The organism is Paenibacillus sp. AK121, assembly GCF_019042715.1.
Taxonomy (GTDB): Bacteria; Bacillota; Bacilli; order Paenibacillales; family Paenibacillaceae; genus Paenibacillus; species Paenibacillus polymyxa_C.
The window spans coordinates 461372-519042 of sequence record NZ_JAHPJM010000003.1 but is presented as its reverse complement, the minus strand read 5'-3'; the positions used below and the strand labels follow the sequence as shown (position 1 = coordinate 519042).

Here is a 57671-nt window from a genome sequence, read left to right as displayed (position 1 = left end):
TTGATGCTCTGGAGGAAACCATAAAGTATATTCAAAAGGAATTGAACCATGGCGAAGCCTATGGAATGAATCTTATTCATGTGCCAGACCACCCAGACATAGAAAATAACATCGTTGATTTGTACATAAAATACGGTGTTAGAAATATTGAAGCCTCTGCGTTTATGAGTATCACGCCTTCTTTGGTTAGGTACAGGCTGAAGGGACTGAGACGGAATGCAAAGGGAAACGTAACGCCACAGAACAGAATTATAGCGAAAGTATCCAGACCCGAGGTTGTTGAAGCCTTCCTGAGTCCTGCGCCTCAGAATATTATAAATAAGCTGCTGGCGGAAAATAGGATCAGCCGGGAAGAGGCGATGATGGGAATGGAAATTCCCATGGTTGATGATTTATGCGTCGAGGCTGATTCAGGCGGGCATACCGACCATGCAGTTGCATATGTATTGGTTCCGCTAATGCTTCAGATGAGGGATGAAGCGATTCGAAAGTATAAATACAATAAAAGCATAAGGGTAGGGGCAGCGGGGGGAATAGGGACTCCACAAGCTGCAGCGGCAGCGTTTATATTAGGTGCTGATTTTATCATGACGGGTTCTATCAATCAGTGTACGGTTGAAGCAGGGACGAGTGATGAAGTAAAAGATTTGCTCCAGCAATTAAACATTCAGGATACGGACTACGCTCCAGCAGGGGATATGTTTGAAATGGGGGCAAAAGTTCAGGTTATGAAAAAAGGAGTGTTTTTCCCGGCCAGGGCGAATAAATTATATGATCTTTACCGGAATTATAATTCCATAGATGAAATTGATAGAGAAACCAAACATTATATTGAAGAAAAATATTTTAAGAAGAGTATCGAACAAGTCTATGAAGATATTAAAGCTTATTACCCGGCTGAAATCATTGAAAAAGCTGAAAGAATCCCAAAACGTAAGATGGCCTTGATATTTAGATGGTACTTTACTTATTCTACTCGACTTGCCATTAATGGGGACAAAAACAACAGGGTCGATTATCAAGTACACTGCGGACCAGCCCTTGGTGCTTTTAATCAATGGGTTAAGGGGACAGTCCTTGAGGATTGGAAGAATAGACATGTTGACGATATAGGACAAAAAATAATGGTTGAGACTGCAGAACACCTGAATGAAAGATATAAAGCTTTAACTGCTAGTCTACTTACAATCTAGTTGGATTCAAGCAATGGCGAGAAGCTACGAGAAGCTAATAGTGAAGTGCAGTACGTTCTAGCTGAATAAGCCCATGGCCGGATACATGCAGGATAGAGTGACAATCTCTGCAATCAGACCATGGGTTACATCATTAAAACCATTTAGATACTAGGGTAAAAGAAAGAGGGTGTTTTCGTGCATAGGTATAGAACTCATAACTGTGGAGAACTGGATCAAACGCATGTCGGGGAAATCGTGAGAATTGCAGGTTGGATTAAAAATATTCGTAACCTTGGCGGGATCGTTTTTATTGACCTTAGGGACCATTATGGGGTTACGCAAATTGTTGTCTCTGATTCTAATGAATTAAAGGATTTTGTATCCAAGATCAGCAGGGAATCAACCATCTCTGTCATAGGAGCTGTATGTCACAGATCCGAAAGTACGATCAGTCCCCATATGAAAACTGGATATATTGAGGTCGTTGCCAAGGAGATAGAAGTGTTGGGAAAGGTCATGAATCCATTGCCGTTTGAAGTATCTTCAGCACATGAAGCTCGGGAAGATTTAAGATTAAAGTATCGTTTTCTGGATCTGCGCAATGAAAAACTGCATGATAATATTGTACTTCGTTCTAGAGTAATTCAAAGTATCCGAAAAAAGATGATTGATTTGGATTTTTTAGAGATTCAGACACCGATTCTGACAAGTTCATCTCCAGAGGGCGCCAGAGACTATTTAGTTCCTAGTAGAGTGCATCCAGGCCAATTTTATGCCTTGCCTCAGGCACCTCAGCAATTTAAACAACTATTAATGGTCTCCGGCTTTGATAAATATTTTCAAATTGCACCGTGCTTTAGAGATGAAGATGCAAGGGCAGACAGATCGCCTGGCGAGTTTTATCAGCTGGATTTGGAAATGGCATTTGCTACACAGGAAGATGTTTTTAATGTAGTTGAAAATATGCTGTATGAAGTTTTTTCCGAATTTACAAATTATAAAATTTCAAAGCCTTTTAGTAGAATTCCCTATCAAGAAGCCATGCTCAAATATGGGAGCGATAAACCTGACTTAAGAAATCCATTAATTATCCATGATGTTACAGAGCTTTTTACAGAGACTGATTTTAAAGTGTTTAAAAATAAAACGATACGAGTTATTGCTACTCCTGGTTGTGAAGCACAGCCAAGAAGCTTTTACGACGATATCGTGAACTTTGCTATGGAGGCTGGAGCGAAAGGTCTCTCATGGATTAAGTTTAATGCTGATATGTCTATCAGCGGCTCGATTGCAAAGTTTATATCGGAGAAGGTAAAAAACGAATTGATCGATGTAACGCAAGCTGGTCCGGGATATGCACTGTTTTTTGCTGCCGATGAGCTTAAAAATGTCGAAAAAATAGCTGGTGCTGTCCGAAATCAATTAGGCAAACGGCTGGATTTATTGGAAAAGGATACGTTTAAGTTTTGCTGGATTGTTGATTTCCCCATGTTTGAATTGGATCCTGATACCCATAAAATAGAGTTCAGTCATAACCCGTTTTCGATGCCGCAAGGTGGTATGGATGCGCTGCTGAATATGAATCCTCTGGATATCCTAGCGTACCAATATGATATTGTATGTAATGGGATTGAGCTATCCTCGGGTGCTGTCCGTAACCACGATACAGAGATTATGGTAAAAGCCTTTGAGATCGCGGGTTATACATATGAAGAGATCAAGAGTAGATTTCCTGCACTCTTTAATGCTTTTCAATTTGGGCCACCTCCTCACGCAGGTATAGCACCTGGAATTGATAGGATTGTGATGATCCTTGCAAATGAATCGAATATTCGAGAGGTTATTGCTTTTCCGATGAATAGCAAAGCACAGGACGTATTAATGGGAGCTCCTTCGGAGGTTACTGACAAACAATTGAGAGATGTTCATATCAAATTGGCAAATGCTCAGCCACAAACAGAATAAACGGATTTAACAAGATACTGCAAGCAAAGCTGAATCCAGCACGCAATTAAATCCGATGGAGTGAGCTAAAAACTCTCCCTGCTAGAAGCAGAGGAGAGTTTTTTTATTTAGCTTAGATCGTTAACTTTAGGTTAGTAGCGTCTGCTGCAACCTTTCTAGCTTGAACCACGTCAAGAAGTTGTTAATAGCCAAGCGGCCTAATTCAACTACAAGGTGGAACTTAACATGCGCATGAGAAAAAATGCAATCGCAGCCCTTACGACTGTAGCTCTGCTGTCCTTCTCGATTGGAGGTCATTTGTCTGCGGCAGATAGTCAATTCAGGGATTTGGACCATGTAAACGGCAAAGAAAAAATCCTCTCCCTTAAAGAGCGGGGATTGCTTAAAGGTGCCTCAGACATGCAGTTTCTCCCCTCATCTAAAGTGACTGCTGCCCAAGGCATTCAGTTGATCTCAGGTGGACTTCAGCTCAGTTTGGCTGCCATTGATTTGAACCAGGCGCCACAGGCGAGTGGATTGTTTACCCAGGTTAAAGATACCGCATGGTACGCTGAAGCTTTTATTAACGCGTATTATAATGGCGTAGACATTCCAAAAGGTATCAATCCTGACAAAGCTCTGACCAAGGAAGAGTTCACACATATGTTGATTCAGGGCATGGAAAAAGCAGGCGCTCTTCCCATGATTAAAATCGCCCCTGCAAATATTGCGGATGACAGCGAACTGGAGCCTTCTTACCAAGGTAGCATTCAACGCTCACTAGTGTACAAGGTCAATGTCCTGGATGGGAAGGGAAATTTTCATCCCAAAAGTGCGATTACACGTGCCGAGGCTGCTGTTATGTTATACAATGCATTGGAATACCTGAATGCTCATCCAAAGTCGTAACCAATACAGCAACAAAGCGCTTTTCTTCTGAGGAATTTAAGCTTTCAGTTACTTGACATCAATACCGTGAATGCTATAATAAGGAAATCGAATTTAGACCCCGCGGTAGTTGACTATCGTAAGAATACTTTTCTGGTCCTTCGGCATAGAACACAAGTAACGAATAAATAAGCTGGCTCCGGATGAGGGGTCAGCTTTATTTGTTTGGACAAAAGTTTACAGCTTTCACAGATTTACATATTGAGAGGAGACAGCGGTATGTTTGGGAATGATTGGGATGATGTACTACGAGAAGAGGTCGAAAAGCCTTACTTTAATGAATTAAGGTATACGTTAGCTCGAGAGTACAAGTTACATAAGGTATATCCTCCAAAAGAAGACTTGTTTTCAGCACTCAAATTAACGCCATATCATCTGACCAAAGCGGTTATATTGGGACAGGACCCATATCATGGAGAGGGACAAGCTCACGGCTTGAGCTTTTCTGTTAGACCTGGTGTGCGTACACCGCCGTCTCTACAAAATATATATAAGGAGTTACGCGATGATGTCGGCACTCCCATTCCGAATCAGGGATACCTCGTTCCTTGGGCTGAGCAAGGTGTGCTGCTGCTGAACAACGTGTTGACTGTGCGTGAAGGACAACCGCAATCTCATCAGGGAATAGGTTGGGAACGTTTCACGGATGCTGTCATTGAAGCGATTAATGAACGTGAACAGCCGGTAGTGTTCATTTTGTGGGGGAGTCATGCTCAGAAAAAGGCCAGTTTTGTGAATACCAGCAAGCATTTGGTGCTGAAATCTGTCCATCCGAGTCCATTGGCGGCTCACAGAGGTTTTTTTGGCAGCAAGCCTTTTTCACGTACCAATGCATTTTTGCAGGAGCATGGAATGGAACCGATTCAGTGGGAGATTCCTAACCGCTAGCACGGGAGGTGAGGACATGCGTCAATGGAAGGGACGTCAGGTCATTTTATATCACGGCAACAACGGTCATACCCAGAAGGTGCGCGGCACACTTGAAAAATGGGATGATATACGAAAATGCGTTATTTTGGGCCCGAAAATGCTGGCTATTCCTTTTGAAAATATTACGCATATTACCATGCTTCCTCCGGGACGTGAGCGTAAAAGCCGCCATCCAGCTAGGCTGAACACTTTCGGTTATGTAATGAACGTTCCGTTACAGTTTGATAATGCCATTCATTTTCAGTCAGCGGTGACGATTTGGAGAGATGATCAACTGATTGCTTACAATGTAAAGCTGGTTAGTCACTCGGCAGACCATGTGACTCTTGAGGATGGACAAACCTTATCCAAGGAAGAGCATTTATTTGTAGTGAGGTCACTGCGTGGAGAACTTTAACTGTAATAATTCACCTTTTTTTGATGAAGGGTTCAATTTAGTTAGCTGCTTACCGATAAAAGATATTGGGATTGTTAATAATATCCTGTTTTATAGAATGAAACCAAGGGAGAGAAACGAATGGAGCGTATGAAACGTATGAGCAAACGGAGTACCTTCTTACTTGCTTTGCTGATGTTTGTATTCGCAGCATGGCCAGCAGGTTTGATCCGGGCTGAGGAGAAAACGACCTCCACAGTACAGTGGGACAGTCAAAATCCAACCACAGTTAATCTGGGTGGAAGCCCCGCTCAATTAAAAGTGTGGTCTGTGACGCAGACTGGTAAAACGGATGTAACCGAAAGAGCTGAATGGATCTCCGGAGATTCAAGTATTTTAAAGGTAGAAAAGGGACTCATTACTCCAGTGTCCAAAGGGCAGATTAAGATTGTTGCCACATATGATCAGAAAACAGTAAGTACGACGATTACGGTAAAATCGCCTTACAGCAAGCTGCAATTCAATCCGACGGGTCCTCTCAATCTGACCATTGGCGGAGAATCGAAGCAACTGACTGCTCAAGGTGTGCTTAGCGGAGGCGGCACGGAAAATGTGTCTGGCGTGGAATGGACATCTACGAATGAAGCTGTTGCTACCGTAGAAAATGGACTTGTACGTCCTCTTGCCAAAGGCGTGACTTACATTAAAGCCACCAAAGATGGACTTAATGCACAATTGATCGTGTATGTGCGTTCTTCATCCCAGGCACTGGTACTGAGTGCATCTGGCTCCAAATCGGTCTATCTGGGTAGCTCCCCAATTCAGGTTACTGCAACCGATGTGAACCTGACTGGCGGAAAAACAGATGTGACCAACACAGCAGAATGGACTTCCTCTAATTCATTGGTTGCTACGGTGGAGCAAGGTAAAATCACACCGATGGATGTAGGGAATTCGACGATTACAGCCTCCTATCATGGTTTGAGTAAGACTCTGAAGATCAATGTACTTCCGACTGTCGAGAAACTGGTCTCAAGCAAAGCCAGTCTGACTCTCGAAACTGGAAGCAAAACTTCTCTTCCGAGTATATCTGCTTATTTGGTCAATGGAGCCAAAAAAGCAGTTCAATCCGATGTAAAATGGAGCTTAAGCAGTGAGAGTGCAGTCAAGATTGCAAATGGTAAGCTGGTTGCAGTAAACCCAGGTAGTGCAACATTGACAGCGACAGTAGGTGCGCTCAAGCTGGATATTCCAGTGACCGTACAATATAAAGTTCTCAAGCTGACGGCTTCTGAGAAAAAGTATGTATTGGTTGCAGGCCAAGAAACAAGTATTCCGACCGTAAAAGCACACATGGCTGGTGGTGGAGTACTGGATGTTACCAACCAGGTAAGCTGGGTAGCTACAACAGCTGCAGTTACAGTAGGAAATGGAAAAGTAAAAGCGGTGAGTGGTGGCAACTCGGGAATCAAGGCAATGTATATGAATAAATACGTGAAAGTGCCTGTCATTGTGGAGGGAGCCATTTCTACATTGACACCAAGCTTTTCGAATGCTGAGATGAATTTGAAGGGAAGTAAGTCCATCAAAGTCGTCGGCAATTATACAGATGGTAAAAAAGTTACCCTGAGCAGTAAAGTGAAATGGACAACATCAAATGCTTCTGTAGTGGTCGTAAAAGGATCTTCCATTAAAGCTGTTGGAATTGGAACAGCAACCATTACGGGTACGTACCAGGATAAGTCGTTTAACGTGGAGATAAAGGTTACACCTAAGTTGCTTAAGCTGGTATTGAGCAATAAAAACCTGAAGCTGCCTAAAGGCTCGTCTCAAGTGCTTAGCGTAAGTGCTGTTTATGATTCAGGCGCGACTGCAAATGTGACCAATTCAGCGGTATGGACATCCTCCAAACCGTCGATCGTACAGGTTACAGCTGGTCAGGTGAAGGCATTGGATAGCGGAAGCTCCAGTATTAAAGTAGTCTATGGTGGTAAGAAGGTAACGACATCTGCCAAAGTTTTAAAATAGTCAACGCACATTACCACACCTGGCGTATGTCAAATAAACCCCCGGTCCAAAGACCGGGGGTTTATTTTTAGCTTATTCTACGCCGTCCTGATAATGATTTTTCCAGTGCTTATCGCCTTTATGTGCGAAATCTTCAACTGTTTTCTCCAGCGTAGCTACCAGTTGGGCTTTAATCTCAGCAATTGTGTCGCGAAATAATCTTTCTTCCGTACCATTGATTTTTTCACCATATAAAGCTTGAGCGGCTACAAATTGACGATGTTGTTCTACAAAACTGTCAATCGAATGCAGTGCATGCTCCACGTATTGTGAAATGCTATGATGCTCGTTAGGCAGTTGTAATTTTAATTCCTTAACTCTGTTTAATAATGCCATGATGATCACCTCGTGCGTTTTGTTATGTCAATAATTATACATCATTTTCGGAAAATTTTCATTAAATTTCGATTAAATTGTGACTTTTATTATGTCATGATTGCATTTTCATTGGTGATCAGGCATAATTTCGGAATTTTGCGCTTTTCCCTTGGTGTCGTGATTTCAAAATTTGAAATATATGATACAAAGACAATGTAAGAGCGAGCTGCGGCAGCTGTCTTTCTGACATGTTATAATGGGGAAAAAGCCCAGTCGGAAAGGTTGTCAGTATGATATGAAGCTTTTTAAAGGTTTATTTTGGGGGATTCTGATCAGTCTTCTCCTGTGGTGCGCCTTGTTTGGGCTTGTCCGCTGGATGACTCATTAAGTGCTTCCTGTATCTTATACAATAACTCTTGCGACTGTATCCACGTCATTAACGGAAATCGTATATACGTGTTCGTCATCGTAGAGCTTGAATTGCTGAGTTTCTTGGTCAGATAGGAGCTTAGGCCAGCCAATTACGGTATTTCCATTCAGTAACCGGATTACAACAGCTTGCATTTGGCTCACGGCCAGTTGGATCTCATCGTTCATTCGTACAACCTCCTCTCTATACTATTTGTCGTCGGATATTTAATCTTTTTTTATAGTCGGTAAGGGGTTACAAAAAATAAAATCTGGGGATTGCCTTAGCTGAAGGTCATTTACTGGAATAGCTTGAAAGGAAGAGGGAAATTGAAGAAAAAGTTACTAAGTTTTATAGCTTTAGTGCTGCTAGCTGTGGGCGCGTACTGGGTTGAAGGAGACAATCTTTTTACAAAAATAACAGGAGAAAACCCGCCTTCATCAGCTCAGGTAACGCTGCAATTTCCGTCAGGTCGTTATCCTGAAACGGCGCAGCATATTAAGGAAGCCATTCAAGCGGGAAAATCACCAGTATGCACAATTGACCGGGAAGGAGCCGAGCAAAATCGTAAGCATTCGCTTGCGGGTGTTCCTACTCGTAAAGGGTTTGATCGTGATGAATGGCCGATGGCTATGTGCTCAGAAGGGGGAAAGGGTGCAAATGTCAAATACATAGCTCCTAAGGATAACCGTGGGGCAGGATCATGGGTCAGTCACCAGTTAGATCAGTATGAGGATGGAACTCGTGTAAAATTCGTTATTAAATAGTTTTTGATTTCGTGTTTTTACCTTTTAGCTCCTTAGATGTTTCCTGTTTGGCTTTAATCAGCGCCAGAAAATCAAAAAAATCACCTAGTGTATTGAAGCCGGCAGCTAAAATGGCCAGGTCTTCAGCAGATAGTTGGTCTAACCATTCCATTTGCTTAGCGTCAAACATATTATCACCGCCAACCCTTAATAATGTATAGTATGTAGTGGCGGCAACGAAGGTCAGGGCTCTGGCATACCTTTTAAGTATGCTTGTTTTTTGTGCAGAGGATGTGTGAAACTCATGTTTAAATTTAATTTTTATACTAAAATCGTGTCCATCGTTATCGTATTGCTGATACCTGTGCTGCTTTTGTATGTCTACTCTAATCAGACAACGACAGGTGTATTACGTGAGGAACTGAATCAATCCAATTATAATCAGCTGACTTTTTTTCAAAACCAGGTGAATACGAATATTGAAATGATTTCTTCCTGGCCGCATCTGCTGATTCATGATCCTGATGTTGCCAGTTTCCAAGCGATTTTTTTAAAGGACAAGACTCTCAATCTGGATGGAATTAACCTGGTCAAGCGGATTCAAACCAAGCTTGGGCTTCAGGAAAGCTCTTCTAACTGGAGAACAGGGCTGAGTATATATTCCCCTTCACTTGGACGAGTTGTATCGGAGAATGGAGCCAGTTATTATGATCAGAAGGTATTAAATCAATCGATTACAAACGGCTGGCAGGTATCTAAGAAAAGAGTGTACGGTAAGGATCAATTTATATTTTCATTGTATACCTTATCCCCGTTTTCCTCTCTAGCTAATCCGGAAACCGCTAACACGATTATTAAAGTGGAATTCGATAGCAGCAATATTCAGGACATGCTTGACCGCTTTAAAGGCGATGGACGAAAGGAGCCTTTTTATTATAAAAAAGGCGTAGGAGTGATTTATAATCGCTCTGCAAATGCAGAATTGTCAAGCCAGCTGATTGCGAAACTGGAGAAATTGGGATTACATGAAGTTGATAATTTGACCGTGAAAATTGGAGAAGAGAGTTACCTTGTTCACGCCGTTCTTTCGCAAACGACAGGATGGTATTTGATTGACTACATGCCTTTGTCCGATATGATGTCTCCGATTTACTCATCTAACCGACTATTTTATATAACCGTTGTTGGCTCACTACTGGTAGGCATCATTGGTGCTTATCTCCTTCACTCACAGGTACAAGTCCCGATTCTTCAGCTTGTGCGGGCATTTCGGCGATTAAAGGATGGAGACTACGCTGTTCGTTTGAGTCCTAAGGGCAGTCACGAGTTTGCATTTCTGTCACGTCAATTCAACCTGATGGTCGAACAGATTCAGGAGCTGTTTGAGAAAGTTTACGTTGAGAAGCTCCATGTGAAGGAAGCACGTCTAAAGCAGCTCCAGTCTCAAATCAATCCCCATTTTTTTTATAATTGTTTTTCCTTTATTACGAGTATGGCAAAGTTGCGCAATCATGAGGCAGTCGTGGCCATGGCTCATAATTTATCCAAATATTATCGCTATACGACAAGACAGGAAAGAGATTTGGTTCCTTTATCAGATGAAGTCGAGTTTGTGCAATATTATTTGAAAATTCAGCAGATGCGTATGCCACGGTTAACGTTCACTATTGATATTTCTTCACAGGCCAATCATCTGCTGGTTCCACCGCTTGTGTTGCAACCCCTGGTGGAAAATGCGGTGTTGCACGGAATAGAACCTCAGGCGGAGGAGGGGATCATCCGTATTATGACTGAGTGTGTCGGCTCATCCATGTACTTGATTGTAGATGATAACGGGCTCGGTTTGAGTGATGAAGGTACAACGTCCCTTACATTAGCACTAGAGAACCCTGTAGAAGAAAAAAGTGGTTATGGTTTATGGAATGTGCACCAACGAATGCGGTTACATTTTGGTGAAAACGCGGGCTTGGAATTCTCGTTGTCTCCGTTGGGAGGATTGAGAGTGATTTTAAAATGGCCACTGTCAATTGAAGAAGGGCAGGAAGACGGTTTGATCCATTCTTCGTCAAATTCAAGAAATAGTAAATTGGAGGATACTGATGGTTCAGATATTACTAGTGGATGATGAAAGCTATGTTACTGAAAGCCTGGCGGCTACTATACCGTGGGAGACGTTGGGAATCGAGAAGGTTCATCAAGCAGCTTCTGCCTTGGCAGCAATAGATGTGCTGGAAGCATACGATATTGATATTCTGGTTACGGATATTCGTATGCCCGGCATGACGGGATTGGAGTTGATTGTTGAAGTAAACGAGCGTTGGCCGCATATCCGTAGTTTATTACTGACAGGCTATGCTGATTTTGAATACGCTAAAAAAGCGCTCCAGCTTAAGGCTTTTGATTACATTTTAAAGCCGGTGGATGATGAAGAGTTTATCAAATGTGTGTCAGCTGCCATGGATTCGCTAAAGGAAGAATGGGAAGCATTCGACAAGGTTCATCAATTACAATACAGTCGCAGGAACGATTACGGTGTGCTGCGCACTCATTTGATGCACGATTTGTTACTCGGGCGTGATTTAACTTTACAAAAAATAAAGGACAAAATGTCCGAGTATGAAATCAAGCTACGCACAGAACATCCTGCCAGTATGCTGCTTATTCAGCTGGGCAAGCAATTTTCTGACATGGATTATCACTCAGTGTCCTTAATTGAGTATGCGATTGGGAATATTGCAGAAGAAGTGTTCGCTCCTGATTTTCATGTTTGGCATTGCAAAGCGCCACATGATTGCCTAATCGTATTAATAGAAGGGAATTGGGATTTGTTTCCTAAACGGACTCTGGATGAGCAGAATCATTTTTTGCGTGCAGCGATTGAAACCTTTCGAAAAAATGTGAGCAATTACTTGAAAGGGGAAATTTACGTCACATTAACGAATTGGTTTCATTTCCCGAATGAGCTGCCTAAGCTATATCAGACAGCGATCAGATCCTTATATTGGAACCAACAGGAGGAGACGAATCCACTCCTATTCATAGAAGAGCAGACAGAACAGTCACACAACTCAGTGAAGTCGCTGGAGGGGCTTTATACGCACCCTACGCTTACTCATCTGCTAGAGTCCAGGCAATGGGAAGAGGCCGAAGCAAAAGTAAGCCGTGTATTTGGCAAAATGGAAGAGGCGGGATATACACGCGAGCATTTATATGAACTGTTTATTTCGGTAACGAGCGCCTTTATGTATACAGCTCACAAACAAGGACGTTTCATTACACAGATGGACCAAGTAGGCTTTGATCCGTTACATGCGCAGAAATTGGTTCATTCGTTCCCACACCTCAAAGAGTGGATATTTTCCATGATGAACAAGCTTAAAGCCGAGTGGTCTGCAAGCGAGCAAAGCGCCAAAAGCTATGTGGTCAAGCAGGTCCAGGAGCTGATCGCCCAGGATAAAGGGCAGGAGCTGTCTGTTAAGACGATTGCCGACCAAGTTTATCTTCATCCCGTCTATTTGTCTAAAATCTATAAAGCTGAAACTGGAGAAGGTCTGGGAGATTATATTATCCGAATGAGAATGGAACGGGCTCTTTATTTGCTCAAATATTCCAACAAAAAAATATATGAAATAACCACTGAACTCGGCTATCAGAATCCCCAATATTTCAGCAAGATGTTCAAAAAGCATTATGGAATGACTCCGCATGAATTTCGGGACCAGTAAAGACAAATGAGTAAAGATCAGTTGAGAAAGGTGCAGAAATATTTATTTTGTGACATAGGCTGCTAAGAAAAGCCCTCTTATAATAAAAGAGTAGAAAATGATTTTTAGAGGGGGAACAAGATGCGAGTTCATTCGAAAAAAAAGCTATTGTCGTTGCTCGCCGCAACTATGGTATTAGGGGTTGGCCTTGTGGGCTGCTCAGGTGCAGGAAATGATGGGAATGCGGACAGCACAGCTAAAACTGAAAACGTATACAAAGAAAAATACAACCCAGAAGTTACAATATCCACGGTATGGGGTGTAGATCCCGCCTTAAAATTTAAAAATGGCGAATCTATCGAAAATAACGTTGCGACAAAATGGGCCAAAGAGAAATTTGGTATTAATGTAAAATCACTCTGGTCTGTCACGGATACAAATGGTGCTTTTGCTACCAAGCTGCGGTTGGCGATGTCCTCCGGTCAGGAGATGCCTGATGTCGTTGTACTGGGGACAGAGAATGAGCAGCTGGCCCAGGATATGATCGATTCCGGTATGTTCGCTGAAGTTGGCCCATTATTTGATAAATATGCTTCGGATTCTTGGAAGCAGGCCATGAGTCAGGATACGAACGTATGGAATCAGTATAGCCGAGATGGTAAAAAAATGGGTATCCCTGTGCTTGATTTCGCTTATAACCATGATTATGTATTGTGGGTACGACAAGATTGGTTGGATAAGCTGGGGATGAAGGCTCCGGAGACGATAGATGATCTGGAAAAAGTGATGGATGCCTTTAAAAACAAAAATCCAGACGGACTGGCTCCGGACAAAGTGACCCCGCTCAGCATCGGTTTCAAAACATCCATGAACACATGGATGGGTGACCCATCCTGGATTTTCGGAGCTTATGGCACACTACCCCAACAGTGGAACAAAGGTGCAAACGGTAGCTTGGAATATGGCTCTGTTCAGCCTGGCATGAAGCCGGGTCTGCAAAAGCTGAGCGAGTGGCTCAAAAAAGGATATATTCCTCAGGAAGCAGCATTGTGGGATGAAAATAAAACGGCAGAACCTACAGTTGCAGGGACAGCCGGGATGATTCCAGGACCATATTGGATGAGCGGTTGGCCGCTCCAGGATACGGTTAAAAATGCGCCGAGTGCTGTATGGAAGCCGATCAAGATTCCAGCGGGACCTGACAACAAAGCTATGCGCCATGGAACGCAGTACACCAATGGTGTCGTACTCATCAACAAACAAATGCAGCATCCTGAAGCTTTCTTCACGTATCAAAATTACTTGTTTGACCATTATGCAAATGCCAAACCGGACGGTGACTTGTCGAATGGGCTGTTTAAGGGCTACGATTATGATTTAGATGCCAATGGAAAGCTGATGTCTATTGATAAAATACCAGGCGGTTATGTAAACTCTATTCGTTATTTGCTGGTTCGTGATGGTGCACGTATCCCTGATGCCCAAATGAAGGCTTTGTTAAGCTTGGCTGACGGTGCAGAACCGAAAACCAGACTGGAGAAAGATGTAATGGTGAATTACGGGAAAGACACTCCCGCAGCGGCCAAAGTGCTTATGGAACAAAAGGATATCTCTATGAAAGATCAGTTCACAGGACCAACTACGCCAACCATGAAGGCTAAAAAAGATTACCTGGATAAGATTGAAAGCCAGACCTTCAATGAAATTATTTATGGCAAACAGCCGATTTCTGCTTTTGATACCTTTGTACAGACGTGGAAAGCCGCTGGTGGCGAACAAATTACAAATGAAGTAAACGAATGGTATAAGAGCGTAGAAAAGTAAAAGTTGTCGATGTTGTGAAACAAATTAGGAGGGCTGTCCCAAGGTGGACAGCCTTTTTACTTAAGCTTCACACGGATTAATTAAAATGATTGCTTTTGTGCCATGTATGTTGGTTTTTTGAACTGTTGGGACTGCGAAAACGCTTTTATAATTGAGGTATACCATGAGAGTTACAGGAGGAACTGCAATGAGAAGTCTGCAACGTACGTGGCCATTTCATATCATGCTGCTGCCAGCCATCATTTTCTTGATTGTATTCAGCTACATTCCGATGGGCGGCATCGTGATGGCCTTTCAAAATTACAAGCCTTGGCTAGGCATAACTGGTTCCGAATGGGTTGGACTGGATAATTTCCGCTTTTTGTTTCAACGGGAGGACAGTCTTCAGGTCGTATGGAACACGCTGATTATTGCTGTGTTAAAGATGTTTTTCAATCTGTTGGTTCCGTTTGTTTTTGCTATACTGCTGAATGAAATTCGCAAGGTCGGACTTCAGCGCTCCATTCAGACATTGGTGTATCTGCCACATTTTCTATCATGGGTTATCTTGGGCGGAATTCTGATTGATCTGTTGGCTACTGATGGATTTATGAACCGGATTCTTGGAAGTATAGGAATCCAGCCTATCTTCTTTCTGGGAGATAACAACTGGTTTCGTTTTACCGTCATTGTATCTGACATATGGAAAGAGTTTGGCTACAATACCATCGTATTCCTCGCTGCACTGGCGGGTATCAATCCTTCGTTGTATGAGGCTTCTGAAATGGATGGAGCGAGCCGATGGAGACAGACACTGCACATTACTGTACCTTCATTGATTCCGATGGTGGTCGTTGTTGGGACGCTCGCCCTTGGTAATGTTCTGAATGCCGGTTTTGACCAGATTTTCAACCTTTATAATCCGTTGGTATACCAAAAAGGCGATATTATTGACACATTCGTCTATCGGACAGCATTGATCAATGGGGAGATGGGCTTTGCTACCGCCATTGGGTTGTTCAAATCCGTTATCAGTATGATTCTCATTCTGATATCTTATCGGCTTGCTTACAAATGGGCAGGTTACCGCATATTCTGATTCCACGAGGCTGAAAGAGGGAGAGTCATGTATCATAAAACAACGCCATACCGCATTTTCAATGTGTTCAATATTTGCTTACTAGTGATTTTGTCTATCATGTGTATCGTTCCATTGATTCATGTGTTGGCAGTATCATTTAGTGCTAAATCAGCAGCAGATGCCAATCTGGTTGGACTGTGGCCAGTGCAGTTTTCATTAGAAGCCTATAAGAAGACGATGAATAACCCGATTTTTCTCCACTCCATCTGGATTTCTGTCTGTCGGACTGTATTGGGAACCGGCTTGACGCTACTTATTACCTTTTTAGCTGCTTATCCGCTTTCGAAGGAAACAACGGTGTTCCGCAGTCGCAACATTTATTCATGGCTGTTTGTATTTAGTATGATTTTTAACGGTGGTCTGGTTCCATTCTATATGGTTATTCAAAAGATCCATCTTATGGACAGCTTCTGGGTACTTGTTTTGCCAGGAGCGGTCAATACATTTTTGGTCATTCTTATGCTGAACTTTTTTAGAGGAATTCCCAAAGAGATGGAAGAGGCCGCATTGATCGACGGAGCAGGGCATTTTCGGACATTGTTTAGTATTTTTTTACCAATATCCATGCCTTCCATTGCAACGATTGCGCTGTTCAGTATGGTATTTCATTGGAACTCATGGTTTGACGGTCTGCTCTATTTGAGCAATGCAAAGGATTATCCGCTGGCGACGTTCCTGCAAACTGTAATTATACAGAAGGATATGAGTTCCATGAGCATGAGTCCCAAAGAGATGGAATTACTGTCTCAGACGACGGTTAATGCAGCACAAATTTTCATTGGTGCAGCGCCTATTCTTATTGTATATCCATTTTTACAAAAGTATTTTGTTAAAGGTATGACGTTAGGTTCCGTCAAAGAGTAACAGAACTAATACAAGGAGATGATTTACAGTGACATATCCAAACATAACCAAGTACCCTCCCATTAGTGAGCGAGTTCCGCGTATGCTGCATGGAGCAGACTATAACCCGGAGCAATGGCAGCAATATCCCGAGGTGTTAGCGGAGGATATCCGCTTAATGAAACTAGCCAAATGCAACGTAATGTCTGTCGGCATTTTCTCATGGGTATCCTTGGAGCCTGAGGAAGGTGTGTTTACGTTTGAATGGCTGGATCGTATTCTGGATTCGTTTGCTGAGAACGGAATCTATGCGTTTTTGGCCACCCCGAGCGGAGCAAGACCAGCCTGGATGTCGCAAAAATATCCCGAGGTGCTGCGTGTAGGGGTTAACCGTGTCCGTAACTTGCACGGATTCCGCCATAACCACTGTTACACATCGCCAGTCTACCGGGAAAAAGTACGTATTATGAATACGAAGCTGGCTGAGCGTTACGCTAATCATCCTGCTGTTATTGGCTGGCACATTTCCAATGAATTTGGTGGAGACTGTCACTGTGATTATTGTCAGGAGGCGTTTCGCACTTGGGTGCAGGATAAATATGGTACGCTGGATCAGCTTAATCATTCATGGTGGACAACATTTTGGAGTCATACAGTTACAGACTGGAGTCAAGTCGAGTCCCCAGCACCTCACGGTGAAACGCAGGTTCATGCCATGAATTTGGACTGGAGACGGTTTGTAACCGAACAGACCGCAGATTTTATCAAACATGAGATTGTGCCGCTCAAGGCTGCGAATCCGGACATTCCAGTTACAACCAATTTGATGGAGTTCTTTGAAGGATTGAATTACTGGAAGTTTGCTGATCTGCTCGATGTTGTTTCCTGGGATAGTTATCCGACCTGGCATGACCGTGAAGGAGATGACAGCCGTCAAGCTGCAAGAGTGGCTATGATGCACGATATTATTCGCTCCATCAAAGGTGGTAAGCCTTGGATGCTCATGGAAAGTACGCCAAGTTTGACAAACTGGCAAGACGTTAGCAAGCTAAAGCGACCGGGCATGCATCTGCTATCATCTTTACAGGCTGTGGCGCACGGTTCAGACACTGTTCAATATTTTCAATGGCGGAAAAGCCGCGGTTCGAGTGAAAAGCTGCATGGTGCGGTCGTCGATCATGTAGGACACGAGCATACTCGGGTATTCGGGGATGTGACAGATGTCGGTCATGCGCTGGAAAAACTGGAAGAGGTGGTCGGTACATCCGTACCGGCTGAGGCCGCAGTCATTTTTGACTGGGAGAACCGTTGGGGAATCAACGATTCACAGGGACCGCGGAACAAAGGGGTGAAATATGAGGAGACAGCTGAAGCACATTATTTGGCATTGTGGGAGCAGGGAGTGCCAGTAGATGTCATTCATATGGATGCAGATTTCTCCAAATATAAACTTTTGGTCGCTCCGATGTTGTATATGGTCCGCAGCGGTGTAGGGGAGCGCATACAGAAGTTTGTTGAAAACGGGGGCACATTCGTAGCAACCTATTGGTCAGGCATTGTGGATGAACATGATTTGTGCTTCCTTGGAGGCTTTCCAGGGCCGCTTCGTAAGACGCTGGGAATCTGGTCGGAAGAGATTGATGGATTGCATGATCATGATCGTAACTACATTATACCGATTGAAGGCAATGAGTTGGATCTACGGGAGGAGTATGAAGCTGTAGAATTGTGCGATCTCATTCATACGGAGGGTGCAGAGGTACTGGCTAAGTACGGGGCAGACTTTTATGCAGGACGTCCAGCTTTGACGGTGAACCGTTTGGGACAGGGAAAAGCTTATTACATCGCATCACGCAACACCGGACTATTCCATAGTCATTTTTACAAGAGTTTAATTGATGAGGCAGGTCTCAGTAAAGCACTCGATGTGCAGTTGCCACATGGAGTGAACACAGCGATTCGTACCGATGGAGTTCATGATTATATTTTTGTAATGAATTTTACGCATGAGCCGCAAGAGATTACACTGGATGGACGAACTTATACGGATATGCTTGAAAATCTTGTGATAGCAGACAGCAGCGTTCAATTGGGTGCCTATACTGTTAAGGTTCTAAAGACAGAGCGCAATAATTAGAACACGTTATACATGTGATCGCCGCCGATTCCCGAGTGAGGGAGCAGGTGGATTGGCCAGAGGCAATGTGAGTATACAATTTAGATAGGGGATGACTTATGAAAACAGGTAAACGTACTATGGTATTTGCGATGTTGATCTTGTTATCCAGCTTTTTGTACCCATTGGGCTCTGTGGGAGTGGGTGCGGCTTCGGCCGCCCCTGCTTTCGCCAAAGGAGCAGATATAAGCTGGGTCGCAGGGATGGAAGCCCAAGGTATGACCTGGAAGGATAAAAAAGGGGTTCGCCGGGATGTACTGCAAATTTTACGGGACGATTATCAGATCAATTCGGTTCGTATTCGAGTGTGGGTAAATCCTGACATGAAGGATTATGCAAGCGGATACATGAATGCCGAGAAGGCAGCAGAACTTGCGCAGCGAGCTCAAAAGTTAGGCATGAGCGTTATGCTGACCCTGCATTATAGCGATTCATGGGCTGACCCAGGACAGCAGAATAAGCCTTACGCATGGCGCAATTTTACATTTACACAACTTATGGATGCGGTCTGGTCCCATACCGTCTATGTTATGAACACGATGAAGAGCAAGGGTGTGACACCGGATTGGGTGCAAATCGGCAATGAAACGAACAATGGCATGCTCTGGGATGACGGCAAAGCCTCTGTGAATATGAAAAACTATGCGTGGCTCGTCAATACAGGGAATAACGCTGTTAAATCCGTAAGCAGCAGCACCAAGACGATCGTACATTTAGCTAACGGGGATAACAGTTCCGTTTTAAACTGGAACATTGGTGGACTGATTGATAATGGAGCTCAGTTTGACCTTATTGGACTGTCTCTATATCCGTCTTCCTCTGACTGGCAGGGTAAGGTGGATCAGACGATTACCAATGCCAATAGCCTCATTGCGAAATATGGTAAAGGCATTGTTATCAGTGAAATCGGGATGGAATATAATGAACCTGCTGCTTCCAAGGCATTTATTTCCGCAATCAAAACGAAGGTGCGGAGTATCGGAGGCGGTAAAGGCGTGGGCGTATTTTATTGGGAGCCAGCTGCAACCCCAGGTTATAATCAAGGCTATAACAAAGGTGCTTGGCAGACTGATGGTAAGCCAACCTCAGCGTTGGAAGGCTTTTTAAACTAAAGAACGATGTAAGAGCATATCAAAGAACCTCTAATGCGCATTCTATGCAGATTAGAGGTTCTTTATTGTTATGGTGATTGGATAGTTATCATTTTAGACTTCCCGGTTTACTTTGAAGAAGGAAATAAGCTCTTCCAGCTCCCCAGACATCAATGTAAGCTTGTCTGAAGCTTGGACAATCGAAGCCATAGACTCAGCCTGTTCCCCAATGGTTTGTTCAATTTGTTTGCTGCTATTGACTGTTTTGCTAACTGTAGAAGACAGCTCGTCAGAGGTAGCTGACATTTCCTGCGTGCTGGCCGAGATTTGCTCAGTTGCACTGGATACCTCCTGGATTTGTGACGACACTTTGTTGGACGCTTCTAAAATTTCAGAGAACATTTCGCCTGTCTGCTTCGTAACTTCCAGTCCGACGTGAACTTCTTTTGTACCCAGGCTAATGCCTTTTACAGTTTGTTCAATCTCTTTTTGAATTTCTTCAATAAGCTCTGCAATTTGTTTGGCGGATTCTTGAGACTGTTCAGCCAAATTACGCACTTCTCCAGCTACTACTGCAAAACCTTTGCCTTCTTCGCCGACTCTGGCAGCTTCAATCGAAGCGTTGAGGGCAAGCAGATTCGTTTGGCTGGCAATACCGGTAATGATGCTTACAATATTACTGATTTCGTTAGAACGGTTCTGCAATGCATTAACGGAATCAACTGTACTTTCCATTGTAGTGGAGATAGAGTCCATCTGAGTGGATAGCTTTTGAGCTACCTGATTGCCTTCAACGGAGCGCTTTTCCATTGAATAAGCTTGATCCGCAACAGAAGAGGAGCTTTCAGCGATGGTTTGGATCACTGTAGACATTTCATTCATAGCCCTGGAGCTTTCAAGTGCTGCGTGATCCTGAGCCTCAAGCCCCTGGGTTATTTCCCGGATATTGCTGTTAATGACGTTTGTATTCGTACTGTTTTTCTCGCTGATGCTTAACAATTCCTGGGCTGATCCCGTTACTTCTTGCGTCGTATCCTGTACTTTCACCATTGTATCGTTAAGGCGCTTGATCATAGAATTAAATTTTTGATTAATAATACCAAGGTCGTCTAGTCCTGTCTTAATTTTTACATTCAGATTACCCTCGCTGACTTCTTCAATTCCCTTCATCAAGGAACGAATTGGGGAGAGCGTACGTTTTACCAGCAAGTATTGAATCGTCAAGAAGATAGCAAGAAACAGAATGAGCAGTGAAACACCATATACAAGCAGCTTATGAAGACCCGTAGGTACAGAGCTCGCATCTACGTCAAAGTAAATTGCACTTGTGACTTTACCACTTGCATCTGTAATCGGGTAAACAATCGTAGTCCATGTGCCATATTCGTCCGTATAAAAGCTGCTCAATGCTGATTCATTGGATTGAAGCACCTTATTTACGGCTTCTGCATTTTCGTCAGGCAGAGTGTACATATCCCCAATATTCATCTTCGAGTCTTGGAAAGCTTGAACCAAATTAGTGGGAACGCCAATAATGGAGGTTTGATTTCCTTCTTTTAGTTCTGTCCCAAATATGTAAGCTTGGGCGACATTAGGATAAAATGTGTGAATAGAATCTAGAAATTTACGTAATTCCTGTTGAACAGAACCGTTATAATCTTTTTCGCTTAATGCTTGTTGTACTTTTGTTTTGTCAACATCTTCTGCCCATTTTTTGGTCAGCACTTTAACCTGATCTTGCAGCTGCGTGGTGAGAATGTTCTTTTGAAGTATATAGCTAGATGTGATAAGAATAGCACCTATTAATACGATGTTAAGAAAAGATATTAATAGATTTTTACCAAAAAAGGACATAGTGCTCCACTTCAAGTTTTTCACAAGTTTCTTCTCCTTTAAATTTTAATTTAATGCTACAGTACAGCTATCCCTTATATATTTCGTCAATTTCCTTTATAAATGTTAGCGAATTATTACAATTGGGATATACTTACTGGTTTCACTAAAAACAAAAGCGGCAACCCACATGCAATAAATGTAGGTCGCCGCTTGCTAGCAAGACGGGATAGCTGGTTTCAACTCAAATACAACTAAATTACTTTATTGTTTGAACAATATTTAAAAAATAAGATAAATGCGGGAGAACGAATGCCCTTCATCATTATATATAACAGTCTTTCGCTGAACGTTGAAAGCTTTCTGTCATTATACAAGTAGTGAAATGAGCAGAGGGAGCGAAATAAGCGATAATACTGAGCTTATAACAAATGCAGATGCCGCTTCTGTTTCCAGTGATTCATAGCGGGTCGCGATCATAGCGGCTACAGCAGAGCCGGGAAATGCGACAAGCAGTACGGCTTTGGTTACATCCTCAGGGGACAGTCCGATCAGAACAGCAATACCGAGCATAACCATAGGCATTACGATCGCTTTCAGCACAGCGATACTAAGTGCTTTTGGACTGAACGTAATCTTTTTAATCCCAATAGTTACCCCAATAGCAAATAGAGCCGTACCCGCAGTAATATTGCCGATTTGGTCAAACATAGATTGCAAAAGTTTCGGAGCTTGGAATCCGCATAAAGTCAATACAACACCAATCAAGGGTACGCAAGCCAGCGGTTCACTGAGTCCATGAAGGACAGATTTTATAGTGACTTTAAATAAATTGCCTTTTGTGTCATCAGATTGTGTTGATTTGCGCTGGCCGACCGTTCCCAAAATACTTGCAAGTGGATCAAGAATCGCATTAACAACGATGCCGGTAATCGCAATAGGAATGGCGACTGCCGCACTTCCGAACAAGCTTCCCAAAACGGGAATCCCCATGAATGCAAAAGAGGGCTGTGTCGAATTCAATGCGAACATGGAGGATTCTGTCAGACCTTTTTTTGCGATTAAGCGATATAAGATGAGCAATACAATATAAAAGCCAATCACCCCAAGCAGCAAAGCAACAAGAAAGGGCCACTTTTGGATTAGCGTCTCTCGTGGTGTCGTCGTAATACCAATAAACAAGTGTGCAGGTAAAGCAAATTTGGTTACCAGTGTATTTAGTCCCTTAGAAGAAGCTGGGTTAAAGGCCTTAAAAAAACCTGCAAAATAACCAATTAAAATGACAAAGAAAATAGGAATTAAAATAATAAAAATATGACCTGTAGCCATGATGTCGCCTCCAATAAAGATGTCCGCCAAAAATGGCGGACATCAGTTAAATAATCACTTTGCTTACAGCAAGTATAAATTTTGATGTTGTTCGCTATTTTTAAACCAGAACGGCTTCCTGTCCATACTGTTTGATGGGTTTATATTTGCATTCCCACATGGATTCCCGAACCGCTTGTACGATATCATCCGGCTGATGACGCGCTACTCCATCTTGAACGGCTGCCTTGGCGACAGCCACTGCTACAGCTTCAGATACTTCTCGCAGTTCGTTGATTTTTGGCAGCAGGGAAGCACCAGGCTGTGACAAATCAACCATTTGAGCTACTGCATGGGCAGCTGCTGCAAACATACTATCTGTTATTATTTTGGATTTTACTACGATTGCCCCAAGACCAAGTCCCGGGAATACAAAAGCATTGTTGGATTGCCCAATTTCAAACGTAGTATTGTTGTAGATTACTGGCTCAAAAGGGCTTCCTGTTGCAATAAGCGCTTTTCCTTCAGTCCAGTGGATCAGGTCTTCAGGAGTTGCCTCCGCCAGAGGAGTCGGATTGGACATTGGCATAATAATAGGGCGTTCTGTATGCTTGGCCATCTCTTTCACGATTTCCTCACTAAATGCTCCAGCAACACCGGAAGTTCCGATCATAATCGTCGGTTTCACGCGGCAAATAACTTCAAGCAGAGGGATTTTGCCATCTTCAGCATGCTCCCAGTCACGGCATTCGGCAGCATCACGCACATAAGGGACCTGGAATGGCAAAAGTCCTTCTGTTTCATTGGTAAGCAGGCCACGGTAATCATATGCCCAGAAGTTACGTCTTGCTTCAGCTTCTGACAATCCTTCCAGCATCATGGCCGCACTAATTTGGTCTGCATTGCCGATTCCGGCAGCTCCTGGACCAAACACTAGAACACGATGCTTGCTCAGAGGGATTCCGGACAATTGGACACCAGACATCACACCTGCAAGTGTAACTGCACCAGTGCCTTGAATGTCATCATTAAACGTTAAAATATTATTTCCATACTTATTAATAATATTCCGAGCGTTAACGTTGCCTAGATCTTCCCAGTGCAGCAGTGCGTTCGGGAAAGAAGAAAGTGCAGCTTGAACATAAGTGTCAATAAATTGATCATATTGTTCTCCACGTACACGCTTATGACGATTCCCCATGTATAAAGGATCTTCTAACAGCTTTTCATTGTTTGTACCTGCATCCAGCACAACGGCTAGTACCCGGCTAGGATCAATACCAGCAGCGGCTGTATATACAGCAAGCTTACCAATAGAGATGTTAATACCGCCAACTCCCCAGTCCCCAATTCCCAAAATACTTTCGGAATCTGTGGCTACGATCAGATCGATATCATCAGGACCCAAGTTCAAATTTTTAAAAGCTTCTTTGATGCCAGCAAGATTATCAATAGATAGATACATACCGCCCGGTTTATGATATTCATGACTGTATTCCTGAATAGCCTGACCGACTGTTGGTGTATAGACAATCGGAAGCATCTCGCTCAAGTGCTCGGAAAGCAAACGATAATAAAGGACAGTATTCCGATTAAAAAGATCATTTAATGCAACGTTTTTACGTAAATTATCCGGTTGGCTTTGAAATTGCTCATACACCCGTTGAACCTGTTCCTCAATCGTTAATATGGTAGGAGGAAGGAGGCCGTCAAGTCCAAGTTGCTGACGTTCTTCCAGCGTAAAAGCCACTCCTTTGTTCAGCAGTGGGTTGGCAAGAAGATCTTTTCCGGTTAATTTGGTTTCGATAGTTCCATTTTCCGTAACATGAAAAGCGCGCATTTCCAATTCCTTCTTTCTAAAAAAATACATTCGGTTAATCCTTGAACAATTCGTGAACAAGTATACGCCTTATTTTAAACCAAGTGAACAAGTATGTTGTGTGAAAAATGGTTATATAAGTGTTTACATAAGAAAAAATATGAAAATGAAAGCGGTTTTCAATGATTTTCAAATGAAAAATTCATTGAATTTTCATAATATTTTCGGTAAATATTCAATAAATGTGACTTTTTTCATAGCTCTTATAATTTGATTGAATGTGTATAGAGGAATAGCTCAACTTCATTTTTCTATAAATGAAGTTAAGCTATTTTTTATTATAAGGGATAATTGAGGCTTAAAATCTAAACGTTTGGTGGCTGTCTATTTAGTGGATAGTCAGATATTTAATTCTCCGATTCGGTTAACGGCTTCATTAGCGCCTGGAGCAGAGCGTTGCATCCAGCTGTTGCGCCATTTCAATTGCATGATAATGACGAGGACAAAAGCACAGAATGTGATCAGACTTAGACAGATGAAGCCAGGCATGTAAGAACCCGTTAATTTGTACAGATGGCCCAGAATAAGAGGAAGACAGTATCCGCCTATGCCACCAGCAGCCCCGACGATGCCGGTCATAAGCCCGATTTCGTTGCCGAATCGCTGCGGCACAAGCTGGAATACGGAGCCGTTGCCAGCCCCAAGGCACATCATGCCTACGAACAGCAGAACTACGACTACGGCAAGTGGTGGCAAAAATGCTATGCTGGCGAGCATCACCCCGGCCCCGGCATACAAATACATTAACATGCGAGAACCACCAATCCGGTCAGACAAAAAGCCGCCTACAGGACGAAAGAAGCTTCCGGCAATCACACAAACGGTTGCAAAATCAGCGGCATGCACCGCAGAGAGGCCGTATTGGGTATTGAAGAAAATGGTCAAATAATTAGAAAGGCCGACGAACCCACCGAACGTCACGCAATAAAAGGCACAGAACACCCAGGCATCCCTCTGTTTGAGCACCGAAGCATATTGCGCCAGACTTTTTGGTACTGGGCGATGAGGGCTGTTGTGGGCAAAAATACTGAACAGAACAAAGACGATGAAAATTGGGATAATGGCCAATCCAAACACGACCTCCCAACTGCCAAAATGTTGGGCAATACGGTTAGCAAACAAAGTTGCGAGGACGGTCCCGCTGTTGCCGGCACCGGCAATTCCCATGGCCAGACCTTGATGCTCTTTGGGGTACCATTGGCCAGCCAACGGTAGTGCAGCTGCAAATGAGGCGCCGGCCACACCCAGAAGCAGGGCGACAGTGTACAACTGCTCCAGCGAATCAACCCACAGCCAGCCGAGCAGGAGAGGAATGATCGTGACAAGCATACCGATCTGTCCCGTGAGCTTCGGACCGATATAATCTGACATGAATCCAAGCACAAGTCGCAACAGAGAGCCGCTGAGTATCGGGAGAGCGACAAGGTTGGCTTTTTGTACAGGGTCCATTGGATAATCATTAGCAATGACAACGACCAACGGTCCAATTATTCCCCATATCATAAAGCTAATATCAAAATACAAAAAAGAACCAAAAAGGGTGGGCTTGTGTCCGCTGTGCCAGAAACTTTTTTTCTTCATTCTCCATCTCTCCTGTTCTTATTGGGGTTTGTAGAGCTCAGGCCTTAGACTTCAGCCCTCTGCTGAACATAAAAAGCCGCAAATCGTCCCGTCATTGATATTGGGAACGTTTTGCGGCTTCATTGCCGTGTTTGACACACTTCATTGTGCATCGCTTTGGTATGATCACATGGTAGTGATTTTAATTCAAATTATAAAAAGACATTCTACTTGTGTCAATATACATAACATTAAAATTATAATAAATTAAAAAAATAGATTTGAATACAGGTTTCATGTATTGAATATTGACATCATACTCACAATTCAGTAATCTTAAGTACATATCGGTACAACGATGTGCCGACATTTACGGCAACGGTGCCCTTTTCCATCGAATGGAGAAGGGCTTTTTCTGTCTTATTTTAGGTTCAGAGAATGGGGCTGGATTAATTATGATAAAAAGACTGGTCGTCATCGGTAATGGTATGGCAGGCATCAAATGTGTGGAGGAAATTCTCAGTCTGGAGCCGGAGCGGTTCCAAATCACAATATTTGGTGCAGAGCCACGTCCCGGGTACAATCGTGTGCTCCTGTCCAAAATGCTTCAGGAGGAGAGCTCGTTCCAACATATTGTTACCCATAGCTGGGACTGGTACGAAGAAAATGGGGTAAAGTTGCAAGCTGGTGAACGTGTGTGTCGTATTGATGTAGCAACCGGTATGGTGGAAACGGAATCCGGCATTCAAGAGCCCTATGACATTCTCATACTGGCAACTGGCTCTTTGCCTTTCATACCTCCCATTCCCGGAGTCCGAAAAGAGGGAGTAATCGCTTTTCGTGATGTAAATGACTGTGAAACCATGGCCAGATATGCCAAAACGTATCGCAAGGCCACCGTCATCGGAGGAGGGCTATTGGGGCTTGAGGCTGCTCAAGGCTTGCTGAATCTAGGGATGGAAACTGATGTTGTTCATAATGCGCAGTATCTGATGAATCGTCAGCTTGACCGTACTGCGGCTGTGCTTTTACAACGGCGGTTGGAGAAGCAGGGCATGCGGTTTCATTTGGCGAAGGATACGGTCAATATTATAGGCCGCAACCGGGCACAAGGATTGATGTTTGCGGACGGGAACAGATTGGAAACAGACTTGGTCGTGCTGGCGGTTGGTATCCGGCCCAATATCGCTTTGGCTCAGGACAGTGGTCTGACAGTAAACCGTGCCATTGTCGTGGATGATTATATGCGCACGAGTATTCCTGGTATTTACGCAGTTGGCGAATGTGCTGAGCACCGTGGAATTTCATATGGGCTGGTGGCGCCGCTATATGAGCAGGGCAAAGTGCTGGCAAAGGTGATTTGTGGTCGTGAAACGGCTCCTTATGAAGGGACGGTTCCCTATGCCCAACTCAAGGTTGCGGGAATTCATGTGTTTTCGGCAGGAGACATTCGTGAAGAGGGAAACGAGATTGCGATCATGGAATATAACGGTATGCAGGAGATGTACAAAAAAGTGATGATGCGCGCTGGAGCTATTACTGGAGCGATTTTATTCGGCGATACGGCGGAAAGCACCTCGCTGCTTGGAATGGTACGGCGCGGCGCGCCAACTACAGAGCTTACACCTCAGAATAACAGCAAAAGCAAAGCAGAGAATGCTGCGGAAGCATTGCCCGAAGGAGAGACGGTATGCGCATGTAACGGTGTGAGCAAGGGGGATATCTTGCGAGTGATCGCCACGGATAAGCTGAAAACAGTCGAAGAGGTGAAGAGCCGGACCAAAGCGTCCGGTTCCTGTGGTGGTTGCCGGCCGCTAGTGGCTGCACTGGTCAAAAATGGTTTGTCCCGAGCGACAGCTTCTGGACCTGTGGATACTCCGACTGCTCAAGAGGTTGTCCCTGTGTGTGGTTGTACGCATTATGATCATGATTCGCTTAAGACAGCGATGGTGGAGGCAGTTTGTCGAACTCTAGAGGAAGTAGTATCTCGTCTCGGTTGGACCAGGCAGCAGGGCTGTGAATTATGTCGTCCTGCTGTACTTTATTATCTGGAATCTCTAGGTTTGCGGAACGGATCTGCAACAAATCAACTGGGAATAGGCGTTGCGCTTCAGCCCACCGTACCATACGAAGGGGAAGCGGGTTCTGTGGGCCTGAGTTTTACAAATTTGGATGTTGAACGTAGGGATTTTGTTGATCCTGCCCCGATCGATCAGGCTTCTGGTGGAGTGATCTGGTTGAGAGAGCGGCTGGCAGCAGTATGGGGCAGTCTTTCATTACCGTCACCAGTTGCGGTTGCTGTTAGTCCGGGTTCAGAGTATCCCGATGGCGTGCTTGTCCATGACATTGGAATCTCCCGATCTCCAGCAGGTTGGGAGGTTTATGCTGGTGGCCATGCAGGACATCCGGTTCGTCAGGGGCTGCTGCTTGGATTGGAGGAGAATCCGGAAGAAGTGGTACTGATGGTTGTAACCTGCTTGCAAATATACAGGCATAGTGCTAGGTATGGGGAGAAAATGTGGGAGTGGATTGAACGGACTGGCGTTCTAGCGCTGCGGGAAAGTGTGCTCGACGTTACTCTGCGAAGTGAGCTGACCGGTAGCCTGCGGTCCACCATGCTGACAGGTTAACGGATTGTGGGAGTTGTAGTGAATGGAGAGGGAAGGTGACTTTTATGTGTCAGTCAGGAGAAAACAAACTGGAAGCCGGTCAATACGTCCTCCCTGTGGTGGAGACACAGTGCCCATTTTGCAGCGTGCAATGTAAGATGACCGTTAGTACGGAAACGGAAGCACTCGCGGGTATCGTTCGAACGGTGTATAAAGCGGAAGGGAAACCTAATGCAGCCTCACAAGGCAGGTTGTGCATCAAGGGAATGAATGCGCATCAGCATGCAACTCATGCAGAAAGGCTGACACAGCCCCTCCTGCGCAAGGAGGGCAGGCTCGTTCCTGTCCCATGGGGAGAGGCGATAGATGCTGTAACCAGCAGTTTCTCTTCGCTACTGTCCACGCAGGGTCCTGATGGAATCGGCATTTACGGCGGAGGCTCGTTATCGAATGAAACGGCTTATTTACTTGGGAAATTTGCCAGAGTGGCTATAGGTACGCGCTATATTGATTATAACGGGCGCTTCTGCATGTCGGCGGCAGCATCTGCTGGCAGCAAAGTGTTTGGTGTTGACCGCGGACTGACCTGTAGGCTGGCTGATATTCCGTTGGCTCGTTGTATTGTGCTTGCAGGCACGAATATCGCTGAGTGTCAGCCGACGTTAATGCCTTATTTTCACCAAGCGAAGGAAAATGGCGCGTTTATCATCGTAATTGACCCGCGCACGACTCCCACAGCGGCAATAGCCGATCTGCACCTGCAAATCAGACCAGGTACGGATGCTGTACTGGCCAATGCCATGCTAAAGGTCGTCGTGGATGAGGGATTGATAAATGAAGAATTTATCCGCAAGCGGACCAACGGGTATGACCAGTTGTTGACTCATTTGAATGGGGTGAATCTGAACGAATCGGCTGCGCTGTGCGGAATTGAGGCAGAAATGATCCGGCAGGCAGCACGTGCCTTTGGCGGCGTGGAGACTGGCATCGTTTTTACAGCCAGGGGCGTCGAACAGCAGACGGATGGGCATATGGCGGTACGTGCATTTCTAAATCTCGTGCTGGCCACCGGAAAGATTGGAAGAGAAGGGTGCGGGTATGGGGCCATCACAGGTCAGGGGAACGGGCAAGGAGGGCGAGAGCACGGTCAAAAGGCTGATCAGCTTCCTGGTTACAGATCGATTGAGAATGAAGCAGACCGAGCCTATGTTGCGTCCGTGTGGGGAGTTGAACCAAGCAGCTTGCCGGGAAAAGGAGTATCGGCCTATGAAATGATGGAGCTTGTGAATCAGGGAGAAATTCAAGCGCTGTTCGTGATGGGCTCTAATCCTGTTGTGTCTAACCCGAATGCACGGTTGGTCGAGGACGCGCTGGAAAAGCTGGATTTGTTGATTGTGGCGGATATGTTTCTCACTGAAACGGCGCGAATGGCCGACGTTGTTTTGCCTGTGACGTCATATTTGGAGAATACGGGGACGATGACTAATCTGGAAGGCCGCGTTTTGCTGCGGGAAGCGGTGCGCCTTGCACCGGGCGAAGCTAGAGATGACTGGAGCATTTTATGCCAAATAGCTGCAAGGTTGAACAAGGGGAGGTACTTCGCATATAAGGATGCAGAGGATATCTTTGAAGAACTGCGTCTCGCTAGCCGAGGGGGACTTGCTGATTATTACGGGATCACTTATGACAGGATGCGTCGCGAGGAAGGGGTGTATTGGCCATGCCCATCTATGGATGAAGTTGGTACGGATACGATGTTTCGGGAAAGTTTTGCTCTTTCCGACCGAAGGGCTGTTTTTACAGTGGTTGAAAGCTGTGGAGCAGGAGAAGAAATATCCGAGGAATATCCGCTTACTTTGACGAATGGCCGCGTGCTGGCTCACTATTTGACTGGCGCGCAAACACGCAGAAGTCCTTCGCTGGCCGCGCGTGAGATTGAGAATTATGTAGAAATTCATCCGCGTACTGCGCAGCGCTGGTATATCAGGGACGGGGAGTGGGTGGAAATAACATCCCAGCGCGGCAGCTTCACCGTCCGCAGCCGGATCAGGCCACATATTCGCGAAGACACGCTTTTCGTGCCCATGCATTGGGGCGGGACGCAAAATGTAAATCGGGCGACCCGTCCCGACCTTGATCCGTTCTGCCGGATGCCCGGCTTCAAGACGGCAGCTGTATGCATCCGTCCCCTCCGCCTAGCTGTAGCTGCAACCAGTGGACATAACGGGGAGTGGTCACAGTTCTAGAACAGGAAGGTGTGAGTGCATCTTCTTTTTCCTTGCATAAAAGGCCCGCCCCCTTTGCATGAGCATGGGGGCGGACCTTTTTGAGTAGTTCAGTTTATGTCCCGATAAATGCTGGACTGTAGGAGACGAGTTTTATAAATGAAAATGGGGTTCGGATGTGTTGGCACCCGTTTTTATTTCTTTTCTCAACATAGCTTCACGCCAGCGGCAGTACAACTCCCAGGCGTTCCCGTTTTCAAGCAGCGGTTTGCAGGTGTACAAGCCTTCCTCAATGGAGTCGACTCGCCCTGCAATGAACAGTCGTACCGCGCCGTTGAGCAACACTTGATTCGAGAAGGCAGTAGGAGCTGTGCCTTGCAGCACTTCCTCTGATATGCGCAGCTGTTCAGCAGGGGTCCAGCGGTGTTCTGGTACTACCGAATCCAGCCCGTACATTTCGGGATCTATAACCTGAAGTGACACCTCGCCGTCAGTAAACAGGTAAGTCCGGGTCGGTCGATCGATGAACAGGTCCTCCGATCCTTCGCTCCCCTGGATGATCAAAGCCCTGCGATAATTTAGATTCTGCATGACTTTCGCCGTCTTGTCGAATACGGTGTTGTGGAAAACACCAAATACAATGTGCGGGGAGGAACCATAATCAACCAGTTTCTCGGCTGTGTTCAGTACTGTGCGAAGCCCCAACTCTTCGCGAATAGACCGCAGATCCCGCAGGGGCGTGCACCATTGTTCGGAAACAACGAAAAGCACGCCTGTCTGCTTCGCAGCATGGATGGCGGTTTCGTGTGTCATGTCCGCAATCGCTACCCCCATCTCTTGCAACAAAAGTGGGAGTGTAACCCCCCATTTGGGAGGTAGGGGGGCACTGCCATGCATCGTTACAGGTAATCCGTATGAGGCAAGTAGAAAGGCAGTTGCGAAGGTAGCAATAAATGATGACTTCCTACCGTCGTACGGACCGGCGAAATCAATGCCTTCCTGCATGGGAAAGCGGTGGGAATATTTGCGACAGACATTAACGAATGCTTCCAGCTCGGCAACACTCTCCATTTTGATGCGTTCCGCGGCAAAGAAGGCACCGATTTGAGCTGGGGTTGCTGACCGGGTCATAATCAGTTCGGCGGCAGTTTCGGCTTCGGCATAGTTCAGATCACGAGCGCCTCTTTTGCCGCGCCCAACTTCTTTTAATATTTCAATGATATTCATGTTCAGGCCCCTTTCAGGTTTTATGCTTTTAGCATTTGTTGTGCTTTTACAATGGAGATGGCCACATCAACGATTCGTTTGCGCTCATTCATCGCTTTTTTACGCAGCAGATCATATGCCTCCGCTTCCGGGATGCTGTTTACTTCGCCAAGTATCCCCTTCGCCATATCAATCCATTTGCGTTCTTCCAGCCGAGCGGTCAGTTGTTTGCGTTCACTTTGCCAATGCTGGCGTTCAAAAAAGCGTTTGGCGCTAAAATGAAGGGCCCAATTCAGCTCATGGGCTGCCATGGAAGGGGTTAGAATACCGTCGACAGTCACGTCTGCTTCACAAGCCTCCGTCGATGACAGCGCTGATGTCGCGCTGCACCACCAGAGCAACGGAATTGCTTTGGTTTGCTCCAACCTGCTACTCCACATACTGATTGTGCCGACAGGTATGTTTAGTACGGCCGCATCTGCATTATGGATGAGCTGTTTGATTTCAGATTCATGGCGGCAGGGCAAAGGCAGGTATCCGTTGGATTCTAAAAGGTGCTCAGGTTCTGCCTGCCATGAGGGAATGGTGTCTGCCTGCTCGGATGCAGGGTCAGCATGTGAGTGAATTACCAACAAGGAACGCAAGCGGGCTCCTCCTCTCTTTAACATGAAGGGTAAATAAGCATGAGGATTGTATGTCTTGATAAGAAATATGACATATAACTTGATGAGATGGGTTTGCTTTTCCATCATAATGAAGTGGAAACGGACTTTTAAACCATTTTGGCGTGTTTTGGACTGAAAATCAATCCTAATTTTGTAGAAGAGTGATATTTTATACGTCATCAATATGTTACTTAGTGATAAAATATTATTTTTACGAGATTTTGCGTAAGGAATATTGACATGTGATTTGAATCGTTATATATTGGCTACAGTACTTTAAATTCATACTCTGATGGATACAACGGCGTATTCGATGAAACGGCAATGGAGCCTGTTTTCACATGTGGAGGGATGTTTTGCATCCCCGTATGTGAAGCAGGCTTTTTATGTTTTAAGGATAGAAATGGAGAGGGAGTGACCTAATGAACTACATCCAAAAATTAGTGCTGGTCGGCAACGGAATGGCGGGGATACGCACTCTCGAACATTTGCTGAAGATCGCACCAGGTGCCTATGAGATTACGGTATTTGGGGCCGAGCCCCATCCAAACTATAATCGGATCATGCTGTCCTCTGTTCTTGCCGGTGGAGCAGGTTTGCAGGATATTATCATCAACGATTGGAATTGGTATGAAGACAATAATATCCGATTGTATACCGATGATCCTGTCACAGCGATCGATACGGAAAAGCGACAGGTGACTTCACGATCCGGTGTATGCGTCTCTTATGATTTACTGTTGTTGGCAACAGGTTCTAAACCCTTCATTTTGCCGCTTCCAGGAGCCGACAAGGATGGTGTGATTGGGTTCCGGGATATTCGTGACTGCGAGATGATGATGGAGACGGCGAAGACGCACAAAAAAGCGGCCGTTATCGGCGGCGGATTGCTTGGGCTAGAGGCAGCCAGGGGGCTACTCAATTTGGGAATGGACGTTACAGTTATTCATATTAACGGTTATATTATGGATCGGCAGCTGGATGAGGCTGCTTCCCTTATGTTACGGCGCGAGCTGGAGGAACAGGGAATGACTTTTCTGGTCAATAAGCGGACGGCGGCTATCACCGGGCGTCGTCGCGTGGAAGGGCTAAAGTTTGCTGATGGCAGCGAACTGGAAGCGGATTTGATCGTTATGGCGGTAGGTATCAAACCAGACATTGAACTGGCGGTGTCAGCGGGAATCCCCGTAAACCGCGGTGTCATCGTAAATGATCACATGGAAACGAATATTCCTGGCATATATGCCGTTGGAGAATGTGCAGAACACCGGGGAATCACTTACGGTCTGGTTGCCCCATTATATGAGCAGGGGGGCGTCCTGGCTCAGCGACTCGCGGGAATGGAGACTCCTGGCTACAGTGGTTCCGTTACTTCTACAAGATTGAAGGTATCGGGCGTCGATGTATTTTCAGCAGGAAATTACAAGGATGAGCCGGGAACGCGATCACTGCGGTATCAGGATGATATTGATGGCGTCTACAAAAAAATCGTCATTAAGGAAGAAAAACTGATCGGTGCCGTTCTGTTTGGGGATACCTCTGATGGAGCCAAGTTGTTTTCTCTGATTAAAAGTGGGGAGTCGGTGGTTGGTCGAGAGAAAGAGTTGTTACTTGGCTTTAACCCTGGTCAACCAGAAGGTAGTGGCACCATGATGCTGGAGCAGATGCCTGAACATGAAATTGTATGCGGATGTAATGGTGTATCCAAGGGTGACATTAGAGAGGCGGTTGCGGCGGGCTGCAGGAGTCTTGGGGAGATTAAGGCCTGCACGAAGGCATCGGCATCATGCGGCGGCTGCAAGCCAGTAGTGGAGGGGCTCTTACAGCTGTACGCAGGTGCAGAAACCGGAGAACCGATTAAAGAAGGGATATGTGGTTGTACAACGCTTGATCGGGAAGCGATTATTGATGGTATCCGGGGAATGGGGCTGAAGAGCGTCAAAGAAGTGATGAACGTGCTGGGCTGGAACGAACCTGAAGGATGTACCAAATGCCGACCAGCCCTCAACTATTATCTAGGTATGCTGTGGCCACTGGATTATGAGGATGAGAAGGAATCCAGATTCACGAATGAAAGGTACCATGCCAATATCCAGAAGGATGGTACCTACTCTGTGGTGCCCCGCATTTATGGAGGAGTTACTTCACCTGCCGACCTGAAGAAGATTGCCGCTGTCGCGGAGAAATACAACGTGCCTTTGGTTAAATTTACGGGTGGTCAACGTCTTGACTTGCTTGGTGTGAAAAAGGAAGATCTACCGGGAATCTGGTCTGAATTGGATATGCCATCAGGGTATGCATATGGAAAGACATTGCGAACGGTCAAGACGTGCGTTGGTAACACCTTTTGTCGCTTCGGCACACAGGATGCTATGGGTATGGGCATCCGGTTGGAAAAGGCATTCGAGCGTCTGAATGCACCATCCAAAGTCAAACTGGCTGTGTCGGGCTGTCCGCGTAACTGCGCAGAAGCGACGATTAAGGATTTGGGCGTTGTCGCTATTGATGGTGGCTGGGGGATCTACATTGGAGGTAATGGCGGTATTAAGGTGCGGGCAGCAGAACTGCTGTGTACTGTAAAAACCGAGGATGAAGTGATGGAATGGACTGGTGCCTATTTACAGTATTACCGTGAGCAGGCGAATTGGAACGAGCGAACAGCTCATTGGGTAGAACGGGTAGGCGTAGACTCGATCAAACAGGTACTAGCAAATGCGGAGATGAGGCAGCAACTGGTAAGCAGAATTGAGGAGACGTTAAGCACAACGACGGATCCGTGGCACGAAATCATTCATAACGAAGAGCTGCGCAAAAATTTTGTGCAGCTGCCAGAGCTTAAGGCAGTAATGGAATAGGGGGCTGACCAAATGGAGAGCAATACGATAACCAGCAGAATCAGGATTGCAGATCTGAACGAAATTGACCAACGTGGAGCAAGAATAGTTCGCATTCAAAATACAGAGATAGCCGTATTCCGCCTTAGTGACGGCAGCGTGCGTGCGCTTGAGAACCGTTGTCCGCACAAAGGGGGACGGTTATCTGAAGGAATGATCTGTGGATCGGTAGTCCATTGTCCGCTCCATGACTGGAAAGTCGACCTATTCACCGGCCAGGTGCGAGATCCGGATACTGGATGTGTGACCACTTACCCCACAGAGATTGACAGTGAGAGTGGAGCTGTTTATATCGTAATCTAGGGGCTCCGTGTATATTGTGCTTGGGGCTGGCTTAGTTGTTCTTCTATATAATAGAAGAGATATGTATTGCCTAACGATTCTCTAGAATTCAATCTTACTGAATAAAGAGATATTACAGCTTAAGTGTAACGGTAGAGTATATAAAAAAGTCAACCTTATTTCAGGTTGGCTTTTTTGTGCTCAAATCTTAAACAATGACCTGTTTCTCTTTTTAGCAAAATTCGCTGTATCTCCAAATAAACAAAAAAAGCCTTGAATATCAAGGCTTTAGACGTATAGGACGGATGGGGATCGAACCCATGACCCTTACCCTGTCAAGATAATGCTCTCCCGCTGAGCTACCGTCCTGTAGTTACTAGATAATATCATGTATTAACCATATATGTAAAGTGAAAAAATACAAATCGGCCTGTACTTCATAACCATTTATATATATAATTCAAATTTAGCGAGTTTACATTTGAAATTAGAGATGGAGGAACAGATGATGGCCGCAGAAATTATAACTGTAACAACAGAAGAGCAACTGCAGAAGGCAATATTAATCCGGACCAAAGTGTTTGTTGAAGAGCAAAAGGTTCCTCTAGATCTTGAAATTGATCATTATGACAAGCTGGGAGATACCGCCCATCATTTGCTAATTTGTGAACATGGGGAAATGGTGGCTACTGGTCGGTTGACATATTATGATGAGGATACAGCTAAAATGCAACGTATTGCCGTTCTCAAGGAGCATCGTGCAGCAGGTTATGGACGTGTATTACTGCTAGCACTGGAGGAACGTGCACGTGAACTGGGGCTGAGATACTCGTTGTTAGATGCTCAATGTCAAGCTGAGAAGTTTTACGAAAAACTTGGCTATGAAACGATCTCTGATGAACCTTTTGACGATGCGGGAATACCGCACGTACGTATGCGTAAAAAGTTGTAATTGAGGCACGGGGTGTATACAAAGCTGTACAATGCGCATGCTAGTAAAAGTTCCTCCACTATACTATGGATAAGGAGCGATGCAGCATGGCGAATACAGAACGAGAACAAATTACGGCAGTACGTAAAAACGGGGATGGCGATCTTACGTCATTTCAGACATCTACTGGACGGATTTTGGATTATACCCAAGCGTTGAACGAGATTGAAGCAGGCTCCATTGCAGGCGTCAACGTGTTCAAGGCCAAGGATGGAAGCAAACGAATTCGAGGGGATGCCGATGGAGATCCTTCTAATAACCTGGATCAACTGCCGTTGTTCTGACCTTGACTCGCAACATTAACGTCCAAGCTTATCATTGTATACAAAAAATATGCAGCAAGCCGCCCGGCTATCCTTTGTAGGAAAGCCGGGCGGCTTTTTGTTAATTGTTTAAGCTCTCATTAGCTCGGCTACTCTGCACGTTCCAAATCTGCTAGCGGATAAACTCGCTGCTGCTCCAGAAAGGACATAATCCCTGCCTTATCTCTAAATTGTTCCATATCATCACTATAGTGCATCAGATGAATTTGCTCTTGCAGAGGTGTTGGCAAGCTTAGCAGCTCATCTAACGTTGTATGTACTTCTCCAGCGCCTTGTAACTGAACCTCATGTAAAATGCTCCGGCATCCCCGTTCATGCACCAGATGATGAAGTAAATCAGGATCAAAAACCATGTCCGCACTATAAAAAAGACGATCATTTATGAACAAAGAGTAACTGTGTTTACCAGGAATATGCTGTGTAGGGATCAGCTCTACCTGGATACCGGGTACTAATGTGGTGGATACGCCAGGCGTTATGACATTTACCTCAAATACATCCTCAAGTTTGTCAATCATACCTTGCTGGGACATGCCGCCCTTGAGCGTATGCTCCCATAAAGGGTGGATTAATGGTTCGGCGATATAAAGTAGAGGTTTGCGACGATGGAGGATATTCATTTGAAAACCAAATTCCTCTAAGCCCCCGACATGATCTGCGTGAATATGTGTGATTAAAATAGCGTCAATATCAGGCAAAGGGACACCCATCTGGTGTAATGCCAGCGATGCGGTTGTACCGCAATCGATCAGCAGCTTGCCTTCCCCGCTATCCAGCAGCGCGTTGTTGTTGTAATAATGCTTGGCAAAGGCGCTGCCTGTACCAAGCATTTGTATCGTTAGGCCCATTATGGATTCACCCTCCAGACGATGTGTTATAAGACATTCTACAATCGTATTTTAACATCTAGGCTGCGAGAACTAAAGATTTGGCTCCTCATGTAAAAACTTTGGACAATTTGTGAAACACAGCGCAACTTGTGCGGCTGAGCTAGGTATAAATGTACGACAGATGGTTTTTAACAGATAACGATGGAGGGATATGTAGTATGAAATGGAGAAAAGTGATGGCCCTAGTGATGGCCTTTTCAATAATGGGAGGGACCGTCATTTCGGCGGAGTCCGCCAAGGACCAAGTGCAGTTGATTATTAACGGAGAAGTGTCAAAAGATGGCGCAGTTGTCATTGATGGGAAAACTTATGTGCCTATCCGTGATTTTAATGGGCTTGTAAATTTTGATCCCTCTGGTGGAAAAGTTGTTTTTGACCAGCCAAACGTGCATATGTTCCTGTTCAAGGGGGATACTGTGTTTGGTAACGTGAATAAAGGTAACAAAGTGAAGTTTAATGTTTTCAGTCAAATTGATACCCTGAAAACAGATATTTCCGGAGTGAAAGTAGCAATTACCGACCCTTCGGGCAATGTAAAGGATATTCAGTCCCAAGATATCAAAGGAGCGCAAAAGGATAACTTCTGGTTCCGTACAAACGACTTTACGTATGATTTCAAAACAGCAGGAAACTATCGGGTCGGTTTCTACATTAAAGAAAGTAAAGATGGCAGTTATACCCTCGTGTCCGAAAAAGTCATTACAGCGATAAATTAGGCATACCACAAATTGACCTGCACTCTTGATCATGTTACGATACGAGGGAAAATAAAACAATTTGAAGGTAGGTATTTCCATGAGTGATCACAAACATGAACACGGTGAAGCCTGCAACCACGATCATGACCACGAACATGAAGAAATGGTTCTTACGCTAACTGATGAAAATGGCAAAGATGTAGAAATGGTGCTGGTAGAGACCTTTGACGTAGAAGATCACGTGTATGCTCTTTTGCTTGAGCGAGGCAATCCCGAAGCGGATGGTATCATTCTTCGTATGGAAGAAGAAAACGAAGAAATGGTGCTTTACAATATTGAGGACGAAGATGAGTGGAAGCGTGTAGAAGCTGCATATAGCGAGCTTGTTGCCCAATACGAATAGGATTGGATACAGTAGCTGTTCTTGCTCTTCACACAATAGAAAAGCCCCCAAATGGGGGCTTTTTTTGTTGACTATCAACATTTTTTGCAAGCAGGTGTTAACGGATCATGTTTAAGAAATAGCGTCAGTTTCAACGATAACCTTCACCTGATGTACCGTTCGATCCTCAGGTCCTTTAACAGGCAGGCCTACTTCCACATGATCTACAATATAATCAATATTGTCCTGCGAAATAACTTCTCCCGGCAATAGGATCGGGATGCCCGGTGGGTATACATAAATGAATTCTGCAATGATACGGCCAGCAGATTCCTTGAAGGGCACGATTTCTGTATCTCCGTAAAAAGCGTCTCTCGGAATGAGGGAGAGCTGCGGTATATCCGGTATCTTTACAACCAGCTCATGCTGCTGACCTGTGGAATAGTGCAGTGCAGCCAGCTCTCGCAAAGCTTTTAATAAAATGTCAATTTCCTCTTTGGTATCACCAGGGGTCACCAAACAGAGAATATTATACATATCGCTAAGCTCAACCTCGATATTGTAGTGATCTCTCAGCCAATTTTCCACATCATATCCGGTAAGGCCTAAATGGCGAATATGAACTGTAACTTTGGTCGGATCATAATCATAGGTAGCTTCTGTGCCAAGAATTTCGCTGCCAAAGCAATATAGCCCTTCGATTTTGTTGACCTCTGCGCGGCAATATTCAGCTAATTCCAGAGCACGTTGTGCGATTTCATGGCCGTTAAGGGCCAGGTTGCGTCGGGATGTGTCCAACGAAGCCAGCAGGATATACGAAGTGGACGTCGTTGTCAGCATGCTGAAAATAGTTTGTACACGTTGCGGATTAACGAATCCGTTTTTTGTATTGACATTCAGTATCGAGCTTTGAGTCAAGGAACCACCCAGTTTGTGGACGCTTGTAGCTGACATGTCTGCCCCCGCCTCCATAGCGGACATCGGCAAATCAGCGTGAAAATGAATCAGTACTCCGTGAGCCTCATCGACCAGGACCGGCACATTATAGCTGTGAGCGAGATCTACAATTTCCTTCAAATCGGCGCACACACCGTAATATGTCGGGTTGATGACAAGGACGCCCTTGGCGTCAGGGTGACGTTCCAATGCCCGGCGTACGGACTTGGTTGTAACCCCGTGGTGAATACCGAGATTCTCATCACTGACTGGAGAAATGAATACCGGCTTCGCACCAGCGAAGATAATGGCAGACATTATGGATTTGTGTATATTTCGGGGTACAATAATTTTATCACCTGGCATGCAAATGGACATAATCATGGTGATAATGGCTCCGCTTGTCCCCTGTACACTGTAATAAGTATAATCAGCTCCGAAGGCTTCTGCTGCAAGCTTTTGAGCTTCTTCAATGACGCCTGATGGCTGATGCAGATCGTCCAATGGAGCGATGTTAATCATATCTATGGAAAAAGCATTATCCCCCATAAATTCGCGAAATTCCCGATCTGCGCCCACGCCCTTTTTATGACCTGGGATGTGAAATTGAACCGGGTTGCTCTGAGCATGCTTTTTCAAAGCAGTAAAAAGCGGGGTGTTGCTTTGATTCATTAGTGTTGTCACAACCTTTCATGCAGGATTTCGACAATCCTGTGCAATTGATAATAGAACAAAATTGAGTATAGCAGTTTGAAGTAGGAATGCAAGCGATTGAGGGCGCATTTATTTGCGAAAGAGCGGAGTAGGCGGAGAACCCCGAATGTATAGACAATAAACGAAGGCGGAGGATGTGGGATAAATGAAGCAAATAAGACGAAAAAAAGCTTCGCAGCGGCTGTGGACTCCTTTTTTCGCCAAATTATGGATACTGGTGTTTCTGGTCGAATTCATGAAGGGATCTCTTCTGGTATCCATCCTGCCGGTATATATGGGAGAAACGTTAGGGCTGTCGGCCGGAATTATCGGTTTAGCCTTTTCGCTTCAGTATTTTGGAGACAATGCATTCCGGGCACCGGCGGGCTGGATGGCTGAACGGCTCGGTTATCGTGGAACGATGTCAACCGCGTTGTTGTTTACCCTTGTAGCGATCATTATGCTAAGCACCCTGACAGAACCTGTGTGGCTCGTCATCGCGTGTCTGCTGCTAGGACTGGGGACATCTCCGCTCTGGCCTTGTGTGATGACTGGAACGACCGAAATGTCTGGTCCTAATAACAATAACGGTGCAGCGATGGGGACACTGGAAATTGCGTCCATGGGCGGAACGGGCTTCGGTCCACTCGTTATGAATTTCGCCATATCCCACTACGGACACTCTTACGGTATGGTGTTCATGATTTTGATAGGATGCAGTATTGTATTGCTGCTGGTTGCTCTTATGCTGCCTGGAACGAACAGGTCTGCTGGCAAAGACGACCTCGAACAGAGCGCTCTCATATCTTCTGGTGGGAACTCCAAGCAGAAGCGGCAAGTGTTGAGAGGTATCCAGGAGACGATCCGCACGCTCAGAACAAAGCTTAATGTAAATCCGTTAATTTATCCTGCGCTGTTTTTGCAGTCCTTTGTCATCGGCTTGATCAGCCCTGTGCTAACGCTGTACGCGCGCACGGATCTCGGAATTTCACCGAACCTGTATAGCGTGCTTCTGATTGCCGGTGGTGGGGTGACTGTGCTGGCATTGATCCCTTGTGGCAAGCTGGTGGATCGCCTTGGAACCAAGTACTTTTTGCACATCGGTTTTTTGCTTGCCGGGACCACGCTATTTTTCTTTTCAACAGTACAGACCATTCCACTTGTGTTTGTATCTGTAGCCATTATTGGCTTGGGATATGCGCTCATTTTGCCTGCATGGAACACGTTTCTTGCCCAACTGATTCCGGAAAGCGAGCGTGCAACAGTATGGGGCTTTTTTTTAACACTCCAAGGCTCTGGTATGGTTATTGGTCCGCTCGTTTCAGGAGTGCTATGGGACCGTGCTGGACACACAGCTCCATTTTTCATCAGTGGGATCGTGATGCTGCTCATGTTTGGCTGCCATCTGGCTTTGGCGCGCAATCCACGGAGAAAAACCGTTGTTAAGACTTGAACGGTGCTCTTAGTAGCGGATCAGGGACGCATTTATCTGAAGCTAGTCCTTTGGAAAAGACATCCGGTACAGTGGCAGTAAATGCTCAAAGGTGGAACGCACCGTCTGCAGTAACGCAGCTCCGTCACTGGCAAGAGGGTCATTACGATCAATACGGAGCCCACACATGACCTCGGCTTTTTTCACCTGCTGCAGCTTGTTAATGATGGTTTGAAACTCTTCCATGTCCATTTGCTGCTGTTCTGTACCTTTTGGATCCATATGATCCATGGACCAGTAGAAATGACCTGGTATGTTAGAGCGCACATCGCTCAGGTTGGCTTCAAGCGCCTGGGCAAACGTGATTTTATTCGGACTTTCATAAATGACTGCGAATATGACGAATATATGGGAAGCGAACATACCTACCTCAAAATGCGGCAACGCCTTATACCCGCGTTTATTTGCCGCCCAGGCTACCCATGTATCGATCGGGGGATTGACCTTGCGTCGTGCATGCTTGGCCACGTGAACGTGCATAGGCTCCCCGCATAAGTCCGTCAGGAAGGGGGCTAACTCCTCGCCAATCGCCTCCAACTTGGGCCGAACCTGCTGAATCAGCACCTCCATGCGAGGTTCCAATCCTGGTATTTCAAAGACATCAAAGTCCTTTGCAGTAAATCCACTGAATGTCATTCCTATTCCTCCTGTATCTAGGCTAAGCCATATCGTGTGACGTAATATGTCCGATTATAGCATAATGTCAGCGGGCTTGGCCGACTTTAGGCCGGGCTCGGTACAAGCATATAAGGCAAAAGTAGGATTGTGCGTTGTTACTCATAAAAATAGGTCAAATAACCAAGTACCCTTACATAAAATGAAGTATAAAATAGAGCAAGGGAAGATCAAGCGGGAAAGCCGCAGGCTTGCTGTAGCCGGACTTCTTGAATCGGACTTGAAAAAGGAGGGAATGCCGTGAACAAGGGCTGTGAGGTAGAATATTGCAATCTAGAGCTCCGGTTTAGCCGTCGGCATATCCATAATCTGATCAAGGATTTGATATCGGAAGGGTATTCGCTGTACTGGAGCGAGGATGAGTCGTATCTGGTTTTGTCGGTGAGAACCGGGCGCAAGCTGGTGAAGCTCCGTTTTCAACAATTGCGCACTGGACACTACAAGCTGGCTGGAGATTATGTAATCCGCGATGCCAAGCTAGCTGAGTGGTTGGAGAAGCTGATTGGAAGCACCCGAGGTCATGCCATTGTCAAAAGAGTCAAGGATCATCATATTTTGGTGGAAAATATTTTGTTCGGCGAGGTCATTCGTCTGGTCGAGGTTACTGGCTTTAAGCAGCGCGTTATTTATCAGAAGGGACCGGTGCTGTCCGCTCAGGAAATGGAGGATATGTATGCTTCCAATGAAGGGGAAACCCGGCTGCTGCTGCTTAAGATGGAAGTAGACGATGAATTGGAGAAGCTGTTCAAGGCGATGACGGAGAAAGATACGATTAAAATCGAGAATAGCCATAAACGCCTGCAAACGCTATCTCACCAACTGCTGATGATGGAAGCGTAGTACATCAGAACACCTCATGCAAAATGGGGTGTTTTGATCTGCGATTAGACAGGGGTTCACTTCTGACACTAAAAACGTTAAAATAGAAGTGCACGTGTTCCGATTCACATAAAGTGTAATGCGGTAAAGCGGCGATATAGAACACAAAATATGTTGCAAAGGATGAGGAACCAGATGGCAAAACAGCAAATTGGTGTGATCGGCCTGGCGGTAATGGGTAAAAACTTGGCCCTTAATATTGAGAGCAGAGGCTTCACCGTTTCGGTTTTTAACCGCTCTCCAGAAAAAACGCACGATCTTATCAAAGAAGCAGAAGGTAAAAAACTGACGGGTACTTTCTCCATTGAAGAATTTGTGAACTCACTGGAATCACCCCGTAAAATCCTGATCATGGTTCAAGCTGGTAAAGCTACAGATGCCACGATTGAACAGCTTGTGCCTCATCTGGACAAGGGCGACATTATTATAGACGGAGGCAATGCCTACTTCCCTGATACACAGCGCCGCAGCAAGGAGCTGGAGGAAAAAGGACTTCGCTTTATTGGTACAGGCGTATCCGGTGGTGAAGAAGGTGCCTTGAATGGTCCTGCCATTATGCCAGGTGGACAAGAAAGTGCCTACAAACTGGTAGAGCCGATTCTGACTGCAATCTCTGCTAAAGTGGACGGCGACCCATGCTGTACATATATCGGTCCCGACGGTGCTGGTCACTATGTAAAAATGGTGCATAACGGTATCGAGTACGGCGACATGCAATTGATTGGTGAAGCATATCACTTGCTGAAATCTGTTCTGAATGTGAGTGCTGAAGAGCTTCATGAAATCTTTACAGAATGGAATAAAGGTGAATTGGACAGCTACCTGATTGAAATTACAGCTGACATCTTCTCCCAGTATGATGCTGAAACAGGCAAGCCTATGGTAGATGTGATCTTGGACGCTGCAGGTCAAAAAGGGACTGGTAAATGGACAAGCCAAAGCGCGCTGGATCTGGGTGTGCCATTGTCCATGATTACTGAGTCCGTATTTTCCCGTTTCTTGTCTGCTATGAAAGACGAGCGTATTGCGGCAAGCAAAGTGCTGAGCGGTCCTAAAGCTGAATCCTTCAGCGGCGACAAAAAAGAATTTATCGAAAGCGTACGTAAAGCACTGTTCGCAAGTAAAATTGTGTCTTATGCTCAAGGTTTCGCTCAAATGCGCGCAGCTTCCGATGAATATGATTGGGATTTGAAATACGGAAAAATTGCAATGATCTTCCGCGGTGGTTGCATTATCCGTTCGCAATTCCTGCAAAACATCAAGGATGCGTATGACCGTGATCCTGCTCTGAAAAACCTGTTGCTGGACTCTTATTTCAAAAATGTAGTAGAGACGTATCAAGATGCATGGCGTCAAGTGATTTCCGTGGCTGTATCTCAAGGTATTCCAGTGCCTGGCTTCTCCAGCGCGCTCGCTTACTATGACAGCTATCGCACTGAGCGTTTGCCAGCAAATCTGTTGCAAGCGCAACGTGACTACTTTGGTGCACATACGTTCAAGCGTGTGGACAAAGAAGGCGTATTCCATCATCAATGGTTCTAATGAACTGACGAATATGTAAGGATGCAGTAAGTAACACTACGGAAGCTTTTTTTGCCCTTGGGGTAGAAAAAGCTTCCGTTTTTTTGATTGGGTATTTTAGATACGAATTTGGATGTGCTAAAGGATTGTGTAATCTTTTGACGCTATGGTATGATAGAAGCATAATATTTTAATGCTTTACCGCGTCTAAGCCTGAGCCTGAATAAAAAAGACGGAAAGTTTCCGTCTCTTTTATAGACTAGCTGTTTTACTGCTCCTGTGACCATTGCAGCATGCCACCAGTCATGTTGGTGCAACCCTCGTAACCTAGCTGCTGCAAATATTCGCAGGCACGTTCACTGCGATAACCGCTCCGGCAAATAAAGATAATTTCACCGGTGCGTTCAATTTCCTCAAGGCGGCCCGGAATCTGTCCGAGCGGAATGTGCTTGGCACCTTCAATCATACCTTCCGCTACTTCTTCCGCCTCACGGACGTCGATCAATTGCAATTGCTCTCCTGCTTGCAGGCGTGCGCGAAGCTCAGAAGGTTCAATCAGAGCGATTTGCGTCATGGCTGGACCTCTTTTCTAATGTAAATGGGTACTACTTGTATTGTTGGCGTGTGAGAAACGTCACACTCTCTATGTATGATAGCGAAGCGATCTCTAAGCTGTCAATTAGCCTAAATCTAAAAATCAAATAAAGATTAGTCAACCAGGTTGCTAAACCTCGATAGACCTAGATGAATATTCCTTATTTTTTAGGTGGAGAAATGAACGTTACAACTTGTATAATTAACGTAAACTAGGATGGTTTGAATCGAAAAGGAGCATGTATAATATGGATGTTATCGTTAGACCTACCCCTTCCTTGCAAGGAGAGATTGGGGCTTTGTCCTCCAAAAACTACACGACTCGTTATCTGCTTACGGCTGCACTAGCCGATGGACAAAGTACTATTTATTATCCAGCTCATAGTGAGGACAGTGACGCTATGCGTCGTTGTATCACCGATCTGGGAGCAGTGCTGGAAGAGGATGATGAAAAAATAGTGATTACAGGTTTTGGTAGCCATCCTCAAGCTGTGAAGGAACTGAACGTAGGCAATGCAGGAGCGGTGCTCCGTTTTTTGATGGGAATTGCGTCCCTATGTCCGGATGTTACATTTGTGAATACATATCCCGACTCATTGGGGAAAAGGCCCCATGACGATCTAATTGATGCATTGGGCCAACTAGGTGTTAAAGTAGATCATCGTGAAGGCAAGTTGCCAATACGTATTCAGGGTGGTCAGGCGAAGGGCGGTAAAATTCAGGTGTCCGGCTCGGTTAGCTCACAGTATTTAAGCGCTCTGTTGTTCCTTACACCTTTACTGGAGGAAGATACTGAAATTGAAGTGCTGCATGATTTGAAATCCAAAGTGGTCATTGGGCAGACTCTAGAGGTATTGCAAGAGGCTGGTATTACCATTCATGCAAGTGATGACTACATGTCTTTCCGCGTCCCGGGGCGGCAATCCTATCAGCCACGTACGTATACTGTACAGGGGGATTATCCAGGGAGTGCTGCGGTGCTGGCGGCGGCTGCAGTAACGAATTCCGATGTTACCATCCATCGTCTTAAAGAGCAGAGCAAACAGGGAGAACGCGCTATTGTAGATGTACTGCGTATGATGGAAGTACCACTGACACATGAGAACGATACCGTTGTTGTAAAGGGGAACGGCCGATTGAAGGCCATCGAGTTTGATGGTGATGCCGCGACAGATGCTGTACTTGCCATGGTAGCTGCGGCTGTATTTGCCGAAGGTACATCTCGTTTTTATAACGTGGAAAATTTACGGTATAAGGAATGTGACCGAATTACGGATTATTTGAATGAGTTGAGCAAGGCTGGGGCTCGGGTAGAAGAACGTCAAGCGGAAATCATTGTGCATGGTAGACCGGAGGGTGTCGAAGGTGGAGTGGAAATCAACGCGCATTATGATCACCGTGTCATTATGGCATTGACGGTTGTAGGTTTGCGCGCGCAGAAGCCGCTAGTGATCAAGGATGCGCATCATGTCGCCAAATCGTATCCACAGTATTTCGACCATCTGACGACGCTTGGTGCTTCCGTAGAATGGGTAAAATAAAGGTAAGTTAAGATACAGACAGGAGGAGATAGAATGGCTTTTGAAAATCCGTCCAGAGAAGAGATTAAGAATATTTTGGAACAAGTAGGCAATATTGCGGTTGTAGGTTTGTCTGATAAATCAGACCGCACCTCATACATGGTTTCTTATGCTATGCAAAAGCGGGGATACCGGATTATTCCGGTTAATCCTGCGGCCGCAGGGCAAACAATTCTTGGAGAGACTTGCTATGCCAGTCTTGCTGAAGTACCAGAGCCCGTTGAATTGGTTAATGTATTCCGTCGTAGCGAATACTGCGCAGAGGTTGCGCGTGAAGCCGCTGCTATTGGAGCTAAGATATTGTGGCTACAACAGGGAATTATAAGCCAGGAAGCCGCTGACATTGCGCAGGAGCATGGAATGACGGTTATTATGGATCGTTGCATTAAGGTGGAGGATTCAGTGACCCAAGCTGTTCGTAAAGGATAATCACACCTCTGACCCATGCTATATGCACATGAAGAAAACCTTCTTCCCTTGTTTCATAGGGTTGAAGGTTTTTGGTGTGAAATCAGAATCATGATACAGTATATTATACTTTCAGGAATCCATATAATGTATATATGCTTGGAATGTGATGTGGTCTAGTTAAATTCATAGGGTTATCGTTGAGTAATAAGTTATATGACCTGTAAAAGCGTAAATAAATATTTTTGGCTGACGGAACCATGGCTTTGACAAAAGTATTTATTCGGCTTACCATCAGGGATAGAAGGGAGAGGAATGCCATGAATTGGCTCGGATCCTTACAACAGCTTGGTCGTGCTGTCATGCTCCCGACGATGGTGCTACCGGCAGCTGCAATATTGCTAAGTCTCGGCAGCCTTCCTTGGGCCACGTGGGGATTTCCTATGGTGTCCGATATGGCAAATGCGGCGGGACACGGGATTTTTTATTTTTTGCCGTATTTGTTTGCGGTTGGTGTTGCACTGGGTATGTCGAATCAAGCAGGTCAGGCGGGACTGGCTGCATTGGCTGGTATGGCTATATATGATCAGGTCACATTGAGATTTGGAAACGGACTCATTCAGCCAGCGACGCTCATTGGTATCATTTTGGGGATCATTTCAGGGTTGGCCTATAATCGCTTTAAAAGCATTAAGTTGCCTGAAGTGCTTCAGTTTTTTGGGGGAACCCGATTTGTTCTGCTGCTTATTGGTCTGTTCTCTGCTGTATTTGCAGGGCTCATGTTGATTATTGCTCCGCTGATTCAACGAGGACTGGAATTTATTGTAGGCCTGGAATCGAGCTTGGGCGGTTTTGGACTGCTTATTTACGGCATTCTATACCGGCTGTTGGCAGCTTTTGGTCTTCACCATCTGCTTAACAATATATTTTGGTTTCAACTGGGTACATACAAAACTCCGTCTGGCAACGTTGTGCAGGGGGATCTACCCCGGTTTTTTGCTGGCGATCCGACAGCGGGCTATTTCATGTCTGGGTTGTTTCCCATTATGATGTTTGCGATCCCTGCGATTGCTTTAGCGATCATTCAGGAAGCTCGTGAAGATTTGAAGCCAAAGGTGCAAAAAACGTTTCTGACGGCTGCATTGGTCTGCTTTTTTACCGGAGTGTCGGAACAGATTGAGTTTGCCTTTTTGTTTGCTGCTCCTTATTTGTTCCTCGTTCATGCGGTTATGTCCGGTCTGGCCATGTGGCTTACCTTTGAGCTGGACATTCATCATGGCTTTTCATATTCGGCGGGTTTTATAGATTATGTCCTTAATTTCCATCTATCACATAACGCCTGGTTGTTAATTCCAGTCGGAGTGGCATACGGGCTTGTGTATTATGTACTGTTTCGATGGGCAATCCGTCGCTTCCGGATTCCAACTCCTGGACGTGAGGAAGGCTCGGTTCTGGAGGATTGGGCCGGTAATATTCCTTACAGTGCTCCACTTATTTTGGAAGCACTCGGTGGGAAGGAGAACATTGTGCAGGTAGAAGCCTGCATCACCCGTTTACGGCTGACTGTCCATAATGACAGGCTGATTGATACCGGAGCGATGAAGGCATTGGGATCGGCCGGGCTTATTAATCTGGGCGGGGGGAATTTACAAGTCGTATTTGGAACCTATTCAGAACTGATTCGTGAGGAAATTGCAAAGCTGATGGAGCGTGATCTCCCTCAAATTTTGTTCAATGCTCCTGTACATGGAAAAATGCTACCGATTCATGAAGTGCCTGACAAAATTTTTGCAACGAAGCTGGTTGGGGACGGTGTTGCTTTTGTTCCTGAACGCGGTGAACTTGTGTCTCCGGTGTATGGTACTGTGATGCACTTGTATCCGACCATGCACGCTTTAGGCATCTCCACACGAGAAGGACTTGAGGTTCTGCTTCACATCGGGATTGATACTTCACAGCTAAAAGGGAATTTTACTGCTATGGTAGAAGCAGGCGATACGGTGGAACCGGGGCAATTGCTGATCAAATTTGATTTGCAGGCGCTACGAGAGCAAGCTCCATCGCTGGTGACTCCTATGGTCATCACGAATCCGGATCGCGTCAAGTCGTGGAGCTTTGCTCCGTTTAAAACAGTGAAAAAAGGTCAGGCTTCGGTAATGTCCGTTGTGCTGCATGACAGGAATGTTGGAGGGGTAGAAACATGATAGAAGGCATCGGCGCCGCAGCAGGTGTGGCCATCGGGAAGGCATTTGTCCTGCCGAGCTGGGAATGGGATTTACCTGATCAAAAAATGGATACGGTAGATCTAGCGAAGGAATTTGAACGTTTGTATGAAGGGATACGTACATCCAAAAGTGAAATCCAGTTTATTAAAGATGAGTTCCGAGAGATGGTGGGAGCGGAGGAATCCAGCATTTTTGATGCTCATCTAGCGATATTGGAAGATCCGGAGTTCATGAATGAAATTAGCGGCATTATTCAGCGTCAGTATAAGGCGGCCGAGGTGGCTGTGAAAGAAGCTATTGATCATTTTGTGACAATGTTTGATTTGCTGGATGATGAATATATGAAGGAGCGGGCAATCGACATCAAGGATGTGGGGAACCGACTGCTCAAGCATTTGCTGGGCGCACCGGAAGTGACTCTTCCCAAGGACACTCAGCCCTATATCCTGGTAGCCAAAGAGCTCTCACCATCCCAATCGGCACACTTGAATCCCAGCTATGTGTTAGGGATTGTGACTATGAATGGTGGTAAAACATCACATTCCGCGATTATGGCCCGTGCGCTTGGTATTCCACTCGTTTCTGGATTGGAGAGCAATATGAATTTGCCTGTTCAAACCGGAGATATGATGGTTGTGGACGGAGACCTGGGTAGGGTGTATGTGAATCCGGAAAAATCTGTAACAGACCACTATATCATTTTGCGTGACGAGCAGCGACGAAGAAAAGAGCAGCTTCAGGTACTCGCTTCAGTAGAAGCTGTGACCAAGGATGGAACCACGCTGAAGCTGGCAGCCAATATTAGCTCCGTTAAAGAGCTGGAGGCCGCTTTGAAGCATGGAGCTCAAGGTGTGGGGCTGTTCCGCACGGAATTTTTATATATGGATCGTAAATCTGCTCCTAATGAAGAGGAGCAGTATCAAGTATATCGACTAATAGCGGAAAAGGCAGGCAATCACTCCGTAGTCATCCGTACATTGGATATCGGCGGCGATAAGCCGTTGGATTATCTTGAGCTCCCAGAGGAAGAAAATCCTTTTCTAGGTTATCGTGCTATACGGATTAGTCTGGATTGGAAGGAAATGTTTAAAACTCAGTTGACTGCAATTTTGCGAGCCAGTGCAACGGGGAATATCAAGGTCATGTATCCGATGATCTCATCCGTGGAGGAAGTCCGTCAGGCAGATGCTCTTTTGAAAGAAGCTATGGCGGATTTGGATGCAAGAGGACTTGCCTATAATCCTAAAATTCAGCGAGGGATTATGATTGAGGTTCCGGCTGCAGCGATGATCGCGGATCTATTAGCAGCTGAAACCGACTTTTTTAGTATCGGAACGAATGATCTAGTTCAGTATGTGCTGGCTGTAGACCGTATGAATGAGCAGATTGCGCATATGTACCATCCATACCACCCCGCTGTACTTCGAATGCTGCGCATGACTGCACAAGCGGCACATCATGCCGGAATTGATGTGAGTGTCTGCGGTGAGATGGCTGGAGATGAACGATCCGTTCCACTTTGGCTGGAACTGGGAATACATCAGCTCAGTATGTCCCCCCAATCTTTGTTGCGGGTCAAGCATCGTGTGCTGAATACGACTGCATCTGAAGCAATGGCAATCGCTCGTGCTTGCTTTGGCATGTCCACTGGTGCAGCGATCGAAGACAAGCTGACTGCAGCTAATATCAGCTGTACCCCGGCCGGACCCGGGCGGCCGTAATATTTTAATATCCGCAATGCTTAGCTTGGCTCGTACAAAAAAGCACCTTCAAAACCATGAATAAAGTGGTTTTGAAGGTGCTTTTTCGATATAGCCATAGATAAGGTTACTCAAGTCCTGAATGTGCGGACTACATATCTTATTTCCGAGCGCTATTAGCTAATACATCGCAGAACGCTTTTCCGTAAGGTGGAAGATCGGGCGGTCGACGAGCGGATACAATGTGTCCGTCTGTCACAACAGCTTCATCCTTCCAGATTGCTCCTGCATTTTCCATATCATCACGGATACCTGGCGTGGAGGTGACTGTAACACCATCCAATATTTTAGCAGAAATCAGTACCCAGCCTGCATGACAGATTTGTCCGATGGGTTTATGTGCGGCATGAAACTCCTGTACAAGTTGAATAACCTTGGGGTAGCGGCGCAGTTTATCGGGCGCCCAACCACCAGGGACAAGAATACCGTCATAATCGCTACTATTGAGTTCTTCAAAGGCATATTCTGCTTCAGCAGGTACGCCGTATTTTCCAATATATTTTTTCCCCTTTTCAGCACCGGCTAAATGTACCTCTGCGCCTTCTTCACGAACACGATACACCGGGTACCATAATTCCAGATCCTCGAATTCCTCATCTACGAGGGCAATGACCTTTTTTCCGGTAAGTCTTGACATCTAACCATCCTTTCATGGGTCACATATGACACCTTTGTTTTGTAATCTGTACTTTTACATCTTAAGAAAAAGTAAGCCCGAAGTCCATTCCTTCGCAGATTCTCAGGTTAGGAGTCGCTCTTTTACAACAATCGCCGTCATTTTTTGACCCTCTAATGCCTTGGTAATTTGTTCATTGCTGCAATCTGTGGAAGGATTTGAGACCCCAAAGTCGAAATAAAAAAAGGTATGATAGATTTTATAGAGTTAACAAATATTTTATAGACTAGTAGATAGATATATCTGGATGCTGAAGAGATCCTTATATAGTTTGATCCTATGTAATGAGGTGGTAATAGTGCAAAAGCAATGCCAATGCGGTGAACCGATGGGACTGGAATTGCGAAAGGTAATATATGCGAGTAAGGTTGAAATTTTGCATGTTCCTGTATTTTCATGCCCGTCATGCTTTTCCAGTGAGGTTCTGCAACATGTGACGAAGGACATTAAGGAACTTCTACAAAGTCTAGGGAGCAAACCTGCGCCCCGGCGAATATCTTTTGCTCGCAACAATGAACTGGCAGAAATTATTCGCAAGCTTGTACTGGAGGAAGCGGACAATCCCAATGTTGATTGGCAATCTGCTTTGGAGGAGCGAATGGAGCTTCGAATTAATCTCTTGCTGGATCTTTATCGCTATGCGAGAAGCCTAGGAGATGAAGACTGGATGAATGATGTAGAGAAAAGATTGGTTCAATTATCCGGTTTTACCAGTAAATCGGTGTTCACGAATACGAAAAACTAAAAAATATGAAAATTTTCATGGTCACCATTGGATTTTACATGTTCTTTTTGTTACGATGAGAATAGGCCATACGACAAGACACAGAAAGGAATGTATATCCAATGGCGACGATGACGAAAATGACTACTATTCAACAATTAAATACGGCTCTGGAAGCGTCATCAGACAAACCGTTACTCCTCTTTAAGCACAGCACACGTTGTCCGATAAGTGCAGGCGCATACCAGGAAGTGGAGTCTTATTTGGAAGGTGCTCCCGACGAAAATATTGAATACGGTATCATTTATGTAGTAGAAGATCGGCCGGTGTCCAATGCGGCTTCGGACAAGCTTCAGGTGAAACATGAATCGCCGCAAGCCATTTTAGTCAAGGACGGGGAGGCTGTCTGGCATACATCCCATTCGAATATTACAGCCCGTGCGCTCCACGATCATCTCACATAGATAGAATGAGTGCTGTCGTTGCATAAAGTAGTATTTTGTCGTATCATGGTTCTAATTAGTTGATCTAGGATTCGGTTGAAAATTTATTGGCAATGGAGAGAAGGAATGTGACGGTAACGATCTATGATGTAGCTCGCGAAGCTGGGGTCTCAATGGCGACAGTGTCCCGCGTAGTTAACAATAATCCTAATGTAAAACCTCAAACTCGCAAGAAGGTGTACGAAGCGATTGAACAATTGGGATATCGCCCAAATGCGGTAGCTAGAGGTCTGGCTAGCAAGAAGACAACGACTGTTGGCGTTGTTATTCCGGATATATCGAACTCAATTTTTGCAGAAATTGCGCGCGGTATTGAGGATATTGCAAATATGTATCACTATAACATCATTTTATGTAATGCCGACAAACGGAAAGAAAAAGAGATCCGTGTTATCAATACGTTACTTGAAAAGCAAGTCGACGGGCTTCTGTTCATGGGCGGCACAGTAACGGACGAGCATATTCAAGCGTTCCACACAGCTGCTGTCCCTATTGTTCTATGTGCAACGAGTGATGAAAAAGGTAGCTATCCTTCGGTCGATATTGACCATGAAGCCGCTGCTTTCGATGCGGTTAACACATTGATCCGCCATGGACACCGTCAAATCGCAATGATCAGTGGTACGCTTCAAGACCCTGCAAATGGTTATGCACGTTTCCAAGGTTACAAGAGAGCATTGGAAACAGCCGGAATTGATTATCAGGAAGATCTCGTGCGAATCGGGAATTACCGCTATGAATCCGGTGTTGAAGCCATGAAATACTTCCTCGGTCTGAAGAAGAAACCAAGTGCTATTTTTGCCGCTACAGATGAAATGGCAATTGGTGCGATTCATAGCATTCAGGATGAGGGATTGAAAGTACCTGATGATTTTTCGGTCATCAGTGTTGACAATATTCGCATGGCCTCCATGGTTCGTCCTCAGCTGACAACCGTCGCACAACCGATGTACGATTTGGGTGCGGTGGCAATGCGTTTGCTAACCAAGCTGATGAAGAAGGAAAACGTGGAGAACTCTCGCGTTATTTTGCCGCACGAAACTATTTTACGGTTATCAGTTAATTATTTAGACTAGCGGCAGTGCTGAATAGGATATACCTTCGATGAAAGCTCCTTTGACGGAGCTTTTTTCGTAGATACATATTCTCTTGTGAAATCATCATCAAACTAAGAAACGAGGGATGCGTAATGAGCCGACTTTATGGATTAATGGGTGCTATGGATGAAGAAATTGAATTGCTGCTCTCGGCGATGACGGAAGCAAGTAAGACGACCAAGGCGGGAATCACATACACTACAGGAATGATTCACGGGCAAAGGGTGGTTGTCTGCAAGTCCGGTGTGGGCAAAGTCAATGCTGCGGTAACAACACAAATCCTGATTGATCATTTTGGCGTAGAACAAATTATATTCACGGGAGTGGCAGGGGCGGTACACCCGGATTTAAACATTGGGGATATTGTCATTTCATCAACATGTATGCAACATGACATGGATGTAACGCCTTTGGGTTATGCCAGAGGGGTCATTCCTTATCAGGACACCTCAGAGTTCGCGGCCGATCCCGAACTTGTCCGTCTGGCTGAACAAGCCTGCAAATCGTTTGGAGATCGATATATTGTCGGAAAAGTACTTTCCGGCGATCAATTTGTCGCAAGCCGTGAGATAGTAACAGCATTGCATCAAGAAATGGACGGTGCTTGTACCGAGATGGAAGGCGCCGCAGTGGCTCAGACAGCTCATATGAATGCTGTGCCTTATGTTGTCCTACGATCTATGTCAGATAAGGCTGATGGATCGGCTCACGTGAATTATGCTGAGTTTACAGTGGAAGCTTCACATCGTTCACACCGTATTGTGGAGTTCATGCTCAAGCATTTGGATTAAGGGTGTAATTTTTTAATACATGAATCTTCGGACAAACCGGATGCGGTCAAACTGTTCTCGTGATTCGAGGGGCACATCATCTCCCATTCGTACCATCAGACAGTTCGCAGGATGTGAGCATATTTCAGGATCATCCGTGGCGTACCATACCATATTTACGGTTTTCATCAGGCGTTCCATCATGCGGCGGTATTCCCATACAGAAAGACCGCTGCCTTTTAAATCCCAGTGCCAGTAATATTCGGTTGTAAAAATAATATAGGATTCGAGCTGTCCGTCTTCAAAGGCAATCCGAATCATTCGGCTACCTAGGCCCAGTCCGCGATAGTCATCGGCTACCTCGACAGCTCCGAGTTCCAGTAAATCCTTCATGCCAGCTTCCGACCAGCGTTCCATCTCATCAGGATAGTGAAAAGTAACGTATCCCAGAAGGGTTTCTCCGTCATGGGCAATGATAATTCTGCCTTCTGGCAGTTCTGAAATTTCCACCAGCGCCTCGAATTGCTCCTTTGGTTTACGAAAGGCGTCCAATTGCGTATGCATTTGAAATGAACGCAATCGATCAGCGGATACCGGTCCTTCTACATGGATGGTTTGTCCGTTGTGATCCAGCGTGTCCAAGTGGTACAATTTTAAATGCTGCATGGGTGCGACCTCCTTGTTTGCCATCAGTAGCTCTTCATATCCCCTACTTATAACAAAAAAACAAATAAATGAAAAGGATGGTCGTCACATCCTTACCTATGATATACTGATTTAGACACGAATTGTTCACAATTAAGTGCTTTAAATCAAACCACAAATCAAAAGAAATCATTTGCACCATTAATTTTGTAAGCGCTATTTTGTTCTGTGTAATTCTCATTATTCTATTGTGAGGAGGCTGAACGCATGAAGATTGAAGAACTCCAGGCTGTAGTTCCCACATCCAACATGGGCTCTTATGAACAAGCTTACAACAACTTTCAGTGGGAAGATGTAGAACGTCATTTTACGTGGTATGAAACAGGCAGAGTGAATATGGCACATGAAGCGATTGATCGACATGTAGAGGAAGGACGGGGGGAGAAAGCAGCACTTTTGTATTGTGATGCAAACCGTCATGAAACCTACACTTTTTCTCAGCTTCGTGCCAGCTCGAACAGGTTCGGAAATGTGCTGCGCAAATACGGTATTGGTAAAGGGGAACGGGTGTTTATATTCATGCCGCGTTCACCTGAACTGGTCATTAGTATGCTTGGGGTTTTAAAGGTAGGCGCTGTTGTCGGTCCACTGTTTGAGGCGTTTATGGAAACGGCGGTTAAAGATCGCTTGGAGGATAGCGGGGCGGTGGCATTAGTAACCACACCTGCGCTTCTTTCACGGGTAAAACGTGAGGAGCTTCCTGAGTTGCGTCATATTTTTGTGGTCGGTGATATGGACGAACGGGAGCAGGGAATTATTGATTTCGAAACGGAAATGCTCACATCCTCAGAAGAGCTTGAGCCTGAATGGCTGAGTCGTGAAGATGGATTAATTATTCACTATACATCAGGCTCAACGGGCAAGCCCAAAGGCGTGTATCATGTACAAAATGCAATGATTCAGCATTACTATACGGGTAAAATGGTGCTGGATCTGCGGGAAGATGATGTATATTGGTGTACTGCGGATCCTGGCTGGGTTACGGGAACGTCATATGGCATTTTTGCTCCTTGGCTA

The 57671-nt window shown here is 45.2% G+C and carries 49 protein-coding genes and 1 tRNA gene (2 of these 50 running past the window's edge); 34 read left to right on the top strand and 16 right to left on the bottom strand.

The genetic code is table 11. The features are described 5' to 3' along the window. From fabD to KSP24_RS08690, 6 genes are all read left to right on the top strand, one after another. Window positions 1-1193: the 3' portion of an ACP S-malonyltransferase gene (fabD, locus tag KSP24_RS08715; protein ID WP_216974913.1), read on the top strand. 1162 nt of this gene lie to the left of the window's left edge; the window shows 1193 of its 2355 coding nt (coding positions 1163-2355); the start codon falls outside the window, past its left edge; the stop codon is at window positions 1191-1193. Between the two features lie 177 nt (window positions 1194-1370). Further along, on the top strand, window positions 1371-3140 hold the full coding sequence (gene aspS, locus KSP24_RS08710; RefSeq protein ID WP_216974912.1) for an aspartate--tRNA ligase: 1770 nt from the start codon (window positions 1371-1373) through the stop codon (window positions 3138-3140). 225 nt (window positions 3141-3365) lie between these two features. Beyond that, a complete protein-coding gene (locus KSP24_RS08705) occupies window positions 3366-4028 on the top strand; it encodes an S-layer homology domain-containing protein (protein ID WP_216974911.1) in 663 nt (220 codons plus the stop codon). 258 nt (window positions 4029-4286) lie between these two features. After that, on the top strand, window positions 4287-4955 hold the full coding sequence (locus KSP24_RS08700) for a uracil-DNA glycosylase (protein WP_013371926.1): 669 nt from the start codon (window positions 4287-4289) through the stop codon (window positions 4953-4955). 16 nt (window positions 4956-4971) lie between these two features. Next, window positions 4972-5394 carry a YolD-like family protein gene (locus KSP24_RS08695; RefSeq protein ID WP_013371925.1) on the top strand — a complete coding sequence of 141 codons (423 nt, stop codon included), beginning with the start codon at window positions 4972-4974 and terminating at the stop codon, window positions 5392-5394. 120 nt (window positions 5395-5514) lie between these two features. Then, window positions 5515-7401 carry an Ig-like domain-containing protein gene (locus KSP24_RS08690; RefSeq protein ID WP_058829843.1) on the top strand — a complete coding sequence of 629 codons (1887 nt, stop codon included), beginning with the start codon at window positions 5515-5517 and terminating at the stop codon, window positions 7399-7401. A gap of 72 nt (window positions 7402-7473) precedes the next feature. On the opposite strand, the gene KSP24_RS08685 is transcribed toward KSP24_RS08690, so the two are convergent. Beyond that, entirely contained in the window at window positions 7474-7776 is a 303-nt protein-coding gene (locus KSP24_RS08685; protein ID WP_013371923.1) for a hypothetical protein, read from the bottom strand. Window positions 7777-8160: 384 nt separating this feature from the next. Further along, complete coding sequence (locus KSP24_RS08680; protein WP_013371921.1) at window positions 8161-8355, bottom strand: hypothetical protein; 195 nt, start codon at window positions 8353-8355, stop codon at window positions 8161-8163. Between the two features lie 141 nt (window positions 8356-8496). On the opposite strand from KSP24_RS08680, the gene KSP24_RS08675 reads away from it, so the two are divergent. Continuing rightward, window positions 8497-8934, top strand: a complete 438-nt coding sequence (locus KSP24_RS08675) for a NucA/NucB deoxyribonuclease domain-containing protein (protein WP_013371920.1) — start codon at window positions 8497-8499, stop codon at window positions 8932-8934. Here KSP24_RS08675 and KSP24_RS08670 read toward each other — a convergent pair. Continuing rightward, on the bottom strand, window positions 8927-9103 hold the full coding sequence (locus KSP24_RS08670; protein ID WP_013371919.1) for a hypothetical protein: 177 nt from the start codon (window positions 9101-9103) through the stop codon (window positions 8927-8929). The two genes, KSP24_RS08675 and KSP24_RS08670, sit on opposite strands and share 8 nt — an antisense overlap. 114 nt (window positions 9104-9217) lie before the next feature. On the opposite strand from KSP24_RS08670, the gene KSP24_RS08665 reads away from it, so the two are divergent. The 7 genes from KSP24_RS08665 to KSP24_RS08635 all read left to right on the top strand — a co-directional run bounded on the left by KSP24_RS08665 (window position 9218) and on the right by KSP24_RS08635 (window position 19692). After that, window positions 9218-11038 carry a sensor histidine kinase gene (locus KSP24_RS08665; protein ID WP_216974910.1) on the top strand — a complete coding sequence of 607 codons (1821 nt, stop codon included), beginning with the start codon at window positions 9218-9220 and terminating at the stop codon, window positions 11036-11038. Then, the gene (locus KSP24_RS08660) at window positions 11013-12638 is read left to right on the top strand and encodes a response regulator transcription factor (RefSeq protein ID WP_216974909.1); all 1626 of its coding nucleotides are present in this window, start codon (window positions 11013-11015) and stop codon (window positions 12636-12638) included. The genes KSP24_RS08665 and KSP24_RS08660 overlap by 26 nt, the downstream gene beginning before the upstream one ends. A 120-nt stretch (window positions 12639-12758) precedes the next feature. Continuing rightward, window positions 12759-14441: a type 2 periplasmic-binding domain-containing protein gene (locus KSP24_RS08655; protein WP_058712103.1), complete on the top strand. Its 1683-nt coding sequence runs from the start codon at window positions 12759-12761 to the stop codon at window positions 14439-14441. 187 nt (window positions 14442-14628) lie between these two features. Next, window positions 14629-15519: an ABC transporter permease gene (locus KSP24_RS08650; protein WP_016822416.1), complete on the top strand. Its 891-nt coding sequence runs from the start codon at window positions 14629-14631 to the stop codon at window positions 15517-15519. Window positions 15520-15546: 27 nt separating this feature from the next. After that, a complete protein-coding gene (locus tag KSP24_RS08645; RefSeq protein ID WP_016822415.1) occupies window positions 15547-16425 on the top strand; it encodes a carbohydrate ABC transporter permease in 879 nt (292 codons plus the stop codon). 28 nt (window positions 16426-16453) lie between these two features. Further along, window positions 16454-18541, top strand: coding sequence for a beta-galactosidase (locus KSP24_RS08640; RefSeq protein ID WP_216974908.1), 2088 nt, complete (start codon window positions 16454-16456; stop codon window positions 18539-18541). A 98-nt stretch (window positions 18542-18639) separates the two neighbouring features. Further along, the gene (locus KSP24_RS08635) at window positions 18640-19692 is read left to right on the top strand and encodes a glycoside hydrolase family 53 protein (protein ID WP_216974907.1); all 1053 of its coding nucleotides are present in this window, start codon (window positions 18640-18642) and stop codon (window positions 19690-19692) included. Window positions 19693-19785: 93 nt separating this feature from the next. Here KSP24_RS08635 and KSP24_RS08630 read toward each other — a convergent pair whose 3' ends face one another. From KSP24_RS08630 to KSP24_RS08615, 4 genes are all read right to left on the bottom strand, one after another. Then, complete coding sequence (locus tag KSP24_RS08630; protein ID WP_216974906.1) at window positions 19786-21549, bottom strand: methyl-accepting chemotaxis protein; 1764 nt, start codon at window positions 21547-21549, stop codon at window positions 19786-19788. A gap of 324 nt (window positions 21550-21873) precedes the next feature. Next, on the bottom strand, window positions 21874-22833 hold the full coding sequence (locus tag KSP24_RS08625) for an AEC family transporter (RefSeq protein ID WP_016822411.1): 960 nt from the start codon (window positions 22831-22833) through the stop codon (window positions 21874-21876). Between the two features lie 100 nt (window positions 22834-22933). Further along, entirely contained in the window at window positions 22934-24652 is a 1719-nt protein-coding gene (locus KSP24_RS08620; RefSeq protein ID WP_126666123.1) for an NAD-dependent malic enzyme, read from the bottom strand. A 378-nt stretch (window positions 24653-25030) separates the two neighbouring features. Next, on the bottom strand, window positions 25031-26272 hold the full coding sequence (locus tag KSP24_RS08615; protein ID WP_126666124.1) for a nitrate/nitrite transporter: 1242 nt from the start codon (window positions 26270-26272) through the stop codon (window positions 25031-25033). Between the two features lie 434 nt (window positions 26273-26706). On the opposite strand from KSP24_RS08615, the gene nirB (KSP24_RS08610) reads away from it, so the two are divergent. Together nirB (KSP24_RS08610) and nasC are read left to right on the top strand one after the other, a co-directional pair. After that, on the top strand, window positions 26707-28881 hold the full coding sequence (nirB, locus tag KSP24_RS08610; RefSeq protein ID WP_216974905.1) for a nitrite reductase large subunit NirB: 2175 nt from the start codon (window positions 26707-26709) through the stop codon (window positions 28879-28881). 44 nt (window positions 28882-28925) lie between these two features. Continuing rightward, a complete protein-coding gene (nasC, locus tag KSP24_RS08605; RefSeq protein WP_126666126.1) occupies window positions 28926-31106 on the top strand; it encodes an assimilatory nitrate reductase catalytic subunit NasC in 2181 nt (726 codons plus the stop codon). A 132-nt stretch (window positions 31107-31238) separates the two neighbouring features. Here the strand turns inward: nasC and KSP24_RS08600 are convergent, their stop codons facing one another. Further along, complete coding sequence (locus KSP24_RS08600) at window positions 31239-32312, bottom strand: anthranilate phosphoribosyltransferase (RefSeq protein ID WP_216974904.1); 1074 nt, start codon at window positions 32310-32312, stop codon at window positions 31239-31241. 20 nt (window positions 32313-32332) lie between these two features. After that, a complete protein-coding gene (locus KSP24_RS08595) occupies window positions 32333-32935 on the bottom strand; it encodes an ANTAR domain-containing response regulator (protein WP_117288964.1) in 603 nt (200 codons plus the stop codon). Between the two features lie 443 nt (window positions 32936-33378). Here KSP24_RS08595 and nirB (KSP24_RS08590) point away from each other — a divergent pair, with 443 nt between their 5' ends. Continuing rightward, a complete protein-coding gene (gene nirB, locus KSP24_RS08590) occupies window positions 33379-35811 on the top strand; it encodes a nitrite reductase large subunit NirB (protein WP_216974903.1) in 2433 nt (810 codons plus the stop codon). Window positions 35812-35823: 12 nt separating this feature from the next. Then, on the top strand, window positions 35824-36153 hold the full coding sequence (nirD, locus tag KSP24_RS08585) for a nitrite reductase small subunit NirD (protein ID WP_216974902.1): 330 nt from the start codon (window positions 35824-35826) through the stop codon (window positions 36151-36153). A gap of 276 nt (window positions 36154-36429) precedes the next feature. On the opposite strand, the gene KSP24_RS08580 is transcribed toward nirD, so the two are convergent. Continuing rightward, window positions 36430-36501: transfer RNA gene (locus KSP24_RS08580), tRNA-Val, on the bottom strand. A 139-nt stretch (window positions 36502-36640) separates the two neighbouring features. Here KSP24_RS08580 and KSP24_RS08575 point away from each other — a divergent pair. Both KSP24_RS08575 and KSP24_RS08570 read left to right on the top strand, forming a co-directional pair. Next, entirely contained in the window at window positions 36641-37084 is a 444-nt protein-coding gene (locus KSP24_RS08575) for a GNAT family N-acetyltransferase (protein WP_025675812.1), read from the top strand. 86 nt (window positions 37085-37170) lie between these two features. Beyond that, window positions 37171-37407 (top strand): DUF3892 domain-containing protein, encoded by a 237-nt coding sequence (locus KSP24_RS08570; protein ID WP_216974901.1) that lies wholly within the window; start codon window positions 37171-37173, stop codon window positions 37405-37407. A gap of 128 nt (window positions 37408-37535) precedes the next feature. Here KSP24_RS08570 and KSP24_RS08565 read toward each other — a convergent pair whose 3' ends face one another. After that, a complete protein-coding gene (locus tag KSP24_RS08565; RefSeq protein WP_013371898.1) occupies window positions 37536-38294 on the bottom strand; it encodes an MBL fold metallo-hydrolase in 759 nt (252 codons plus the stop codon). 200 nt (window positions 38295-38494) lie between these two features. Between KSP24_RS08565 and KSP24_RS08560 the strand changes: the two genes are divergently transcribed. Together KSP24_RS08560 and KSP24_RS08555 are read left to right on the top strand one after the other, a co-directional pair. After that, on the top strand, window positions 38495-39052 hold the full coding sequence (locus KSP24_RS08560; RefSeq protein WP_013371897.1) for a hypothetical protein: 558 nt from the start codon (window positions 38495-38497) through the stop codon (window positions 39050-39052). 79 nt (window positions 39053-39131) lie between these two features. Beyond that, a complete protein-coding gene (locus tag KSP24_RS08555; protein WP_007431055.1) occupies window positions 39132-39437 on the top strand; it encodes a DUF1292 domain-containing protein in 306 nt (101 codons plus the stop codon). 111 nt (window positions 39438-39548) lie between these two features. Here the strand turns inward: KSP24_RS08555 and KSP24_RS08550 are convergent, their stop codons facing one another. After that, entirely contained in the window at window positions 39549-41024 is a 1476-nt protein-coding gene (locus KSP24_RS08550) for an aminotransferase class I/II-fold pyridoxal phosphate-dependent enzyme (protein WP_013371896.1), read from the bottom strand. A gap of 187 nt (window positions 41025-41211) precedes the next feature. Here KSP24_RS08550 and KSP24_RS08545 point away from each other — a divergent pair, with 187 nt between their 5' ends. Beyond that, entirely contained in the window at window positions 41212-42498 is a 1287-nt protein-coding gene (locus KSP24_RS08545) for an MFS transporter (RefSeq protein WP_216974900.1), read from the top strand. 42 nt (window positions 42499-42540) lie between these two features. Here the strand turns inward: KSP24_RS08545 and KSP24_RS08540 are convergent, their stop codons facing one another. Further along, a complete protein-coding gene (locus tag KSP24_RS08540; protein ID WP_013371894.1) occupies window positions 42541-43173 on the bottom strand; it encodes a YktB family protein in 633 nt (210 codons plus the stop codon). A 279-nt stretch (window positions 43174-43452) separates the two neighbouring features. Here KSP24_RS08540 and KSP24_RS08535 point away from each other — a divergent pair, with 279 nt between their 5' ends. Then, complete coding sequence (locus KSP24_RS08535; RefSeq protein ID WP_013371892.1) at window positions 43453-44052, top strand: hypothetical protein; 600 nt, start codon at window positions 43453-43455, stop codon at window positions 44050-44052. 174 nt (window positions 44053-44226) lie between these two features. Next, window positions 44227-45633, top strand: a complete 1407-nt coding sequence (gndA, locus tag KSP24_RS08530) for an NADP-dependent phosphogluconate dehydrogenase (RefSeq protein ID WP_013371891.1) — start codon at window positions 44227-44229, stop codon at window positions 45631-45633. A 247-nt stretch (window positions 45634-45880) separates the two neighbouring features. On the opposite strand, the gene KSP24_RS08525 is transcribed toward gndA, so the two are convergent. After that, complete coding sequence (locus KSP24_RS08525; RefSeq protein WP_013371889.1) at window positions 45881-46186, bottom strand: rhodanese-like domain-containing protein; 306 nt, start codon at window positions 46184-46186, stop codon at window positions 45881-45883. A gap of 268 nt (window positions 46187-46454) precedes the next feature. On the opposite strand from KSP24_RS08525, the gene aroA reads away from it, so the two are divergent. From aroA to ptsP, 4 genes are all read left to right on the top strand, one after another. Then, the gene (aroA, locus tag KSP24_RS08520; RefSeq protein ID WP_216974899.1) at window positions 46455-47747 is read left to right on the top strand and encodes a 3-phosphoshikimate 1-carboxyvinyltransferase; all 1293 of its coding nucleotides are present in this window, start codon (window positions 46455-46457) and stop codon (window positions 47745-47747) included. Between the two features lie 33 nt (window positions 47748-47780). Continuing rightward, entirely contained in the window at window positions 47781-48215 is a 435-nt protein-coding gene (locus KSP24_RS08515) for a CoA-binding protein (RefSeq protein ID WP_017427811.1), read from the top strand. A 299-nt stretch (window positions 48216-48514) separates the two neighbouring features. Beyond that, window positions 48515-50398: a glucose PTS transporter subunit IIA gene (locus KSP24_RS08510; protein WP_013371886.1), complete on the top strand. Its 1884-nt coding sequence runs from the start codon at window positions 48515-48517 to the stop codon at window positions 50396-50398. Next, complete coding sequence (ptsP, locus tag KSP24_RS08505; protein ID WP_216974898.1) at window positions 50395-52140, top strand: phosphoenolpyruvate--protein phosphotransferase; 1746 nt, start codon at window positions 50395-50397, stop codon at window positions 52138-52140. The genes KSP24_RS08510 and ptsP overlap by 4 nt, the downstream gene beginning before the upstream one ends. A 139-nt stretch (window positions 52141-52279) precedes the next feature. Here ptsP and KSP24_RS08500 read toward each other — a convergent pair whose 3' ends face one another. Then, a complete protein-coding gene (locus KSP24_RS08500) occupies window positions 52280-52816 on the bottom strand; it encodes a type 1 glutamine amidotransferase domain-containing protein (RefSeq protein WP_013371884.1) in 537 nt (178 codons plus the stop codon). Between the two features lie 337 nt (window positions 52817-53153). Between KSP24_RS08500 and KSP24_RS08495 the strand changes: the two genes are divergently transcribed. The 4 genes from KSP24_RS08495 to KSP24_RS08480 all read left to right on the top strand — a co-directional run bounded on the left by KSP24_RS08495 (window position 53154) and on the right by KSP24_RS08480 (window position 55970). Beyond that, complete coding sequence (locus KSP24_RS08495) at window positions 53154-53600, top strand: hypothetical protein (RefSeq protein WP_013371883.1); 447 nt, start codon at window positions 53154-53156, stop codon at window positions 53598-53600. A 101-nt stretch (window positions 53601-53701) separates the two neighbouring features. Further along, a complete protein-coding gene (gene ytxJ / locus KSP24_RS08490) occupies window positions 53702-54043 on the top strand; it encodes a bacillithiol system redox-active protein YtxJ (protein WP_014600036.1) in 342 nt (113 codons plus the stop codon). 107 nt (window positions 54044-54150) lie between these two features. Further along, the gene (ccpA, locus tag KSP24_RS08485) at window positions 54151-55158 is read left to right on the top strand and encodes a catabolite control protein A (RefSeq protein ID WP_013371881.1); all 1008 of its coding nucleotides are present in this window, start codon (window positions 54151-54153) and stop codon (window positions 55156-55158) included. 113 nt (window positions 55159-55271) lie between these two features. After that, window positions 55272-55970, top strand: coding sequence for a 5'-methylthioadenosine/adenosylhomocysteine nucleosidase (locus tag KSP24_RS08480; protein ID WP_013371880.1), 699 nt, complete (start codon window positions 55272-55274; stop codon window positions 55968-55970). Window positions 55971-55982: 12 nt separating this feature from the next. On the opposite strand, the gene KSP24_RS08475 is transcribed toward KSP24_RS08480, so the two are convergent. Next, window positions 55983-56615, bottom strand: a complete 633-nt coding sequence (locus KSP24_RS08475; RefSeq protein ID WP_064962872.1) for a GNAT family N-acetyltransferase — start codon at window positions 56613-56615, stop codon at window positions 55983-55985. Between the two features lie 246 nt (window positions 56616-56861). Between KSP24_RS08475 and acsA the strand changes: the two genes are divergently transcribed. Next, window positions 56862-57671: the 5' end (the start) of an acetate--CoA ligase gene (acsA, locus tag KSP24_RS08470; protein ID WP_216974897.1), read on the top strand. Its footprint extends 906 nt past the window's final position; only the first 810 of its 1716 coding nucleotides appear in the window; its start codon is at window positions 56862-56864; the stop codon falls past the right edge of the window.

What these genes read in the sequence shown, in the direction of transcription:
- nasC (WP_126666126.1), top strand. Translation starts at nt 28,926, where the DNA reads ATGTGTCAGTCAGGAGAAAACAAACTGGAAGCCGGTCAATACGTCCTC.
- KSP24_RS08560 (WP_013371897.1), top strand. Translation starts at nt 38,495, where the DNA reads ATGAAATGGAGAAAAGTGATGGCCCTAGTGATGGCCTTTTCAATAATG.
- KSP24_RS08705 (WP_216974911.1), top strand. Translation starts at nt 3,366, where the DNA reads ATGCGCATGAGAAAAAATGCAATCGCAGCCCTTACGACTGTAGCTCTG.
- KSP24_RS08600 (WP_216974904.1), bottom strand. Translation starts at nt 32,312, where the DNA reads ATGAATATCATTGAAATATTAAAAGAAGTTGGGCGCGGCAAAAGAGGC.
- nirD (WP_216974902.1), top strand. Translation starts at nt 35,824, where the DNA reads ATGGAGAGCAATACGATAACCAGCAGAATCAGGATTGCAGATCTGAAC.
- KSP24_RS08635 (WP_216974907.1), top strand. Translation starts at nt 18,640, where the DNA reads ATGAAAACAGGTAAACGTACTATGGTATTTGCGATGTTGATCTTGTTA.
- KSP24_RS08655 (WP_058712103.1), top strand. Translation starts at nt 12,759, where the DNA reads ATGCGAGTTCATTCGAAAAAAAAGCTATTGTCGTTGCTCGCCGCAACT.
- KSP24_RS08660 (WP_216974909.1), top strand. Translation starts at nt 11,013, where the DNA reads ATGGTTCAGATATTACTAGTGGATGATGAAAGCTATGTTACTGAAAGC.
- KSP24_RS08645 (WP_016822415.1), top strand. Translation starts at nt 15,547, where the DNA reads ATGTATCATAAAACAACGCCATACCGCATTTTCAATGTGTTCAATATT.
- KSP24_RS08540 (WP_013371894.1), bottom strand. Translation starts at nt 43,173, where the DNA reads ATGACATTCAGTGGATTTACTGCAAAGGACTTTGATGTCTTTGAAATA.
- KSP24_RS08625 (WP_016822411.1), bottom strand. Translation starts at nt 22,833, where the DNA reads ATGGCTACAGGTCATATTTTTATTATTTTAATTCCTATTTTCTTTGTC.
- KSP24_RS08570 (WP_216974901.1), top strand. Translation starts at nt 37,171, where the DNA reads ATGGCGAATACAGAACGAGAACAAATTACGGCAGTACGTAAAAACGGG.
- nirB (WP_216974905.1), top strand. Translation starts at nt 26,707, where the DNA reads ATGATAAAAAGACTGGTCGTCATCGGTAATGGTATGGCAGGCATCAAA.
- KSP24_RS08650 (WP_016822416.1), top strand. Translation starts at nt 14,629, where the DNA reads ATGAGAAGTCTGCAACGTACGTGGCCATTTCATATCATGCTGCTGCCA.
- gndA (WP_013371891.1), top strand. Translation starts at nt 44,227, where the DNA reads ATGGCAAAACAGCAAATTGGTGTGATCGGCCTGGCGGTAATGGGTAAA.
- KSP24_RS08700 (WP_013371926.1), top strand. Translation starts at nt 4,287, where the DNA reads ATGTTTGGGAATGATTGGGATGATGTACTACGAGAAGAGGTCGAAAAG.
- KSP24_RS08685 (WP_013371923.1), bottom strand. Translation starts at nt 7,776, where the DNA reads ATGGCATTATTAAACAGAGTTAAGGAATTAAAATTACAACTGCCTAAC.
- ytxJ (WP_014600036.1), top strand. Translation starts at nt 53,702, where the DNA reads ATGGCGACGATGACGAAAATGACTACTATTCAACAATTAAATACGGCT.
- ptsP (WP_216974898.1), top strand. Translation starts at nt 50,395, where the DNA reads ATGATAGAAGGCATCGGCGCCGCAGCAGGTGTGGCCATCGGGAAGGCA.
- KSP24_RS08510 (WP_013371886.1), top strand. Translation starts at nt 48,515, where the DNA reads ATGAATTGGCTCGGATCCTTACAACAGCTTGGTCGTGCTGTCATGCTC.
- KSP24_RS08670 (WP_013371919.1), bottom strand. Translation starts at nt 9,103, where the DNA reads ATGTTTGACGCTAAGCAAATGGAATGGTTAGACCAACTATCTGCTGAA.
- KSP24_RS08615 (WP_126666124.1), bottom strand. Translation starts at nt 26,272, where the DNA reads ATGAAGAAAAAAAGTTTCTGGCACAGCGGACACAAGCCCACCCTTTTT.
- KSP24_RS08515 (WP_017427811.1), top strand. Translation starts at nt 47,781, where the DNA reads ATGGCTTTTGAAAATCCGTCCAGAGAAGAGATTAAGAATATTTTGGAA.
- aroA (WP_216974899.1), top strand. Translation starts at nt 46,455, where the DNA reads ATGGATGTTATCGTTAGACCTACCCCTTCCTTGCAAGGAGAGATTGGG.
- KSP24_RS08565 (WP_013371898.1), bottom strand. Translation starts at nt 38,294, where the DNA reads ATGGGCCTAACGATACAAATGCTTGGTACAGGCAGCGCCTTTGCCAAG.
- KSP24_RS08550 (WP_013371896.1), bottom strand. Translation starts at nt 41,024, where the DNA reads ATGAATCAAAGCAACACCCCGCTTTTTACTGCTTTGAAAAAGCATGCT.
- KSP24_RS08695 (WP_013371925.1), top strand. Translation starts at nt 4,972, where the DNA reads ATGCGTCAATGGAAGGGACGTCAGGTCATTTTATATCACGGCAACAAC.
- KSP24_RS08620 (WP_126666123.1), bottom strand. Translation starts at nt 24,652, where the DNA reads ATGCGCGCTTTTCATGTTACGGAAAATGGAACTATCGAAACCAAATTA.
- KSP24_RS08665 (WP_216974910.1), top strand. Translation starts at nt 9,218, where the DNA reads ATGTTTAAATTTAATTTTTATACTAAAATCGTGTCCATCGTTATCGTA.
- KSP24_RS08690 (WP_058829843.1), top strand. Translation starts at nt 5,515, where the DNA reads ATGGAGCGTATGAAACGTATGAGCAAACGGAGTACCTTCTTACTTGCT.
- KSP24_RS08480 (WP_013371880.1), top strand. Translation starts at nt 55,272, where the DNA reads ATGAGCCGACTTTATGGATTAATGGGTGCTATGGATGAAGAAATTGAA.
- KSP24_RS08545 (WP_216974900.1), top strand. Translation starts at nt 41,212, where the DNA reads ATGAAGCAAATAAGACGAAAAAAAGCTTCGCAGCGGCTGTGGACTCCT.
- KSP24_RS08500 (WP_013371884.1), bottom strand. Translation starts at nt 52,816, where the DNA reads ATGTCAAGACTTACCGGAAAAAAGGTCATTGCCCTCGTAGATGAGGAA.
- KSP24_RS08575 (WP_025675812.1), top strand. Translation starts at nt 36,641, where the DNA reads ATGGCCGCAGAAATTATAACTGTAACAACAGAAGAGCAACTGCAGAAG.
- nirB (WP_216974903.1), top strand. Translation starts at nt 33,379, where the DNA reads ATGAACTACATCCAAAAATTAGTGCTGGTCGGCAACGGAATGGCGGGG.
- KSP24_RS08475 (WP_064962872.1), bottom strand. Translation starts at nt 56,615, where the DNA reads ATGCAGCATTTAAAATTGTACCACTTGGACACGCTGGATCACAACGGA.
- KSP24_RS08525 (WP_013371889.1), bottom strand. Translation starts at nt 46,186, where the DNA reads ATGACGCAAATCGCTCTGATTGAACCTTCTGAGCTTCGCGCACGCCTG.
- KSP24_RS08680 (WP_013371921.1), bottom strand. Translation starts at nt 8,355, where the DNA reads ATGAACGATGAGATCCAACTGGCCGTGAGCCAAATGCAAGCTGTTGTA.
- KSP24_RS08555 (WP_007431055.1), top strand. Translation starts at nt 39,132, where the DNA reads ATGAGTGATCACAAACATGAACACGGTGAAGCCTGCAACCACGATCAT.